The organism is Novosphingobium sp. (assembly GCF_039595395.1).
Taxonomy (GTDB): Bacteria; Pseudomonadota; Alphaproteobacteria; order Sphingomonadales; family Sphingomonadaceae; genus Novosphingobium.
On sequence record NZ_JBCNLP010000005.1, the window covers coordinates 56,085 to 113,755 of the forward strand.

The following is a 57,671-nucleotide window of genomic DNA, read 5'->3' on the forward strand; positions in this document are numbered from 1 at the left end:
GGAACCGACAGGCGTCGTCCGATCATAGGCGTTACCGTAATTGGCATCCTCATGCGTGATGCGGGTGCCCACATAGAAGGGAGTGGTGGTGCCTGCTCGCGCGGCATATTCCCATTCCGCCTCGCTGGGCAGGCGATAGGGCGCCCCGGTCTTGCGGCGCAGCCATGCGACATAGGCCTGCGCATCATCGTAATTCATATGGATCACCGGGCGGCGCCCACGCCCCCAGCCATCGTCTCCGGGGCGATAGCCTCCGCAGCCCCCATCGGCCAGGCAGGCATCCCATTGCGCGAAGGTGACCGCATAGCGGCCCAGGGCGAATGGCCGGGCCAAAGTGACCGGGTGAACCGGCCCCTCCATCGCATCGAACATCGGCCAGACACCGACCGAGCGGTTGTCCTTCGGCGTCGAGCCCATCATGAATTTTCCGGCAGGCACCACCACCATCTCGGGCAGATCGGCGCCTTCGCTGAAGGCCGCGCCCGGACGGGTCGAAAGTTCTGGCGGGCGCGGCGCGGGGTGCAGGACGGGCGTTCCATCGGGATTGAGCGCCATCTTCTCTGGCGCCGCCGCCTGAAGGCCGACCGACCAGACCATGCCCGCGATCAGTAAGACCAGCCTGCGCATTTTGCCCTCACCCGGCGCGGTTGAAGGCATCGGTCATCACCTTGCTTTCGATGTCCAGTGCCAGTTCGGGCGGCACTGGCGGGTCGATGGCATCGGCCGCATTGGCCCGCGCATCGGCCAGCACCCAGTCCATCAGGTCGATGGTGCGTGCCGCATCATCACCTGTCACGCAGCGGTTGGGCTGCCCGCGCACGGCGGCGGTGAACTCGGCCAGTTGATTGCGGAAATAATGCGACAGGTCGCGCCCGCCCATCACCCGCCCATCGCGCACCACGCCGGGGGGCGGCGCAACCAATAGTTCGCGGTTGAAGCGCAGGAACTCCCCGTCCTCGATCTCCACCACCCCACCGCTGAAATGCAGCACCTTGCGGTCGATGATGCTGGGCTGGTTGTAGCTGATATGCACGCTGGCCATGCGCCGCCCCGGATAGGCCAGCAGGATCATCGCCTGATCCTCGCCCTGCCAGCCGGTCTGCCAGCGGGCAGCTTCGGCATGAACGCGCAGCGGATCATCGGCCCCCATGCACAGCTGCACGAAATCAAGCGAATGGGGCGCGAAGAGTGACAGGATCAACCCTTCGGCGGGCGTGCGCTCGGCCCACCAGGGGGCCTGAGGCCCGTTCCAGCGGACACAGGAAGTGACCTCCACGGCCATCAGCTTGCCGAAATCGGCCCAGTGATCGACCAGATAATGGAAGGCCGGCCCGTGACGATAGGTGTGCCCGGCAGCCAGCACCACGCCGGCCTGTCGCGCCGCATGGGCCAGGTCGCGTGCCTCTGCTCCCGTGGGCGCGAGCGGCTTTTCCACCAGCACATGCTTGCCCGCACGGATCGCGGCCAGCGTGTGGTCGTAATGCAGGGCGTTCGGGCTGGCGACCAGCACGGCATCCACCTCCCGCAGAGCCAGTGCTTCTTGCAGATCGGTAGTGGCATGGCCGCCGTGCATCTGCGCCACGGCGCACGCGGCGTCGAGCGAAACATCCACTGCCGCCACCAGCCGCATATCGCCCACCATAGAGCGCAAAGCGGCCAGATGGGCATTGGAAATGCGCCCGCAGCCCACCAGGCACAATCCGACCGGCGCGCTCTGCCCGTTTGCCTCACCACATTCTTGCTGCGGCACTTGCATCCAACTGATCCTTTGTTCGACGAAGAGGGAGGATGACGCGCAGCGCGCTTCCCTGCCCCGCCGTGATGGCAACTCTCCGACCAGCGGACACAGAAGTGTCACACCATGTTGCTGGCCATCAGCAGGCGCATGCTGTAGCCAGATTTCACGGATCCCGCTCCTGTTCATGACTGTAACACGCGCCTACACCCACAGCCGATATGGCCAGTTGCATCTTCGCCAAAGCGGCGAGGACGGGGCTTATCCGCCTCTCATCATGCTGCATCAAAACCCGTCCTCATCCTGGGAGTATGAGCCGCTGATCGCGGAGATGGCGCAGGATCGCCGCGTCCTCGCCTTCGACACGCCGGGCCACGGGATGAGCGATGCCGCGCCTGCTCCGCTGAGCATGACCGACTATGCCGCAGCCTTCGTCGATGGATTGCAGGCCCTGGGGGTGACCGGGCCCTTCGACCTTTATGGTTATCACACCGGCAGCCTGTTGGCGGTCGAGTTGGCGCTGGCCCTGCCCGATCAGGTGCGGCGCATGGCGCTCACCGGCGTGCCGATGTATCCGTCCGAGGTGATTGCCGCCAAACTGGCCGAGGCCGAGAATTTCCCCACCCCCGACGAGGACGGGACGGTGATCCTCGACCTGCTCACCCGCCTGTGGGCCTATGTGGTCAAGGGGCGCGACAGGCGGCAAAGCCTGCCGCGCGCGATCCGCCAATTTGCCGACAAGGCCTATATCCTCGACCGGTTCACCTGGGGCTACCGCGGCGTCTGGTCCTATGATTTTCAGCGCCTGCGCCAGATTGGCTGCCCGGTGCTGCTGCTGCAACCCCATGAGACGCTGCGGGAGCCCTCGCTGGCTGCGGCAAAATTGATTCCCGACATCACCATCCGCGATCTTGACCACCTCAATCGCGACATCTTTGATATTGCCCCACAGGAGCTTGCCCGTGAATTACGTCTCTTCCTTGGTTGAAAGCGGCCTGCCGATTGCCGACATCTCGCATTCGGTGCTGCATCCCGACTTCATCGCCCGCGAAGTTGCCGCCCGCTATCCGGTGGAAGGCAAGGTCGATGTCTGGCTGCTCTATCGCGGCATGAACGACGTCTATCTCGTCCAGGATGCCAAGACGCGCTATGCCGTGCGCGTGTGGCGCAAGACCTATCGCGACGTGGACGATGTGGCCTATGAACTGAACTTCCTCGCCTTTCTGAAGGACAAGCAGTTCCCCGCAAGCGTTGCCGTGCCCCAGCATGACGGCACGCTCTACTGGAAGGCGGCGACGCCGGAGGGCGCGCGCGCCATCGCCATGTATGACTGGGCCCCCGGCCGCAAGTTTGGCGACATGCTGAGCGAGGAGACCGCCCACAAGATCGGCGCGGCCTTTGCCCGCATGCATCTGCTGGGCGATGAATGGGCGGGCAAGGACCACCGGTTCTCGACCAAGACCGCCAAGGACTACAATATTTCCATGCCGGCGCTGATTGATTTCGTCTACGATCGCCCGGATGACCTGCGCGACTATCCGATCATCGCCGCCAATCTTGACAAGCGGATCGACGAGATGGCCGCCGCCGGCGTGCCGCTGGGCGTGTGCCACCGTGACTTCCACCCTTCCAACGTCCATGTCGACGAGGCCGGGACGATCACGCTGCTCGACTTTGACGCGGCGGGCGAGGACTTCCTGATGCAGGACGTGCAGAACTTCGTCTGGGGCAACCTGTTCTACGGATTTTCAGACAGCTACGGCACCGCTTTCGAGGATGGCTATGAGTCGGTGCGTCCCTTCACCGCCGATGAGGTCGCAAACAAGGAAGTGTTCCTGATGGCCAAGGCGATGCGTCTGGTGGCCGGCATGGCCCATTCCTCCACGGCGGTGGGGCGCGGCACGCTGCGCTTCCGCAGCCTCGACTGGCTGGGCGATTACATCAAGACCCGCGCCCGCGCCAGCGGTCTGCTGTGATGGAGGCGCCCGCCACCCCCTGGCCGCGTGCATCAGCCGCCTGGTGGATGGTGGCGCTGCTGTTTCTGGCCGGCATCTGTTCGGTCATCGACCGTTCGGTGCTCAACATGGTGGTCGATCCCGTCCGCCATGATCTAGGCATCAGCGATAGCCAGATTGGCATGTTGCAGGGGCTGGCCTTCGGCATGTTCTACGCCTTCATGGGCCTGCCCATGGGGCTGGCGGCCGACAGGGTGTCGCGGCGCAATCTGCTGATGGGAGGGATCGCGCTGTGGTCGATCTCCACCATCGGCAGCGGACTTGCCGGCAGTTTCGGCCATCTGTTTGCCGCACGCCTGCTGGTCGGGCTGGGCGAGGCGGCGCTTGGCCCTTGCGCGATCTCGCTCATCGCCGACCTGTTCCCTCCGCACAAGCGCGGCCGCCCGATCAGCATCTACATGACCGGACAGTCGCTGGCGCAGGGCCTGGGCATCATCCTCACCGGACTGGTGCTGGCCCACGCGGCGCGCGGAGGATTTGCCGGCTGGCCGCTGCTGGGCGGCCTGGTCCCCTGGCGCGTCATTTTCGTCATCTCCGGCGGGCTGGGTCTGATCATCGTGCTCGCCATGCTCACCGCGCGGGAACCGTCACGCCGGGGTTCGCTCAAGGCCGATGCGGCGCCCTCCATCAAGGAGAGCGCCGTATGGTTCTGGGCCCACAAGGCGGTGCTGGCGCCGCTATATCTGGGCTTTGCCGTGTGCTTCACTGCGGCTTATGGCGGCGCGGCCTGGCAGCCGACCATGCTCATGCGCGGTTTTGGCATGACACCGCAATTTGTCGGCGCCTGGCTGGGACCGCTCTCCATGGCCTTTTCCGTGGCCGGACCTCTGGTGGGCGGATGGCTGGTCGATCGCTCGATGAAGGCCGGGCGGCCGTTGCTGCGTTTTACGCTTCTTGCCGCGCTGCCGCTGCTGGCGCTGCCTTCGACCCTGGCGGTGTTCGCACCGGGTCCGCATCTGGCGGTGGTTCTCGTGGCCACGGGGAATGCCATTTATGCTGCCTGCGGCACCCTGCTCTTCGCCACGCTGCAATCACTCGTGCCCGCGCGCATGCGTGGCATGTCGATCGCGCTGACCCTGGTGATGAACACCTTGCTGGGCGCGGCCTGCGGTCCCCTGCTGGTTGCCAGTGTCACCCATGGTTTGCTCGGCGATCCTGCCCGGGTCGGCTGGGGCATTGCTTTTGTCGCTGGTCCCTCCGTTCTGGCGGCGGCGGGGCTCTTCGCCCTTGCGCGCCGGACCATTATGCGGTCGAGCGAAGACTTCCTGCAAAGCTCCTGACGCCAGCCTTTTCTTCGGCGCAAGAACCCGCCGGGCCCAAACGCCCGGCGGGTTTTTGTGGTTCGGCCAGCGGCCATGCCCACCATCCATGCTGATGGATTGAGGCCTTCCAGTGCCTTCAGTCGGCGACGGGCTGGTAGATCTGCCCCCGCCTAAGCCGCGAAGGATCAGCGCAAGCTTGGAGCCGGGATCAGCATGATGGTTTTCCGCTAACCGCAGGCCCGTGAGCCGACTTCAAGTCTCCAGTCGCTCCGCCTTTGCGATAGCTGTGACGATGTGGCGGAGCCTGATGCAAGAAAGCCGGACCTGCTTGCAGCAGACCCGGCTTTCGTCCGTTGTCCGGCGATGGGGGAGCGGAGCGCTCCCCCATCTCGTTGACTACATCTTGATCTTGAGTTGTAGACCGAAGGTGCGCAGCTCGGGCAGGCCGACCACCAGAGCCGAGTTATAGGCCAGATGAGCCAGGCTCGGATCGATCGTGTAGTTATCCGCGATCGAGGTGTAGGTGTGGTTGTTGAAGAGGTTCGTGATGAAGGCCTCGACCGTCACATTGTTCCTCGTCACACCGCCACGCAGGTTGAAGATGTGGCGATCGGGCGTGCGCACGATGTTGGCCTCGTTCGACCACTGGCCTGACTTGAAGTTCCAGTCAAAGCGCGAATACCACCGGGCATTCGATGCAGCCGACAGATCTCCGCCCAGATTGATGCCGAAATTGGATGAATACTTCGAGGTGTTCTTCATCTCCTTGCCGGAGAAATCGTAGATGCCGGTCAACTGGCTGACGATGGTGCTCTTGAACTGCTTGATGTCGCTGGCGTTGATCGCCGCGGCGCCATCGAGCGAGATCAGCGGCGACACTTTCCAGCTTCCCTCGACCTCGAACCCATAAAGGTCGACATTGCCGCTGTTCGCCGAGGTGTTGATGAAGGACAGCCCTGTCGCGCTGGTCGGGTCGGGCGCCACGATCGAGATCGCGTTGATCTGGTTCGTCCACTTGGCATAATACAGCGCGGTGCTGTAGCGTAGCGCGCCATCGAAGAGCTTGCCCTTCATGCCCAATTCGTAGTTGGTGATCTTTTCGGGAGAGACCGCCAGCGTCGCCCCGGCGTTGAGCGCGGCCTGCTGGATGTTCGCCGTCTGGCTGAGCACGGACACGTTGATCATGCCCGGGTTCACACCCTTGGCCCAGGAGGCATAGACCATCAGATCGGGCGTGAACTGATAGTTGGCGATCACGCGCGGCGAAAAGTTGCGATAGGTGGCCGAGGCGAGCTTCGACCCGCCGGCATAGTAACCTGCCGGAATATAGGCGCTCGACGCGACAGTCTGTCCGCCCGCAACGGCATAGGCGCCCAGATTGTCGATCTGATAGCGGCCTTCGGCACTGATCGACAGCTGGTCGGTGACATCATAGGTCAGCCCGCCGAAGATGCCGGTGGTCTTGCTGTCGGCCAGGCCACCGGGAATGGGATTGGCATAGGAGAACAGCACACCGCCGCCGCCCTGAACGGCCTGAGCCTTCAGGTAGGAGACGCCAACCACGCCGTGCAGGCGGCCATACTTATAGGCCAGACGGCCTTCCATCGACCAGTCGTTGGTCTTGCGCTCCACCAGATAGGGGAAGTCGAAATAGCCGCGCGGATAAGCGGTGGAGACCAGCGCGCTCGAATCATAACCGTCGAGATCCAGCAGGTCGGTCCACACCTCGCGGTTGTAACCGGCCAGATAGGATGCCGTCAGATGTTCGTCGATGGTCCAGTCCGCAGTGAGATGCGCGTGCTTGCTGATACGGCGCAGGCCATAGCCGTTAACGCCCTCGCTCGGCTTCACCACGCGGCCGGTGGGGTTGGCCAGCCATTGTGCCAGGCCGGGGGTGACATTGGTGTTGGCCGAAATCGGATTGGCCAGTGCCGGCGTGATGCCGCAGATATAGGCATTGGTGATTGCCGTGCCCTGGCCCTGCACGCCGCGGGTGTTGCCCTGGAACGAGCAGTTCGACTGGCTCTTCTGCACGATGGTGCCCGACGGGGTGGTGACATTATAGGCGAAGATATGCCCCTGCGCGCCTTCGCCGTCATTATCTTCCGAGCGCAGACCGAACAGCTTCATCTTGAAATTGTAGGCAGGCTTGAAGACCAGCAGCGCCGTGGCCACCGTGCTCATCTGGTTGCCCAGCTTGGTGCCATCGGCGGCGTTCGTCCACGAACCATTCTTGGCAAAGCGCTCGCCCGTCACGCGGAAGGTCAGCACATCGCCGAAAATCGGGCCTTCGATCGCCCCTTGCAAACGATAGTTCTGGCGGGTCCCCACCATGCCAAGCAGTGAGCCGTGCCACTGATCGGTCGGCTCCTTGGTGGTGACGTTGATGGCGCCGGCAAAGGTGTTGCGGCCATAATAGGCGCTTTGCGGGCCCTTCACCACGTCGATCTGCGCGGGATCCGTGATGGACAGGATTTCCGAAGGCGACGCGACGGCCACGCCGTCGATGAACATCGAGGTCGTGGTGGCCAGGGTCGTGGAGGGTGTGAAACCGCGCAGCACGATCTGCTGGAAGGAGCGGTCCGCGCGGCCCGAGTTGTTGTCGTTGATGTTGATGCCCGGCGTGTTCTGGGCCAAGGTTGACAGCGAGGTGATGCCACGCTGGTTCAGCGCGTCGGACGTCAGCGCGGTGATGGTCACCGGCACTTTGAGAATGTCTTCCGAACGCTTGCGCGCGGTCACCAGAATTTCGCCGCCGCTGTCCTTGTCATCGCTTTTGGGCGCGGCACTGGCGGCATCGCTGGCGTTGGGCGCATCGGCGGCAAAGGCAGGCGCTGCCGCACCCAGAACGGCAAGCAAGGCAAGCATCGAAACCGACACTCCCACTTTGGCTTTCGCATTGCGTGTCTGCATAGTTCCCTCACTAGATAGTTTTATGGTCATGCCGGCGACAAGACCCCCAATTTCCCGCTGCAATAAATGTCATGTTCTCTTTATCGACCTAGGCACAACCGACGCCAAAGCGTCCCCCCGCGAAGCGACACAGGGAAATACATGTTGCAGATGGCGCATGTTGCACACTGCGACAGAAAGTCAGGACGATGCTTTGCGGGCCTCGGCCTGCGTATTCCCCGCGTGTCGTCGCCAGCTTGCTGACCCGACCGAGGAGAAGTGTGCATTGCATCATCACGAACAGGGAGAGGATTTGGTCTGTATTCGCCTGTCGGATGGAACAGGCAGTGCCCCAGTTCAGACCCAAGGCGCGAGCGTTCGCACGCGTCGCAGCGTTCACTAGCCCAGGCGCCGTGGCGGGTAAAGACAAGGATCTGATAAACAACCAGGCGGGCCGGGGCGATGCATTTGCCGCAATGCAGCACACCTCAATCTTTACCTCCGAGGCCCTTTTTCAGAAAGGCGCGGATACGTACAGCAAGGTTTGCGCGCACATCGGCCCAGAACAGCCCAAGGTCATGATAATGCATCACCCCGCCCGGCATGGATTGCAGATCGAGCGCCTGGTCGGGCTGGACAAGCAGCAATCCGGAGACACAGCGCGCCGCGACTCCATGGGCAAGCAGCGGTCGCATCGGCCCCCGGCCCGGATCGCCCGGCACGGCGCCTTGGGCAAGCTCTCTGCCGCCCTCGGGCCTTGCCGCGTCGAACGTGAGCGGATTGATGCAGACCAGTTGCTTGTCCGCACCGTCGCCATAGGTCTTCACATAGGCAGCCTGCGCGACCGTATTGATTTTGGGAATATTCACCTCATCGGCCAGATAGCTGTTCCATTGCAGCACGCAGCCTGTCTGTGCCGGGGTGGCACAGGGGGTCACGGTCTTGAACCGTTTGCCAAATTCGCCCTGAGACAGGTTGATGCCGATGATGTAGGCGGCCACCATCCGCTTTTGCAACGGCTGTCCGTCGATGCGCTTTTCGAGCAGGGTGGCAGCATGGAATGCGCCCTGACTGTGCCCGGCGAGGATAAAGGGCGCATCGCCAATCCGCGCGAGAAAGGCATCGAAGGCCCGCTCGACATCGGAATAGGCCAGGGCAAAGGCTGCCTTCTGCTGCGCGGGCGTGGTAAAGCTGTTGTAGCTGGCCGCGCGATAGCGCGGCGCATAGACCCGGCAACAGCCGTTGAAAATGCTGGCCTGCCGCGCGATGCTGCTCTCGTCCGTCCAGCTATTGGCATCGCTGTCCTGCGTGTCCTCGTTCTGCGCGCCGGTGGGGCTGCGAAAAGTCGTGGGGTGAAGGAAGAAAACAGCCACCTGCGGATGTCTGGCCATCGGGGTCGCTCCGGCCGGCAACGTCCTCCACGCCTGTGACCAGGACGAGGGCAGCGCATAATCGGGCGGCGGTGGCACATCCTGCGCTGCTGCCGGCCACGGCAGGGCCAGCATCAGCGCTGCCAGCAGAACACGCGGCGTAAACACCCGCTCCAAACATTTCATCGCGATTCCCCCTGTCCGTCGCATTGCGCGGCATCATTCCGCCGCAACAGCTTACGCAAAGGCCGCCATGCGCATGAACGTCATGGCGGCCACTAGCGATTGCCTAGACCCAAGCGCCCGCTGGCAAGGCGGGCGTGGGCGGCTCAGTCCTTCACGGCGAGACAAGCATACCAACTGCCGATCAGCGCCCGGCCTTCAGGATGTCCTTCGGTAAAGAAATCGTCCCTGTTCGGATTGAGGACCGCGGTGCCCTTGCGATAGCCCACGCCGATCTTGTCGCGCGCGAAACCGGCCCCCATCGCCACCTTCACCCAGTCGGTGCGGGCGAGCGAGGTCATGAACGGCTCATTGTTGTAATGCGACTCGAAATCGCAGCGCATCTGGTCCCACAGGCTCATATGCTCGTGCCGGGGCGGCACATCGACATGGCACATCACGCCGCCGGGCTTCAGGAGGCGGTGACTCTCCTTGAAGATCTGCCGCATGCCCTTGGCAGAAGTTTCGTGCAGCATCGCCGAGGAGCAGACGAGGTCGAAGCTCTCATCGGCGAAATCGGTGTGTTCGGCATCCTGCTGGCTGAAATGAATGGCCACACCCATGCTTTCGGCGCGCGCATGGCCATAGCGCAGCATCGGTGCGCCAACGTCGAGCGCATGGACCTCGGCATCCGGGAAAGCCTGCGCAATGGCAACCGTGGAATGGCCCACCGCGCAGCCCAGGTCGAGGATGCGCCTGGGCCTGAAATCGGGGAAAAAGCCAAGGACATGGCTGGCCAGCGTATGGCCGCGCCCGTCATTCTTCCAACCGCCATTCAGGTTGCGCAAATAGGTCGAGGCGAAACGGTCATAGAGCGCGCCCGCGCGAAAATCGACGTCCGACGTATCGGTGATATAGCCGCCCGCCATCCGGTGATGGTCAATCGCGCTGATGTAGCGCGGCATGGCCAGATCGGGGTTCAACCGCAGCGACCCCTTGGGCGCGGCGCTCTGCTCGGCCACCTTGCCGGCCAGTTCGTCATATTGCCGGTCGATCGCGCCATCCAGCGCCTGCCAGATGCGATCCTGATAGAACAGCGACAGCGTCAGCCAGTATTGATGCAAGGGCTGGCTTTCCAGCGCCCCGCGCACCTCGGCACTGCGGGTCGGCGCTTTGCCGGTTTTCGCGGTCACCTCCGGCACGATCACCTCGTCCAGCAGGCGCCGGTCGAGCGGGTCCATCTTCTGATTGGTCCACAGCCGCATGGCCAGGAAATGATCCTCCAGCGCCTGCTCGTCATGCGTGGCCTGAGGCATGACGGCGTGACCGAAATGCGCGTAAGCGGAAAGGTCTGTTTGGGCAAGAGTGGCCATCGGGATAACCTCTTCAGTTTGCATCGGCGGCAACGCGCGCCAGTTCGTTTTCATAGGCGGCCTGGTCGGCCAGCGCTTCGGGCATCAACCTGTCGCGCGCCACCCCCAGCACCCGATCATAGACCTTTTGCCGATAGGCGCCACGATAGGCGCGCGCTTCATCATCGGGGTGATAGGCATCAACATGAGCCGGACCATGCAGCCCGGCCGCATGCAGCAGCCGCTCATTGGCATCGAGCCGGTCCTTCAAGACCATCACCTCGCCCAGCAGCGCCAGCACCATGCCGGCCAGCGCATCCTGCGTGGCACTCTCCAGAACCACGGGCTGGCTGCCTTTGGAACGGCTGGTCCGATCCACGTTTTTGCGTTCAACCACGGTCTTGCTCCAAACTGAAACGAAACAGCCGCCCGGTCCGGGCGCGAATGTCCTTCTTGTCGAGATCCGGCCCATGGGCCTCCTCGGTCACCGCATCCTTGGCCTTCAGGTCATAGCCTGTCTGGCTGGAGAGCAGGACGACGAGTTGCGTGTTGGCCTCGATGGCAAAGGGAAACTCGTGCCATGTGCCGCGATGCATGGCAAAGCCGGCGCTGCCATCGAAATAGAAGGCTTGCACGGCGGAAAGATCAGGCAGATCGCCCTCGCACGGCGGAGCCATCACCGCGACAAAGGGCTTGCCGCCCAGCGGGATGAAGGCCTGCGTATGCTGGGCATGCCGCTCCATATAGCGCACCTCACCCGGGCGGGGGTCCATGTCGGCCAGGGTGATCTCGACGGGATGGTCGCATTCGAAGGGGGCTGGGTAACTCATCCGCACCGCGCCCTTGTAGAAATCCACAGCCACGCTCTTGGCGCCGCTGGCCGCGCCGATGATCGCGCCAAAGGGGGCCAGCGCCTCGGCCGTGGCAGGCTGGGGGACAAGGGTGATGATGTCTGTCATCAGATGCCTTTCCACATACGGGTGAGAACGTCGTTGCGGTTGATGAGATGGTGTTTGAGGGCCCCTGCGACATGCAGTGCCAGCAGGGCGCCGCCCAGCCACAGGCACCAGACATGGATGTGGGCGAAGAGGCGATATTTGAGCAGGACCGGAGCATTCCACGGGACCGGCGGCACGATATGCGGGATAAACCCGTGTGGGCCAAAGCCGTTCAAACCGAAAAACCACAATTCGGGCGCCGGATAGCCCGCACCTGCCGCCATTGAGGACAACGCCGCCCAACCCGAAAGCGGCAATGCCAGCAGCAACAGATAGAGAAGCCCCTGAACGCAGGCGGCCAGCGCCACTTCAGAGCGTGAGGAATGTGCGGGCAGCGGCGGATGCCCAAGCGTCAGTCGCCACGCGATGCGAAATGCCACCGCGATGAGCAGCAGCAGGCCAAGCGTGTGATGGACCTGGCTGGAAAGTAGATGGCTCGCCTTGCCCGCAGGATCGCGCGCCACATAGGTCCAGCTCATGATGAGCCCCGCCGGCGCTTCGACCGCGATGGCGAACGCCGTGCCCCAATGCAGCACACGTGCCATGCGATTCCAGCCCGATACGGCTGCTTCTCCCATCGACGACTCCTTTGTCGGCCCCCTTGGCTTGGCCAGTCTGGAGCCGAACAATGCATTGGTGGCGCGCGGAGCCCGGCATGCTTCTCCCAATTTGCCCGCACAACGGATACTCGCCACCATGCTTTGTCCCGCGCCTGACGGAAAAGAACCGGCTGCTGGGGCGCGCCTTCAGGTCGATCCCGATCCTGCCCCAGGCATCAGATCGCAGGCTTTGCCGCTCTGATGGCGCAAAAGCGCGACAAGTGCCCGTTCGCGCGCACTCAGCCGCGTTCCGCTGCGGCGGAACAGGCCGGCAGGGCGGCTGTAGACGGGATTGCCCATGTCCAGCGCCACCAGTTGGCCCTGCGCAATGAGATCGGCAAAGGTCGAATGATCGCCAAGGCAGATGAAGTCCCCGGCCAGAAGCGCGCCGCGAATGACCGTCAGCGACGAGGTGCGCATGGCAATGGGCGGCACGGGCAGATCGCGCTGGATGAACATGCGCGCCCAGCCCTCCACCAGATTGTCCTGATCAGGCACGATCCAGTGCGCCTGCGCCAGCGAGGCAAGGTCGGGAATGCCACCGGCAAACACCCGATGTCTGGAGCGCACCATCACGCTGGCGCGCTCCTCGACCAAAGGCTCGAAGGTCAGTCCGTCAAGATCGAGCCATGGCGCGCGCGCGCCCAGCGCCAGGCTGATCCGACCCTCGCGCAGCGCGGCCAGCAGCGTGGCCGCAGTGCCCTCCACCACATGAAAGCAGGCATCGCCATCCTCGGCCACCATGGACGCCAGCGCCTCGGGCAGGCGGCGTGCGGCAAAGGTTCCGTCGCTGCCGATCATGATCCTTTCCGCACCGCCACCGCCGCGCAGGGCGCCAATGGCCGCAATCGCCCGCGCCCGCTCCGCCAGGATCATGCGGGCACGCGGCAACAGTTCCTCGCCCATGGCGGTGAGCAAGGCGCCATGGGCTCCGCGCTCGAAGAGGCGCGCATCCAGATCCTGTTCGAGCAACTGGATCGACCGGGTGAGCGAGGGTTGCGACACCGACAGGGCCTGCGCCGCGCGGTTATAGCTGCCAAGGTCGGCCACGGTGACGAAACGGATGAGCTGGCGAACGTCCATAACGGTGATCCTGCTCCTCTCCGCGGCTTTTGCCCATAGGCATTGCGCATAACAATGAGAAAAATTTGAATGGATTGCGCATAGCAAATGGCGGATCGTCCGTGCCGACCTTTACTCAGGAGACCCCCGATGACGATGCCTTCCCTTGCCCATACGCTGGGCGATCTCGAAATCATCGGCATCGTCAACCACCGGTCGGGCGGAGTCGGCGATCCGCCACCTGCCCATGATTTCGAACCGGACTTCATCCGCGATGTGGCCCGCCTGCAGGAAGCTGCCGGATACGACCGGGTGCTAATCGCCAACGCCGCCACCATGCCCGAAAGCTTTGCGCTGGGCACCTTTCTTGCGCCCCAGACCAGCCGCCTCGCCTTCATGATGGCGCACCGGCCCGGCTTCATCGCGCCCACCGTGGCCGCGCGCCATCTGGCCACCATCGACCGGCTGAGCGGCGGGCGGGCCGGCGTCCACATCATCGTTGGCGCCGACGACCGCGAGGTGCAGGCCGATGGCGCCTTCAACACCAAGGAGCACCGCTATCGCATGGCGGGGGAATATGTGGAGGTGATGCGCAAGATGTGGTCCACGCCCACCCCCTTCGACCATGAGGGCGAATTCTACACCTTCAAGGGCGCCCATGCGATGGTGCGCCCGGAAAAGGGAGCGATCCCCGTCTATTTCGGCGGCACGTCCGATCTGGCGCTCGACATGTGCGGGCAATATGCCGATGTCTATGCGCTGGCCGGGGAAACCCAGGCAGGCGCGGGTGCACTGGCGGCGCGCGCCCATGCGGCAGCGGCGCGCCATAATCGCCAGATCAAGGTGCTGATGACCATGGTCATCATTTTGGGCGAGACGGAAGCTGCGGCCAAGGCGCGTGCCGCGGCGCTTTATGACAAGGTGGTCGCGCAGGTGAATGCCGGCGCGCGCGGCATCATGGCCAATCACGAAAAGGACGGCGACAAGGCATCGGCCGGTGCGTTCCAGCGCCTGGCCGAGCAGGCGGCGCAGGGCGAATGGCAGGACCAATGCCTGTGGACCGGCCTCAACAAGGCGTATAACGGGCGCGGCAACAACAGCGTGCTGGTCGGCACGCACGAACAGGTGGCCAGCAGCCTGATGCGCTATCGCCAACTGGGCATCACCCGCTTCCTGCTGCGCGGGCCCGACCAGATCAATGACGCGGTCGATATTGGCGGCAAGCTGGTGCCCAACCTGCGCCGCATGATCGCCGAGCAGGAAACCCAACCGGCCTGAGGCCCCATGCCATCGACGGTTCTCCCCACGCCGATGGCCGAGATGGACCTATTACCATGACGATCACTCCCTACACCGCCGCGCTGTGCCGCCCGGCGACCCGCTCTGTTTTTGGCGACAAGGGCTTTGACAGCGCGGCCATGCGCGACAATCTGGCGCTTTATGCCCGGCTGATCCGCGAAGCGGCCGACCGGCATGGCGCGCGGCTGGTCATCTTCCCGCAATTTTCGCTGACCCATTACACCATGCTGGGCCAGAATGTGTGGCATGATGCGGCCATTACCCTGCCGGGCGTGGAAAGCGAGATTCTGGGCGCCGCCTGCCGCGCGGCCAATGCCTATGCCGTGGTGCAGACGGCGGAAAAGCACCCGGCCTTTCCCGGTCGCTATTTTCTGTCCGTTGCCATCATCACGCCGCAGGGCGAGGTCGGCATGGTCTATCGCAAGACCTATGCAATGTCCCTGCGCACCAGCCCGGGCGATCTTCTGGAGCGTTTTCTGGAAGTCTTTGGCCCCGAGGCGCTGTTCCCTGTGCTGTCAACGCCGCTGGGCAGGCTGGGCACGCTGGTGGGTGCCGAAGTCCACTGGCCCGAGCCGGTGCGCGAGCTGGCGCTGAAAGGTGCGGAAGTAATCTGCAACCCGGTCGCCGCTGTCGAGACGATCGACTATCTCAACCGCCCGGGTGCGCTGATCGTGCGGCCGGTGCGCGCCTTTGAGAATGTCGCCTATCTCGCCATGCCCAATTATGCGGAAGGCAAGGTGTCCAGCGAGGCCTATGACTTCAACGGCGGAGCCATTGGCCGCCGGGTGGATGACACATGGACGCTGGCAACCATCGACATAGCCGCGCTACGTGCGGCCCGCGCCGCGCCGACCGCCAATTCACTGGCCCAGATCCAGAATGATCTGCACCGGGGGCTCTACCAAAGCCCGATCTGGCCCGCCAACCGCTTTGCCGATGCGCCGCCTGCCGATTTTCAGGCATTGATTGAGGAGGAGCAGGCCGCCAAGCGGCGCCTGGAATCACACTGGCCGCAATGGCCCAATTAGCGAGTTCCGGTTGGGAGGGAGAGTGACTCGCGCCACTCTCCTCCCCTTCAGCCAGCCACCACCGCCTCGCGCGCCAATGCCTGCGTGCGGGCACGCAAAGCCGGGATGATATCGCGACCTATCCTCGCCGTATCGGCCAGCCAGTCGAAGCCGGTGATGAGGAAATTGTCGATCCCCACATGCCAATAGCGCGTCAAGGCCTCGACCAGCGTATCGGGCGAGCCGACCAGGCACATCACCTGCAGCCGGCCCTGCGTGGCCTTGGTCAGTCCGGTCCAGAGTTGCGGATCATCGGCCAGACCATCGGCCTGCGCAGCATGATCCACCGCCGCCGCCGCCGCTGCGCCAAGGTCGCGGCCCAACAGACCAAGCCGGGCCTGCTTTTCTTCCACCGCGCGCAGCAATTGCGTGGCGCGGTTCCAGGCGGCCTCGTCGCTGTCGGCCACCACCAGCCGCATGGACATGGAAAAGCGCGGATTGCGCCCAGGGGGGGCCGCCTGCGCGCGCAGCTTGCCCACCAGTTGGGCGACCTGCGCCACGCTGCCCGGCGCCATGGCATAGACATCGGCCATCTCGGCACCGTAGCGCAGGCCCAGTTCCGAAGTGCCCGCCCAGAACACCGGAATGGTGCCGTGGACCGGGTGCACCTCGCTGAAGGCGGCATTGCAGCGATAGAAGTCACCTTCGTGATCGAAAGGCTCGCTGCTGGACCACATCTTGCGCAAAACTTCGACATATTCGCGGCTGCGGTGATAGCGCTGGTCCTTGGTGAGGTAATCGCCATCGCATTGCGTTTCGACATCGTTGAAAGCGGTGATGATATGCACGCCGGCACGCCCGCCGCTCAACTGGTCGAGCGTGGCCAGCGCCCGCGCCGCCATCGTGGGAGCGATGAAACCGGGACGGTGGGCGATCATCAGCTTGAGCCGGGTGGTGGCCGCCGCGACCCAACTGGCCGTGACCAGACTGTCGGCCGAGCGGGCGTTCTGCCCGATCAGCACCCGATCATAGCCGGCCTGTTCATAGGCGCGGGCAATCTCGGGCACAAAGGCCGGATCATAGACGGGCGCCTGCGGGCTGACCTCAGACCCCCGATAGGGCGAAATAAGGCCGACGATCTCGATCGGGTCGGCTGGCGACATCATGCTTCTCCCGGCAACGCGTTTTCAATCAGATCGTCAGGCTGTAACTGGTAGCGCGACACGGTCATGATGCCCGCCAGCATGGATACCGCCGGCACCACCGCGACGCAGATCGCCACGGCATGGATGGCCTGCACGCTCTGCGCAATGGGACCGCCCATGCTGGACGATACATAGCCCATCGCCGACAGAAAGGCGCCCATTGCGGCCAGCGCCGCAGCCGAGGACAGCTTGTCGAGCAAGGTGGTGAAGCCTGCAAAGACGCCCTCGCGCCGCTCACCGCTGCACACGAAATCATAGCGCACAGCGTCCGACAGCATGGCATAGGCGCACAGGATCGTGCCTCCACCCGCCACCCCGCTCAGGAAACCGCGCAAGTTGCTGAACGCCGCCAATTCGCCCGGCCCGGCCAGCAGCCAGGTCAGGTTCACCAGCCCGAACAGCGCCATGGCAATGATATAGCCCGACTTCTTGCCGATCACCCGCGAGAACACCACCCAGCCCGGAATGGAGCCCACCATGCCAATGGTGGAGAAGAGGAAATAGCCCGAGAGCCAATTGTCCGGCGCGCGCAGCACATAACGGCTGAAATAGGCGAGCGCCGCCGATCCGATCGCCGTGCCGAACAGCAGGAACACGTGGGTAATCGCCAGAATACGGAAAGGGCGGTTCAACCAGGCCAGCCGCGACTGCGCCACCAGATTGAAAGGCCGGGGATGTTCGGGCGGGGCGGTGCGCGGCGCGCGGGCCAGCAAGCGTACCGCCAGCACAGTGGCGAGCAGCACCACAGCGCCGATTGCCGATGCCATCACCAAATGCGCGTGACGGCCAGGGCCCATGCGGGCGAGGATCAGGCCCGGCACCGTGGTGCCGATCAGCAGCCCTGCCGCATTGCCATAGACCCGCCAGCCCATCAGCCTTGTGCGCTCATGCGGGTCGGGCGAGCTTTCCACCACCATGGCAAAGCCGGGAATGGTCAGCAGCGTGTAGCCGCTGGCATGGATGATGAGCGCTAAAGTCACGAACAATTGCGCCAGCAACACAGAGCCCATATCAGGCGCGCCGAACAGCATCAGGATACCCAGCGGCATCGCCACCCCGCCCGCCAACAGGAAGGGCAGGCGCCGCCCCCAAGGGGTGCGGACCCGGTCGCTCAGCGCGCCCACAGCCGGGTCGAGCACGCCATCGTAAATCTTGACCAGCGCGAAGATGAGCCCGGCGGTTCCAGCGGAAATCGCGAGGCTGTCGGTCATGAAGCGCAGGCCCAGCACGGTCACGATGTTCTGCCCGGTGGCATGGGCCACCGGGATCAGGGCGGAGCCCAGACGGATCGCCCAGCGATTGGCCCGAGGCGGCGCGGATGCGATGGCGTCCATTCTTGCAGTATCGGCCATGGTGGGGCTCCCGGTCTGTGCTGGCAGGGTCAAGCGTCAGTTGCCCACAAGCGTGACGCTGATATCGGCAATCCCTTCGCGCATCTTCTTCACCTCGGCATATTCGGGCGAGTTCCAGAAGCGCAGTGCCGCTTCCCGGTCGGGCCATTCGGTAACCACCACCGAGCCCCCATCCTCGCCCGGTCCTTCAAGCTGGACAGCTCCGGGTGCACGAATGACATAGCGCCCTCCGAACTGCTCGGTGAGCTTGGCGGCGGCCGGGCCATAGCCCTGCATCAACGCCTCACGATCGTGGACGCGCGCGTTGACGATGAACCATGCGGGCATGTGGTGAACCTTTCCGTTATTGGGTTTTGGTCGCAGGTTTCTCAACCCGCGAGAGAAATGCATCGAGGTCGGCGCCCGTCTTGTCTGGCAGTTCAAGCATGGGGTAATGGCCGACATCGGGGTAATGGATCAGCGTGACGGGCGCGTTGGCGAACTGCTTCACCGCCTTGTCGGCCAGATAGGTGGGCAAGACGATGTCCCTGTCCCCCCATTGCAGCAGGATCGGCACCCTGATCTGGGCCGCCTCGGCCCCGGCACCTTTCTTCCAAAGCGACTTCTTGTTGGCCTGATAATAGGCACGAACGCGGGCAAAGCCGCCTTGCAGATTGTTGGTATCGTAATACCAGTCGACCGTTTCGTCCTTCAGCCTTGATGGCGTGCCGTAGAGCGAGGAGAGCGTCCAGCGGTAGAAGAACTTGGGATAATAGTTGGGCACGACATTTTCATGCATCCAGATCGTAGCGGTCTCGGCCCAGTTCACATGGGTGGGCGGCGGCGCTTCGAGCGGCAGGGTTGAAAGCGCGAGCGCCGTCACCTTGTCGGGATGGGCCGCGGCATAAAGGACCGAGAGCGTTGCCCCGCTCGACGAGCCGACGATGGCGAAATGGTCGAGTTTTTCCTGCTCGACGAAGGCTTCCACCAGCTTCATCACGCCCTGCAGGCCGGTCGAAGGCCTTGGGTCGATGCTGAGTCCATAAGGCGGCCAGTCGATCCGGATAACGCGATGGCGGGTCTTGAGCCGGTCGGCCCAGGCGTCCCAGATGCGCAGGTTCGACATGGAGGAGTGAAGCATCAGCACCACCGGCCCCTGCCCCTCGTCGCGCACATGGAGCGTGACGGCACCCACCTTGACGAATTTCGAGGGCGGACCAGCCCAGCGCTCCTTCACCTGCTCCCAGGATGGGTTGAAGGCGCCGGCACGCATCAGGCCCAGCGCCGCGCCGCCTGCCACCACTATGGCCAGCAGCGCCATGCCGACCCATTTCATCAAGCTTTTCATAGGGCCAGTTTCCCCGTCATGCCGCTGATTGAGGTCCAGCTTATGCTGGCCTGGAGGTGCCGCGATGCGCTTCCTCGCAATGGCCGCCAGCCGGATAGGGGTCATGAAAAGGCCGCAGACTATGTCGCCTGCGGCCTTTCACGCTGTCTCGCGCCGCGATCAGGATTTGGGCGCGAAGGGATTGCCCGGCGCCGGAGGCGGCTGGGGCGGGGTCCAACCGGCAGGCACAGGCGCGGGCTTCTGCTCGCGCGCATAGTTTTCCAGGCTGGAGAGCGAGGGCCCGTAATCGGTCTCGGGCGCGTGCAGCCATTTTTCATCCATCGCCCGCGCGGCAGCCACCAGATCGGCGGGCAGACCCGCGACGCCGTTGGGGATGGTGGAAAAATGGGTGAAATAGGTCATGTGGCCGGGCGCCTGACCCATGAGCATCCAGGGCAGCCAGGGCGTGATCCGGCTCCACGACCCGATGTGGGGAATGTGGGTGAGGTTCGGGTTCTCGACATCTTCTTTCTTGGCCACATAGATGAACTGTTCCGACACACGGTTCATCGTGCCCGAGCTTTCGCGCGGCCATTTATCGGGCTGCAGCGCGTTGGGGTAGATCATGTCGACGCCCGTGTTGAGGATCATCGTCCCGTTCGGACCCCACTGCCAGTCCTGCAGGAAAGGCTTGGGGTCGTGCTTGGCTTTTTGCAGCCCGCCATAGCTGGGCGGTTCGGGCACAAATTCGCTGATGGTGAAGTTGAAGGGATCGTTGGCGATGGGCACCACGCGCACCTGCTCGCCCGTATAGGGGTTGTGCCAGGTCTTCAGGATCTCATTCGTGTGAAGATCGCGGTAGAACACGATTTCCCGCAGCATGCGGCGCCATGAGCCATCGGCCTGCCGATTGATACGCACGAAGGAAAAGCCCTCGACATTCATCAAGGGGCGCACCGGCTCATTGTCGCGCACGCCAAAGATCTTGCCGCGCAGCCAACCGCATTTTTCCTTGCCGGGCTCGATGTCTCCATCGAGGCGGGCGTAGGTGTCGCGCGTCCACTTGGGGTCGTTGAAGTCGATCTTGGTGATAAAATCGATCTTGGGCTTGCCGGTTGCTGCCGTGCCCTCTTTGGCCGCCATCGCATTGGCTGATGCGGGGAGGAGCGTTGCCCCGGCCGCCCCCATCGCCATGCCGGCCATGCCCAAAGCGCTACGCCGGCTCACTTTCATATCATCCATCTGACCGCCTCCACGTCCTCATTCTATCCTGAAAGCAACCTTTCGCATTGCCGCCCCCCCTTCACGTAGGCTCATGCGCCTTCTCCACCTGACGGATAGCACCGGCGGCCGTTTTGGGACCCGACCCAGGCGGCCGTGGAGCGCGAGCGCCCGCGCCTATCCAAAGGCAGCGTGGCGCATGCGGGACAAGGAAGAAGGGCGGCCCACCAAGGCCGCCCTTTCCTATTTCATCATCAAACGTACCGGCAGATTGGGGCTCACCGCAGCATCGAGCCTGACCCGGGCCCGGTGATCCCCCCTGCCATAGGCCGCGAGGAAGAGACCGGCGATGCGGTTCGCGTCCTTGATGCCCTGAACCGCGGGCGGCCCCTTCTGGCTGAAATCGCAGATCAGCCCGCCGAAATAATGGCTTACCCCTTCCAGCACCAGCCCATAGCGATGCCCACCGGGAGCCGCCGCCTCATAGGCGTCGAGATGGGCCTTCCACGGCTCAGGCTCTTTCGGATCGGCGCCCGGCATCACGTCGATCGTGCCGGTCTGGATGATGGCGGGCACGGCGAGCTTGCCATACCCCTCCTTCGTGATCAGCACCGGGATGGCCGGCGGCGGCGAAAAGGCGATCACCGCCCTGGCCTTGCCGTCGCACTGCGGTCCGGTCCAGCCGGGCGGGGGCACGCTTTGCGCGCCTCCCAGCACCAATGCCGTCAAACCGCCATAGGAATGACCCATCGCCACATAGGGAACGTGGCCGATATGGTCGGTCAGTGCCGCGAAATCCTCAAGCCGTGCCTTCCATGAAGCCAGACCAGGATAGTGGGCCGTGTCGGGATGCTCGCGCGAATCGACATGCAGCGGGGCCAGAACACGCCACCCCGCCGCCACGACCGGCCCGAGGATAAGGTCATAATAGTGGGGTGCCGAGGCCGCACCGTGGCTGAAGAGCACTGTGCCCACCGGTGTTCCGACCGGGTTCCACTGGGTGACGGTGATGCGCCGCCCCCCCGGGCCGGTCAGGTCAAAGCGGCTCGGCGCGGGCATGGCCTGCGCCATGGCGGGCGCGCCCATCCAGGCAACACCAGCCGCACCAAACGCCATGGCGGCGCGACGGGACAGCCGCATGGTTCAGTTGCCCTTTCTGAGATAGGCGATGATGGCCTTGCGATCCTCGGGCTTTTGCAGACCGGGGAACATCATCGTGGTGCCCGGTACCAGTCGCTGCGGTCCGGTCAGCCATTTGTCGAGCGTCGCCTCATTCCACACCAGGCCCGATTTCGCGAGCGCCGGGGAGTAGTGGAAACCGGGCACCGAAGCCGCCTTGCGGCCCACCACGCCCGACAGGTTGGGGCCCACCTTGGCACCGGCACCCGGCTGGAACGCATGGCAGGCAGCGCACTGCAGAAACAGCACCTTGCCGCGTGCTGCCGGATCGCTGACCTGTGCCTGCGCGCCACTGGTCAGCGCGAGACCGGCGACAATCGCACCGGCGACCGAGGCCCAGTGCTGGAAAACTTTTACCTTCATCTCATTGCTCCTTCATGTCGCCGGCCACGACCGCGACAATTGTCCTGACGGACAAGGCCACACCGCACCGCAAGCTGCGGCCTTGTTCGAAACTGCGTCGCGCTGTCCGCTTGCCATGGTCCAGCAAGGCATGATGCCGCGATAGGGACAATCAAAAAGCGCGCGGCAACCTATCTCCGCAGAGCGAACAGGCACGGCCTGCCTCAGAGCGAGGCCGGGGGCGTTGCCGGCAAGCGGTAGCGACTGAACACGGCAAGCGCGAGCAATTGCATCGTGGCCGGGATCACGCTGTAAAGCAGCACGATGCCGGTGACCGCGTGGGGCGTTTGCTGCCCTGCCCCCCCGGTGGAAGAGACAAAGCCGAAAGCGCTCATCACCAGCCCGGCAATTACGGGCCCCATGGCAAAGGCCAGCTTTTCCAGCGCGGAAAACAGCCCCGCGAAAACGCCTTCATTGGCAACGCCGGCCAGACGCCGCTGGTAATCCACCGTATCGGTCATCATCGAGAGTGCCAGCAGAATGAAACCGCCGTTGACGATGCCGATGACAACAGCCCGCACCAGCACCAGCACATGCTGGGTGCCCAGCGCCTGTCTGCCGATATGGCCGATGACATCGTCGGCGGGGCGCACCCATAGCCAGGTGACCGTCACCGCCACCCAGACCAGCGCCGCCGCGACATAGGCCCGCGGCTTGCCGATCCGCCGGGGCAGCCACAGCCACAGGGGCTGCGCTGCCAGACTGGCGATCGACATGCACAGGATGAACAGCGGGATCAGCCAGATCGCCTGAATGGCATAGAGGAAAACGAAGCCGATCACCGTATAGCTGGCCGCCTGGCCGATGTTCGACACGAAACTGGCCAGCAGCAGGACAAGAAATGGCCGGTTCCGGCGCACCACCGCCAGTTGCTGCATCAGACTGCCCGGAACGCTGCCCGCCAGGATGAGCGGCACACGGCGCATGCCCGTGGCCGTCACCAGCATTGAAACGAGGCAGACCGCGCCCAGCACATAGCTCATCATGTGCCACCCCCGCGCGCCACCGCCGAAATGCTCGATGAGCGGCTGGGCCACACCCACCCCCACCAGCACGCCGATGATGGCAAAGACCATGCGCAGCACCATGATGCGGTTGCGCTGATGCGGGTCGCCCGACAGTTCGGCCGCAATGGCCAGATAAGGCACGGAGTAGATGCTGAAGGCGGTGGACCCGATAAAAAACAGGCCGCAGATGGCCAGCGCCGCCAGCCAGGGGCTGGGATAGGAGGTGCCGGCAAACAGCGCCACAAAGGCGAGTGCCGTGCCCAGGGCCCCGGCCATGAGAAAGGGCGTGCGGCCATGGCGCGCCTTGACCCGGTCCGACCAGGCCCCCACAAGTGGATCACACAGGATCAGCCACAGCTTGGGGCCCAGCACCACAAGGCCAGCCAGCCACGCCGGAACGCCTAGCATGGTCGTCATGAACAGGGGCAGCAGCACAGCCGGCGTGTCACGAAACACCTGCGCCCCCAATTGACCGATGCCGTAACGCAGGACGACACCGCCCGGCACCGTGTCGGGCACCGCTCGCGCAGGACGCACAGGCTCGCCACCCCCTGCCTGATCGTAGCCGGACATCGGCGAGGACATGGTCATGAGGCTTGTTCCTGATCGAGGGCGGGCGACAATTCGCCGATGACACGGGGCAAGACAGCAGTCATCCTATCCAACGATGGGCAAGGGGAGAAGGCACCGCAACTTATCCGCCCTGCGGAGAGCCCGGCACGGGGCGGCATGGATCTTGCCGTTGCTGAAGAGAATCTGGGTTGGCCGGGCGCCTATCCGCTCTACGGATGGCGGGAGGACGGGCGTTGCCCTCGGGCGGCCTTACCATGCGAACTCCTGCCGCAACCCTGACAAAGGCTGGCCATGACCGATCACAATCACACCGCCTTGGGGGAATTTCGCCGGGGATGGGGCATCATCCTCTCCGCGCTTCTGGGCATCGGGCTCGGGATGGCCTCGCTGCCCACCTATTCCATGGGGCTCATCACCCCTCTGCTCGTCAGGGATTTCGGATGGTCGGTGGGGCAGATCATGGTCTGCCTGTCGATCATCACGCTGATCTCGATCGGCGGCGCGCCGGGCTTTGGCTGGCTTACGGAAAAATATGGCGCGCGGCGCATTGTGCTCATCGGCCTGCCACTATGGGGCCTGAGCATGGCGGCGCTGGCCCTGTCGAACGGCTCGCTCACCCGCTTCTACCTGACATGGGTGGCGATCGGCCTGACCGGATCGGCGACGCTGCCCATCACCTTTACCCGCACGGTCAACCGCCGGTTCGACAAGGCCAAGGGGCTGGCGCTGGGACTCTCGATGATGGGCACCGGACTGTTCGGCTTTTTCGGCAAGCCGGTGCTGGCACTGGTGTTGAACGATCATGGTTGGCGGGCCGGATTCCTGCTGCTGGGCGCCCTGCCGGTGCTGGTGGCCTTTCCCGCCGCCTTTCTGCTGCTGCGCGAGGATGAAAGGACCCTGCCCGATGGCCATCATGTGCCTGTCGAACGACCGGGCCTGTCCTTGGCGCAGACCCTGCGTGACTGGCGCTTCTGGCTGATGGCCGCGGCTTTGCTGCCGGTCTCCTTCGCGCTGGGCGGACCGGTTCCCAACCTCGAACTCATCCTGAGGGACGGCGGCCTGACCCCGGCGGCCATCATCACGGTCACCCCGCTCTTCGGGCTGGCATCGATCACCGGGCGGCTGGCGGGGGGCTGGCTGCTCGACAGGATCTGGGCGCCCCTAGTGGCTTTCGTGCTGCTGTCCCTGCCGGCGATCAGCCTGCATTATCTTGGATCGGGCGGGCTGGACGTTGGCCACGCCCGCGAGGCGGTGTTCCTTCTGGGCTTTGCGCTGGGCATCGAATATGATGTGGTGGCGTTCATGACGGCGCGCTATTTCGGCCTGCGCGCCTACGCTCCCATCTACGGTCTGCTGTATGTCTGCTTTGCCGCTGGCGCGGGCCTGTCTCCGGTGATCTTTGGCCATGACCATGATGTGCATGGCAATTTCAACCGCATGCTCACCGCCTGCGCGGTGCTGCTGGTAGTGTCGGCGGCCAGTTTTCTGTTCCTGGGCCGCTATCGCAGCTTCCCGGCGCCAAAGCCCCGCGATCACTCGCCAGTGCGATAGGGGCCCAGACGGACGATCAGCACCACCACCAAAACCAGCGCGACGGCCGAGCCGATCAGCGCCGCGCGGTACCCGCCTGTCGTATCCACACTGACGCCGAACAGCGAGGGGCCCAGAGCCGCGCCAAGGCAGAACACGCCCAGAATAACGCCATAGGTCGCGCCGTAATTGCGCATGGCGGCATAGCGGCTGGTGAAAAAGGCCAGCATGTCAACCTCGGCCCCGGCGGCTAGACCCAGCATCAGGGCCGCTGGCAGAACCGGTCCGCCTGTCAACAGCAACACGCAGGCTAGCGAGGGCAAGGCCATGAAAGCGGCTGAAACGTAAGGCGCGTGAAACCGGTCGAACAACCAGCCCACCACCACCCGCGCCATGATAACGGCAACGCCAATGCTGGCCGCCATGCTGGCGGCAGACACAGGCGCCATGCCCCGGTCAACCAGCATGGGCACCAGATGAACGATCAGCCCGGCAACAACGACCCCGACCAGGAAGGCGATCAACAGCGTGATGCCGATCGGCCGGTTCCACTCAAAGCGCCCGGCGATGATCTGGCGCGTCGCCATCGGCGTGGCCTGCTTCATCGTGAGGCTGAGCGCCAAACCCACCTCAGCCGAAGCGCCGGCCATGACCCTTGTCGCCTGCCGCCAGCCATCTGCCGCGAACATCGGGCCCAAAAGAGCAGGGACAAGCGCCGCCGCCAGCCCCGTGCCCACCAGCATCAGCCCCAGTGCCAGTCCACGCGCCTTGTCGAACCGGGCGGCCACCATTCGCGCCCAGACGGCAGGTGTGGTCGCGCCGCCCGCCAGCGAGATGATCAGCCACAGTCCATACCATTGCCAGACCGACGGATGGGCAAGCGACATGGCCAGCAGCGCCAAGGGCATCGCCAGATAGGAAGCCAGCACCAGCCAGCGCACTCCCACCCGGTCCACCATGCGGCCAACCAGCGGAGCCGAAAGGAAAATACCCAGTTGCTGAAACATGGCCGCGCCCGACACCTGCGCGCGCGTCCAGCCAAATTCCGCCTGAACCGGTTTGATGTAGAGGCCCAGCGAATAGAAGCCGATGCCCATGGTTCCAAAGCCCACGCCCAGCGCGGCGGCCAGCACGATCGGCCAGTGACGGATGAGTTCTTCGCGCTGCGAAGGCGACATGGTATCCTGCATGGCGCCCATGGTGAGCCAGGATGGGCCGGGCAGCAAGCTGGCTGGCGCGAATGTTCCGACAGACGGATGGCCCGCATCAAGCTATCCGTCTGCTCATCAAGCCCTTTCCACCCCCTCTGCCATGGGCGCCGGTTCTTCTGAGCCGCTGCCGTCAGGCATTAACGGCCATGCACACCATCTTGAGGTTCAGATAATCATCCATGCCATAATGCGACCCCTCGCGGCCCATGCCTGACTCCTTGACACCGCCAAAGGGCGCAACTTCTGTCGAGATCAGCCCGGTATTGACGCCGACCATGCCATAACGCAGCGCCTCGGGCACGCGCCACACCCGGTCGTAATCGCGGGTGAAGAGATAGGAAGCCAGGCCCGCATCGGTGTCATTGGCCAGCGCAATGGCCTCCTCCTCGGTCTCGAAGCGGACCAGCCCGGCGACCGGCCCGAAAGTCTCCTCGCGGCAAAGCAAGGCGTCAGAGGGAACATCGGTGATGACGGTGGGCGCAAAGAAGGTGCCCGCGCCATCCAGCGCCTTGCCGCCGGTCAGCACCTTGCCCCCGCGCTGCACGGCATCGCTGACATGGGCCCTGGCCTTTTCAACCGCGCGGGCGTCGATCAGCGGGCCCTGATCGGCAGGCCCGACAAGGCCAGCCCCCACGGTCAGGCCTGAAACCCGCTGAGCCAGACGCTCGGCGAAAGCATCATAGATGCCTGACTGCACGATCAACCGGTTGGCGCACACACAGGTCTGGCCCGCGTTGCGAAACTTGCTGGCGATGGCTCCTTCGACCGCAGCATCGACATCGGCATCGTCGAACACGATGAAAGGCGCGTTGCCCCCCAACTCAAGGCTAACCCGCTTGACCGTTTCCATGCAGCGGGCGGCCAGTTTCTTGCCAACGCCCGTCGAGCCGGTGAAAGTGAATTTGGCAATACGCTTGTCCCCGGTCAGCACCTCGCCGATGGGCGCGGCATCGCCGGTGACCACGCTGACCACGCCGGCCGGCACGCCGGCCTGTCCCCCGAGCCAGGCCAGCGCCAGTGCGGAGAGCGGCGTCAGTTCGGAAGGCTTGATGATGATCGCGCAGCCCGCCGCCAGCGCCGGGCCAGCCTTGCGCGTAATCATCGCCAGCGGGAAGTTCCACGGCGTGACGGCCGCCACGATGCCCACAGGCTCCTTCCGCACCAGAATGCGGCGGTCCTGCTGGTGAGGAGTCAGGACGTCGCCGGTGATGCGGCGGGCCTCGTCGGCAAACCATTCGAGGAAGCTGGCGGCATAGGCCACCTCACCCCGCGCCTCGGCCAGCGGCTTGCCCTGCTCGGCGGTCATCAGACGCGCAAGGTCCTCCTGATGGGTCATCATCAGATCGCCCCAGCGGCGCAGCACGGCGCCGCGCGCCTTGCCCGTCTGGCGGGCCCAGGCGGCCTGGGCGGGCACGGCGGCATCGACAGCGGCGCGCGTTTCGCCCGAGCCCAGATTGGGCACATGGGCGACAAGGCTGCCATCGGCCGGATTGGTCACGGCCAGTTGCTGTCCGCCGCCCACCCACTGGCCGCCGACAAAGGCCTGTTCGCGCAGCAGTTGCGGCTGTTGCAGGGCCAGCGCGGCGTGCGAGGCGGCACGAGATGTAGGCGTCATGGATGTTTCCTTCGGAAGATATGGCAGGGCGCAAAGATATGCGCATCTCCGCATGCTCTTGCCCGTCGGCAATCGTCTGCCGAGGCTTTTCCGCAGGCCGGATAGGTGCGTAGGTCAATATGGCGCAGCGGGGTGGTTTGGGATGGATAGACGCGTGTAGTGCGCCTGCGAGATTTGACGTATTGATAGTTCAAAAATGCAGCATTTCCGCCCTGCCTTTTTTGGATGCGGCGCAACATAGCCTAACAATCGCACTTTATTTTTGACATATTGGTATACCAATATACCTTTTCTCCGGCATCCAAAAATGGAATCGCACGGGGGAAAACCATGAGCCGGACCCATCTGTTTGCCTGCACCGGCCTGCTTGCTTTTGGACTTTTCGCATCGCCAAACGCACAGGCTCAAGACCAGTCCAAACCCGACGACACGCAACAGGCGCAGCCTCAGCAGGGCCTGGGCGATATCGTCGTGACTGCGCAGCGCCGCGCCGAAAAGCTGCAGGACGTTCCCGTTGCGGTCACCGCTTTCAGCCCGGCGCTCATCCGCCAGCTCAACCTTACCGACGCGATCAGCACCTCCAAATTCGTGCCCGGCATGATTTCGGGCCACAATGCGGGCCTCGGTTCGGCCAACGCCTATTATCTGCGTGGCCTTGGCAACAGCCAGTCCACCGCCACCTTCGACGCGCCGATCACCACCTATGTGAACGACATCTACATCGCGCGTCAGAACGCCAACAATTACGCTTTCTTCGATACCGAGCGGGTCGAAATCCTGCGCGGACCGCAAGGCACGCTGTTTGGCCGCAACACGACAGGCGGCGCGATCAATGTCATCCTGCGCAAGCCCGCCGACCATTTCGGCGCCAGCGGCGAGATCACCGGCGGCTCTTTCGGCCGTGTCACCGCCAAGGCGACGGTGGACACGCCCATCTCGGACAAGGTGCTCACTAAGCTGTCAGGCTATGTCATTTCGGACGATGGTTATCTCAAGAACATCACCACGGGCGAAAAGCTGAATGGCGAGAAGAACTGGGGTGTGCGCGGCGACCTGCGCCTGCTGCCCACCTCGAACCTGACCGTAGACCTTTCGGCGGAATATACACGCAATGCCGGGACCTATGCGGGCCTGCGCTCGGTTTCAGGAACCAGCCCCTATCTGGTGAACAGCACCACGGTTCCCATCTTCTACGAAACCGCATCGGGTCTGGCCCGCACGGATTGCACGCAGAACAACATCAACACCCTGCTCACCACCGGCAAGGGCAGTTGCAACCTGACCAAGGTGAACGCGATGGGCGCCAATGTGCGCTATGACACGGGCGCTGGCACCATCGATTACATCGCGGGCTATCGCCACACCAACCAGGGTTACAGCGTCCAGTATGACGGCAACACCGTCAATCCTTACGCCGGCTACATCATCGTCGACAATGGCCAGAACGATCAATGGTCGCAGGAGCTGAAATACAATGGCTCGCTCTTCGATGACCGGCTGAACCTAACGAGCGGCGTGTTCTACCTGCAGGAAATCACCAACGACCGGCAGACCACCTTCAACGGCGGAACCACCGCGTTCAAGGCGGTGCAGGATTCGATCTACCGCTTCAAGGCCGAAACCGCTGCCTTCTACGCCCAGGGCGATATCAAGCTGACCGACCCGCTGACGCTGACGCTGGGCGGCCGCTACACCTGGGAAAAGAAGACGCTGCACTTCGCCCCCTCGCCCACTTTCGCGGGCCTGGGCTATGGCGACGGCGCCGTGCAGGCCTATGGCATTCCGCTGGCGCAGAGCATCAACAAGTTCACCCCGCGCGTCGCCCTCAACTATAAGGCGGCGCGTGATGTGATGGTCTATGTCTCGGCCACCAATGGTTTCAAATCGGGCGGATGGAATGGCACGGCCGCCGTGCCCAGCGCTGCTGTGACCTTCCGACCGGAAAAGACCTGGTCCTATGAAGCGGGCCTCAAGTCGGAATTCTTCAACCACAAGCTGCGGGTGAACGTCACCGGCTATATCGCGCGCACCACCGACCTGCAGGCGACGGCGGCCGTCATCAGCCCGGTCACCGGCATCACTGCCCAATTGCCGTTCAATGCCGGCACGCAGTTGGTCAAAGGCGTGGAAATCGAGACATCGGCCAAGCTGGGCGACTTCACCCTTTTCGCCAACCCCTCCTTCATGGACGCCAAATACACCTATATCACGCCAACGACGACCGTCCTGTCCACCACGCTGACGCCGGTGCGCGCGCCCAAGTTCCAGATGAGCAGCGGCGGCCTGTATGAAAAGTATATTCCGCAGCTCAAAGGCACGATTGCCCTGTCTGCGGCCTGGCGGCACAATTCGTCCTATTGGGTCTCCGTACTCAATACGGCGCATACGCAGACCGAGAATTTCGTCGATCTCGGCGCGACCTATCGCTTTGCCGGCGACAGGGTGAGCATCGGCTTCGACGTGTCAAACCTCACCGACCAGAAGACGGTGACGGCCTATTTCCTCTCGCTCTTCCCGGGCGATCCGCGTCGCTATACGGCGCGTCTCAAGTTCAAGATTTGAGCCAGCCAAGGCGCTGCCGGTTTGAAGCCGGCGGCGCCTTAGGCGCGCCTGTCCTCCGGCAGGCGGATAAATCAGGCGCTGGAGTGGTCACGCTGCGGCGGCGCGGGCAGCCTGCGCTCCACGGCAGCAGAAAGGGCAGCCCCCTGCCCCTTCTTTCCGCACTATCGGCAAGCATGAGGGCAGCATGGACATAATCGGCACGCGCATGGTCAGCGACGGCAAGACCGCACGCCAGATCTTCGAGGAGGTGATGGCCAATCCCGCGCGATCGAAATTCGGTTTCGGCGAGAAGCTGGCGATCGTCAACATCGATTTCCAGAACGCCTATACCCGCATCGACCGCTACAAGACGGCCTATGAGACCGACCCGCGCCAGATCGAGTATGTGAACAGGATCAGCGCCCTGGCCCGCGCCAAGGGCATGCCGGTGGTGTGGACGCATGTTGCCTATGCCGAGGATGCCAGCGACGCCGGCGTCTGGGGCACGCGCACCAACACGCCCGACAGCCTGCAAAACATCAAATATGACAGCGACCGCCATGCCTTCGACGAGCGCTGCGACATCCAGCCGGGCGACATGGTCAACACCAAGCGCATGCCCTCGCCCTTCTTCGAAACGCCGCTGCAGAGCCTGCTGGTGTGGCACAAGGTGGATACGGTGGTCATCACCGGCGGCTCCACCTCAGGCTGCGTGCGCGCGGGTGCGGTGGACAGTCTGAGCCGTGGCTATCGCACCATCGTGCCCATCGAATGTTGCGCCGACAAGCACGAGAGCTATCACTTCGCCAATCTCACCGACCTTCAGCTCAAATATGCCGATGTCGAGCCGGTGCAGACGGTGATCGACTGGCTGGAGAGCCGCCCCGATGCCCCCACAGGAGGCGCAGAATGAGGGAAGGCAGCCCGGACCCGGAACTCTACGAGTTCCAGCCCTATCGCGGTCGCAAGCCCATCGCCTGGCCCGGCGGCAAGAAGGTGGCGGTGTGGGTCTCGCCCAATCTTGAATATTACGAGATCGACCCGCCCGCCAATCCGCACCGCAAGAGTTGGGCCAAGCCTCACCCTGACGTGGTGGGCTACAGCCACCGCGACCATGCCAACCGGGTGGGTCACTGGCGCATGGCCGAGGTGATGAGCAAGCATGGCTTTCCCGGCTCGGTCAGCCTGTCGGTGGCGCTGTGCCAGCATCATCCCGAGGTGGTGGCCGACGCCAATGCGCGCGGCTGGGAATTCTTCAGCCACGGCATTTACAACACGCGCTACTCCTATGGCATGGATGAACGCCAAGAACGCGCCATCATCGAGGATTCGATCCGCACCGTGCGCGAGGCCACCGGGCAGACCATTCGCGGCTGGCTGGCCCCGGCGCTGACGCATACGCCGCGCACGCTCGACCTCATCGCCGAATATGGCATGGATTACACCTGCGACCTCTACCACGACGATCAGCCCTTCCCGGTAAAGGTCGCCAAAGGCTCGCTGATTTCGATGCCCTACAGCCTGGAGGTCAACGACCACTACGGCTTCTTCATCTACAATATGAGCCCGCGTGAGTATGCCCAGACGCTGATCCGCCAGTATGAACGTCTGGCGAGCGAAGAGAGCGGCACGGTGATGTGCATCCCGCTGCACAGCTACCTCATCGGCCAACCCCACCGCATCGGCGCCTTCGAGGAGGTGCTGCGCCATATTGCTGCCGATGGGCGCGCGTGGATTACGCGCGCGGGTGACATCGCCGACGCCTGGAAAGCCGCGCAGGAGGACGGACAATGAGTCTCGACCCGACTTATCTGGACTATCCCAAGCGCGCGCTGGGCTATGACCACGCGCTCTATCCCTACAGCCCGCTGCCAAGCCGCACGCCGCTGCACTGGCCGGGCGGCAAGCGTCTGGCGGTGTGGTTCACCGTCAGCCTCGAATGGTTCCCCATCACCCCGTCGGACAAGCCATTCCGCGCGCCGGGCCACATGCAGACCGCCTATCCCGACTATCGCCACTATACGAGCCGGGAGTATGGTACGCGCGTCGGGTTCTATCGCCTGCTGGACGCTTTCGCCAAGGTGGGCGCCAGGGTCAGCGTGGCAGCGAACAGTGCGATTGCCGAGCGTTATCCGCAGGTGATCGAGGATATCGCCAGCGCGGGCCACGAAATCGTCGCCCATTCCACCGACATGAACGGGACCATCGCTTCCACGCTGCCAGTGGAGGAGGAACGCGCGCTGATCGAGCACAGCCTTGCGGCCCTGACAGCGGCCAGCGGCCAGCGGCCGCGCGGCTGGCATTCCATCGCCCGCTCGCAAAGCTTTGCCACGCCCGACCTGCTCAAGGAAGCGGGGCTGGACTATATGGTCGACTGGGCCAATGACGAGATGCCCTATGCCTTTGCCAACGGGCTGGTGAACATCCCGCTCAACCACGAACTGTCCGACCGCCAGATCATCAACGTCCAGCAGCAATCGGTGGACAGCTATGCCCAGCAGGTGCTCGATGCCTGTGACTGGCTGGAGCGTGAGGCGCAGGAACAGGGCGGCGGGCGGATGCTGCCGCTGCACATCACACCCTACATCATCGGCCTGCCCTATCGCATGGACAGTTTCGAACGCCTGCTGGCCGATCTGGCGGCGCGGCCCCAGACATGGTTCGCGCGCGGCGGCGACATTTTCGATGCCTTTGCGGCAACACAAGGATCATCCCATGAAAGCCTATGAACTCGGCCCGCAGACCGGGCTGGACTCGCTGCGCGCGGTGGAGCGCGAGAAGCCCCGGCCCGGCTTTGGCGAGGTGTTGCTCAAGACCCGCATGGTCGCGCTCAACAACCGCGATGTGCAGGTGCTGGAAGGGCGCTATGGCGCGAAAAAGCCCGACGACCGCATTCCGCTGTCCGAAGGCGTGGGCGAAGTGGTCGAACTGGGCGAAGGCGTGGCGGGCCTGGCCGTGGGCGACCGCGGGGTCTTTGCCCATTTCGCCAACTGGATCGACGGCGCCTTCGCGCTCAGCCATTTCGGCACCGATTACGGCATGACGCATGACGGCTGGCTGGCGCAATACATCCGCGTGCCCGCCGCCGCGCTGGTGAAGGTGCCCGAGACGCTGAGCGACGAGCAGGTCGCCCCATTGGCCTCCTCGGCACTGACGGCATGGCATGCGGTGGTCGAGGTCGGTCAGGTCAAGGCCAGCGACACGGTGCTGGCGCTGGGCACGGGCGGCGTGGCCATCTGGGCCTTGCAGATTGCCAAGGCCCATGGCGCGCGCGTCATCATCACCTCGTCAAGCGATGAGAAGCTGGAACTGGCCCGCAAGCTGGGCGCCAACATCACCATCAACTATCGCACTCATCCCGATTGGGAAGCCGAGGTGATGAAGGCCACCCAAGGCGCGGGCGCCGACATCATCGTGGAAACCGGCGGCTATGATACGCAGGCCAAATCGATCCAGGCCGCCGCCGCCAATGCACGCATCAGCTTCATCAGCGTTGCCCCGCGCGAGGGTACACCGGCCATGAACATCGGCCTCGTCATCTTCAAGAACCTGGTTCTCAAGGGCATTGCCGAGGGCAGCCGCGCGATGCTGGCCCGGCTGGTGCGCACCATAGAACAGCACAACATCGCGCCCGTGATCGACAGCACCTTTGCCTTCGATGAGGCGCCTGCCGCCTACGCCCGTCTGAAATCGGGCGGCCATGTCGGCAAGATCCTGATCCGCGTTTCGGGCTGACCTCTTACCCCTTGGCCAGCTTGGGCAGGTTCAGATCCATGCGGATATGGAACCTGTCCGAGCGGTAATGGGCATGGGTGAGCAGAAAAGGCACCTCCTGCGCGTCAAAGACCAGACGGGTGATGCGCAGCAACGCAGCGCGCGGCTCGATGCTCAGCGCCTCGGCCAGCACGGTGTCGGCCTGATGCGCGCCGATCGTCTGCTCGGCATGGGCGGCGTGGTAACCCGCATCGTCAAGAATGCGCAGCAAGGGCGCGCGCACCAGCGCCGTCTGGGTAATCACCTTCTCCAGCCGCGCGGGCGCATAGGAAACGACATAGCCCAGCGGCTCGCCATCCAGGCAGCGCACGCGCACCGCGCGCACCACCTTCTCGCCCTCCTCCAGCTTCAGCGCCTTGGCCACGGTGAGCGGCGGCGTTTCAACCGCCACCTCGATCACATTGACCACCGTGCCCTGCCCCAGCGCCATCAGCGAGTCGACCGCCTGATCGATGTTCGCCTCGATCGGCTTGGCGGGCGTGCGGAAGGTGACACAGGTGCCGATGCGGCGTTTGCGCTGAACGAAGTGATGCTCGGCCAGATCGTTCAGCACGCGACGCGCCGTGATGCGCGACACGCCATACGTCTCGGACAGGTCCTGTTCGGTCGGCAAAAGGCTGCCGAAGGGGCGCTCACCCGACAGAATCTCGTCGCGCAGTTGCAAGTAGATCTGGTGATACAGCGGCACCGCCGCTCCACGATCAACCACGAATGCATCCCCTGTTAGCCACGCCCTACCGGCGCTCTACGCATAAGTGGCCGAATTGACAATTGTATCAAGGGGAGGATGAATGAGAAACGCGCTCAATCGCGCCCCTCGGGATAGGGGCCCATGGCCAGCAATAACAGGGAACCGGCCAGAATGCAGCCGACCCCGCCCCACAGCGCTGGGTTATAGCTGCCCGTCACATCGAAGACATGGCCATAGATCGCTGGACCAAGACCGCCTCCGATCGCGATGACGATGTAGAATACACCATAAATCGAGCCATATTCGCGCCGCCCGAAATAGCGCGCGATAAGATAGGCCAGCAGGTCGAATTCAAACCCTGTGCCCAGCCCCATGCCGATGATCGAGAACAGGGCCGAGCCGCGTGTAAGCCCGCTGCCCGCCAGCAGGGCATTGCCCAGAATGGGCATGGCAAACACCACAAGCGCGCTGCCCGGCGCCCACAGCCGGTCAAGCAGCCAACCGCCCCCCACCCGCCCGGCGATAACGGCCAGACCGAAGGCCGACGTGATCGCCCCGATCTCCGGCAAGGTGAAATGGTACGATTTGAGGATGTTTTCCATGTTCGGCGTGGTGGCCGTCAGGGCAAAGGCCAGCAGCAGAAAGGCGGCCGCCATGATCCAGAACTGCCGCTGACGCAGCGCCTCGCGCAGGGTGAGGCCATTTTCCTGCGCCATCGGCTCGCCATCGATCACTGGCGTGCCGGTCAGGGCTGGCTCACGAAACAGCCAGAACAGCAGCGGCGTTGCCACCAGCACCGGCAGCGCGCCCACCACCGCCACAGCCACCCGCCAGCCATGGGTGAGGATCAGCCATGCCATCACCGGCTTGACGAGAAAGGCCGTCAGCCCCGTGCCCGCGCTCACCACGCCCAGCGCCAGCCCCCGCTGCTGCGAAAACCAGCTGTTGATGATGCGTGTCCAGGTCGCGGTCAGCGTGCCCGCGCCCACGATGCTCATCACCACCCACTGGGCGTAAAACAACATCAGAGAACCATTGGCCAACGCCAGACTCATGAAGGCAAGGCCAAACAGCGGCATGGAGACGAGTGCCACCCTGCGGGCACCATAACGGTCGAGCGCGAAACCCGCCGCCGGGCCCGACAGCACCACGACCAGTGATTGCACCGTCACGCTCGTCATCAATTGGGTGAAAGTCCAGCCAAATGATTTTGCCAGTTCGGGCGCCATCATTCCCACGGTATAGAAGGGCAAGGGGCTCAACCCCAGTGACAGGCCGATCATGCCGGCGGCCACGACTGCCCATCCTCGCGCCGAATCCTGCCTGTCGGAACCTGGCGCAACAGCCATCATCGCCACAATCCTTCAACTGATCGCCACGCGGAGACTGTCTCGCGCGCGGCGCTGGACAGGTTCCCATCCATGACACAGATTTGAGTTCATACTATATCAAATTCCTGTGTCGCTACGTGATCCATCCCATACCCTGTCCATGCGGGAGACTGTGACATGACCTTATGACCGATACTCGGACACACGCAACGCACACCCCCTGGCCCGTGCACAAGGCCTATGCCATGGTCGCCGGGCGCGCGCTGCACTATCAGCGCTGCGGTCAGGGTCCAGCGGTCGTGCTGCTGCATGATTCGCCACGCTCCTCGCGCCTGCATCTGGACACGATGCAGGCGCTTGCCCCGCATTTCACCGTCTATGCGCTCGACACACCCGGCTATGGCAATTCCGATCCACTTGGCATCGAAACGCCCACGATGGAGGATTTTGGCAGCGCCCTGCGCGCCGCGCTCGATCATCTCGGCCTGACGCGGGCACCGCTTTATGCCACCCACACCAGCGCCAAGATCGCCCTTGCCTATGCCGCCGATGGCTGCGCCGCGCCCCTGCTGGTGCTTGACGGGCTCTCCATGCCTGAAACGCTGGCCAGTGCCGATTTCATCGCCCGCTACATGCGCCCCTTCGCGCCGGAGCCCAGCGGGGCCTATCTGGCCAGCGAATGGACCCGCATCCGCGACATGCTGCGATGGTTTCCCTGGTTCTCTACCGACCCGACCCGCCGCGTTCCCGTCGATGGACCGGACGGGGCCTGGCTGCTCGATTACAACATCGACCTGTTCAGCGCCGGGCGCCATTATGCCGACGCCTATGCCGCCGCCATGCGTTACGATCCGGCCCCCGCGCTGGCCCGGGTGAGCGTGCCTACCCATGTCGCCGCGCGGCAGGACGATGTGCTCCACGGCTTTCTGCCGCGCGCTGCGGCCTGCGGCAACCCGCTGGTCCGCACAACAAGCCTGCCTGCAGACCGCGCGGCATGGCTGGGCTGGCTGATCGACACGCTGGGCGCCGCGGCAACCCAAACCCCGATGCCGGCCCGGAAGGAGGATGCGGCGCGCCGCTATACATCCCATGCTCATGGCCAGATCCACTGGACCCTTCACGGCGAGGGCGCGCCATGGCTGGTGCTGAGCGCGCCCACCACACTGCATGCCCATCCCTGGGCGCAAAGCCTGCCCGGCCTCACCCTTGTCCCCGACCTCCCCGGCTCTGGCGAGAGCGATCCCCTGCCCGGCGAAGACATGGTGCAGGCGTTGGTGGACGGGCTGGAGCAACTGGGCGTCAAGCGCGGGCGGGTGCTGGCCTGCGGCCTCGCCGCGCCTCTTGGGGCGCGGCTCGCCACGTTGATGCCGGTGGAGCGGCTGGTGATCGACGGCCTCCCCCCAATCGACGCGGACCATGTGGCTGCCTTTGCCGATGGCCTGTGCCCGCCCCCGCCGTTCGACGATCACTCGGGCAGCCACCTGCATCGCATCTGGCACATGCTGCGCGATGGCGAGGTGCAATGGCCATGGCATGACACATCGGCCCGCGCCATCCGTCGGCTGCCGCCCCAGTTGGACCCCGACGCTCTGCACATGGCGCTGACCGCTGTGCTGAAGCAACCCGCTTCCTGGGGCGATGCCACCCTTTCTGCACTGGCCTTGGCCCCCTCGGTCTGGTCGCGGGTCCGAACGCCCGTCATCGCCTTCACTCATCCCGATCCGGCCTACGCCCCTGCGCCCGCGCTGGCTGGCCTTTGCGGTGCCACAATGCTCCCCCGCCCCGACACAATCGCCGAGGCCGCCTCTCTCCTGATGGAGCACGCATGAACCAGACCGCCCAGCGTCCGCCCCTGCCCGCCGCGCGCGTGGCATGGTATGCCGTCATCCTGCTGACGCTGGCCTACGCGCTGGCCATTCTCGACCGTGTGTCGATCTCGCTGCTGATTGTGCCGCTGCAGAAGGCACTGGCGATCCATGATACGCAATTTGGCCTGCTGCAGGGCATGGCCTTTTCCATCGTCTATTCGCTGCTGGGCCTGCCGCTGGGCATGGCGGTCGACCGGCGACGGCGCGTCCCCATCCTGGTGCTGGGGCTAGCCCTGTGGAGCCTCGCCACCGTGGGCTGTTCGCTGGCGCAAAGCTTCCCCCAACTGTTTCTCGCCCGCATGCTGGTGGGCGTGGGCGAGGCCAGCCTGGTGCCCGTTGCCACCTCGCTCATCGCCGACCTGTTCAGCCCGGCCATGCGGCCCAAGGCCTATGGCATCTTCGTGACCGGCTCCACCTTCGGCACGGCCTCGGCCATGGCGCTCTCAGGCCTGTTTCTGGGCTGGGCCGATGGGTTGATCCACGGCCTGCCCACAATCTTCGGCGCAATGCAGCCATGGCAGATTGTCTTTATCCTGTGTGGCGCGCCGGGGCTGGTGCTGGCGCTGCTGATCGCCGCCACCGTGCGCGAACCGGCGCGGCAGGGTCAGGCCGGCATCGGCGCGGTCAGTCTGCGTCCACTCCTTGCGCTGATGGCGCAGCGGCGCACAGCCTATGGCTGCTTCCTGCTGGGCTCGGTGCTCAACCTCACCTCCATCTACGCCATCGTCGGCTGGTTTCCCGCATTGTTCATCCGCGTGCATGGGTGGAGCGCGGCCTTCACCGGCAAGGTGCTGGGCATGTCCAGCCTGCCCATTTCGCTCTTCGCCGCCATCAACAGCGGATGGGTCATCGTGGCATTGGCAAGGCGTGGAGCCAGCGATGCGCCGGCGCTGGTGGCGGCGGCCTGCGCGCTTTCGGGGATCGTGTTCGGCGTTCCGGCCTGCCTTGCCTCTTCGGCATGGGTGGCGCTGGGCTGCTATCTGCTCAACGCTCTCTTCGTGAACTGGAACACCTCGGCCGTTTATGCCGGGCTGGCGCAGATCACCCCCAACGCCAACCGCGCACAGGTGATGGCGGTGCACACCATACTCTCAGGTCTTGTCGCGCTGACGTCGGGCAATTTCATCGTCGGCTTCTTGTCCGACCATGTGTTTCCCGGCCACAAGGGCATAGCCCCGGCGCTGGGCACGCTGTTTTTCGTCTGCGGACTGGGCTCGTTCCTCTCGCTGATGGCCGGGCGACGCGCTTTTCGCGAGGCCGCCGCCGCACAGGAGGCAAAGGAAGGCATCGTCTGACGGCTAAAAGGGGCAGCCGCGCGGCTGCCCCGATCCGTTCAGCGGGTCAGCTCGACCAGCTCGTACCATGTCTGCATGTAGCCGCCGACGCCCCCCTGCACGAAGATGGCATCCTCATCAGCCGTGACCCACACGTCATAGGGCGGATGGGCATGACCGCCCACGCTCACCATACCGCCATCGGGATCGGTGAACTGGTAGTGATAGCATGCGAAGGTGCCTGCCTTCACCGTCACCGTCTCGGTGCCGACATAGCCCAGCTTGATGATCGATTCCGCGATGAAGGGCGGCGTTGCGCCGCGATGGTCGGGCGAGGGCAGGAAGCAGCGGAAGTTGCGCGGCTCTGTGGTCGAGCGGTCGATCTTGCGGGTGATATAGGCGTCGGCGACGATGGGATGCGTGCCAAAGCCGTCATAGCTGCCCACAATGGGCATGCGCTGCGACACGCGACCAATGCTGGGACCATAGCTTTCGCATTCTACCGCGTCAGCCGTGAAACAAAACCAGCCAGAACCCATGAAAGCATCGCCCACCGTCAGACGCACGAAGCAGTCCATCGGCATGTCGAGCTCGTCCATGCTGTAGACGATGTCGCGGTGCACGGTGGGAGCGGGCTCGTCAATCTCGCAGCGCGCGCGCAAGGTCTTCTTGCCGTCGCTGTGGTGGGTCCAGGTGAAGGTTTCGCGGCCGCGCTCCTCGCCTTCGCGCCCCGGTTTGCGGGACGTGTAGGCGATGGCGCCCGAAATGGTGCGGTGCTTTTGCAAAGAACTTCTCCTTTGAACGGGGTCAGACAGGGGTGCCAATCCCCAGGAAACAGGCGACCAGCACCAACACCCAGATGACCTGAACGGTGGGGGTGGTGCGGCCCAACACGCGGCGGATCGTCTCATCGGTTTCGGGGGTGGCGCCCGTTGCCTTCATGGCGATGATGGCAGGGAACAGCGGCACGAGTTGCACCCGCACGATCAGCCCGATGGCAATGCAGGCTGCGAGCACCAGGAATTTGAGCGCGATGAACAGCGGCAGGGCGAGCGCCCCGGCCAGCCCGGCAGCGCCGGTGCCTGCCAGCGCGGCCAGCACGAGGTAGCGCGTGGCAATGTCCACCTTCTTGTAGGCAGCGCCTGCCGGACCATGTTTGAGATGCACCGTCCAGGCCAGCGCGAGCCAGGCCAGAAACGCCAGCCAGACCAATGCCAGCCAGCCATGAGGCAGCGGCAGCCAACCCTTCATCACAGCCAGGGTGAAGCCAGTGGGAAAGGCCAGTATCAGCGTGGTGCGCGGCGCCATGTCGATGTTGTTGAGGATGGTAAGCGCCATCATCCGCTCATTGACCGGGCGGCGCGGGTCGATCAGAAAGCGCGCGCTGTAAAAGGCGCCAAGGTCCCCGCCGAGCCAATAGATGGGCACCAGCAGATGCAGCAGGGTGAGTAAAGTCAAAGTCCAGTCCATGTCTCAGCCCCCGGTGTAAAAAGTCATCAGCGCGGATTTTCGCCGGGCGCGGAAATCAGCATCGTCGAAGCGGGGCAGTTGGGCATAGGCCGGTTTGGGCAGCGCATGGGCCGCCTGATGCGTGCCCGCCACGAGCGGATCGTTATCCGCTGCGACAACCAGCGCGGGCACGCTGACCAAAGGCATGCGGCCCAGCGCATCCCATTGGAACGCGGCGCGGTAATTGCGGTGATAGGTCCTGGCGCCCTTCAGCACCTCCAGCACCCAGGCGTAGAGGTCATCGGGATGGGGCAGCCCGCCGATGCGCTGGTGCGCCCTGTCCCGCTTGTACCAGGGGAAGAACAGATACTGGTCGCGGCAGAATTGGAAGATGCGCTGGAGGTAGGTGCCCTCAAGATCGGGCGTGAAAGGATGGGCGTAATGCTCCATGATATCGGCCAGTTCGTCCGGTGCCATCACGCTGATCCCGTCCAGCACCACGCCCGCCACGCGCGCCGGCGCCATAATGGCGAGCTCTGCGGCGATGGCCGCCCCGGTGTGCGAGCCATAGACATGCACCCGCTCCAGCCCCATCGCGTCCAGAAAGGCCAGATAAGCCGCCGCCATATCCGGCACGGTCAGTTCTTCGGGCCCCAGCGGCTCGCTGTCGCCATTGCCGGGCGTATCGGGCGCGATGACGCGCGTATGGGGCGCGAAATCCGCAACCAGTCCCAGTTGCTGGCGCGAGGAACCGGGCGAGGCATGAATGACCAGCAGCGGGGCGCCATCAAGCGCTCCCTCGCCCGCCTCACGGTAATGCATCTGCCCATGGGGCAGATCGACAAAGCCGCGCCTGACAGTCTGACTCATGGCTCGATCACCTCCAGCAGGGCTCCCTCTGGCGTGGCGAGCATCCCGACCCGGCGCCCGCGGTAGAGCGGCCCCTCCAGCACCATCGGCGCCACCGCCCAATGGGTGCTCAGCCGCGCGAAATCGGGGTGGGTCATGGTGGTGATGGCAACGCCGGGGGGCAGTTCGCCCGCCACGCTCTGGCGCGCGGTGGCGCCTGCCGGATATTGGTCAAGCTCAAGGAACACTTCGCCCTGCCACTTGGCGGTGACGAGTTCCACCTTCTCGCCCTCGGGCAGGTTGAAGCTTCTGGAAATCATCGAATAATGGATGGCGACCGGGTCGATCACCTCCAGCCCCAGCACATCCTTCACCCATTGCGCACCCGCGCGCAGATCCGGGCAGGCCAGCACCATGATGAAAGGGCGGTCCACCAGCGAGGTCGGGCTGGGCAGGCCATGTTCCGGACCGATCACCAGCATCTGGGTCAGATAGACGACCTCCTTGTCATCCCCGCGCACCTGCATGGGCTTCACCGTCGCAAAGCCGTCCAGATTTTTGGGCGGACCGATCACCTCGAAGGGCGAGGCGATCATGCGCTCGTGCACCGCCTCAACATCGGTGACGCACAGTTCGATGGCCGCCCAGCCAAAGCTGCGGATCGGCTCGTAACCCGCCACCGGTGTGCCCTGCACCAGCCGCAGGAAAGTGTCGGCCCCCGAGGCGGGCTGCAACAGGGCATAGGGTTGGCCCACGCTGGCCGGCGCCATCCACAAAGCGCCCAGCGCCTCACTAACGACGCCTTGCTCCACGAGGCGGTAGTCCATCCATTCCACGTAACGGTCCGCAGCGCGGGCCACATCGGCCACCACATGGGTCGCGCATCTCAGCAAGGTCATCCCATCACTCCCGTCTGGCGGATGGCGGCGAGGGCATCTGGCGCCCGCGCAAAGCCGGGCATGGCCAGCGCCAGGCCATCCGCAATCTGTTCCAGCCCCGCAAAGGCGAGGCAGCTTTTCGCCTTTGCGGCATGCTCGTCGGGCGCAAGGGGCCAGGCAGGCGAGCCGAACTGCGCCTCCACCGTCTCGATCATGGTCGCCCCGTCCACCAGATGCGCAACGGCGCGGGCCGGTACGAAAGCCGCCGCATCGCTGTTGCCATCATCCAGCACGCGGACCTTGGCGGCGACGGCCAGCACCGCCGGGTCATCCAGCGCGGCGCGCGAAAAATCGGCAAGGCCGATGCCGCCGCGCACCAGCACGCCGGCCACCAGATAGGCCAGGCACAGCCTCGCATAGCCCGGCTCCATGCCAGCGCGCGCCGAGCGACCCACCAAGCGCTGGATCAGCGGCGGGGCATGGTAGTCGAAACGCTCCAATGCCGCGGCGGTCAGGCCCCGCGCCATCAAACGTTGCATGGCGACGATGCCGCCATGGCCCGCCCGGCCTGTGGGGAAGGGCTTCCAGCTCACCTCGGTGATGCGATGCCCGTGGCCTAGCAAGGCGATGGCGGCATCCAGTTCCTCGCGCACCTCGGCCAGCGGGAAATAGCCGAAGGGGCCGACCAGCGGGTCCCGCACACCCGGCATGCCCGCCACGGCCAGGTCCACCGCCACCAGCGCGTTGCGCGCGGCGGCCGCCACCTGCACCGGCAGGGCTGGCTTGCCTTCCAGATGCGCCTGCATCGTGCCGGACATCAAAGCCAGCGCATGGCCAAAGGCATCGAGCGCCACCTCACGCGGCAGGCCACGTAGCGAGGAAATGCCCACCACGCAGCCAAAGATCCCCGCCGTGGCCGGGCGGAAGAATTTGAGCGGCCCAGGCGCGGCCAGGCCCAGCGTCACCGCCACATCCACCCCCGCGACGATCGCGGTCAGGAACCGCTCACCGGTCACCGGCGCCCCGCGCCCGGCCTCGGCCAGAAGCGCGGCCAGCAGCGTTGCCATGGGATGCAACACTGCCGATTCGTGAACGCAGTCAAACTCCTGTCCATGGATCTGAAAAGCGTTGACGAAGGCCGCCGATGCCGCTGGCAGTCGCTGTCCGGGGCGACCGAGGATGCCAGCCGTATCCCCCGCGCCCCAGCCCTGCACCATGGCAAGGATGGCGTCGGCATGGGCCGCGCCCACACCCGCCGCGCCCACCGCCAGCGTATCGTGCAGAAAGGTGATCGCCTGTTCGCGCGCCTCCGGGTGGATATGCTCCCACCTCAGGGCCAGCGCGTGGTCGATCAACCTTTCCGCCGGATTGGCTGTCATCAGTGCGGCTCCTCGCCGCCCGAGACATTCATGCTCTCGCCCGTGATATAGACCGCATCCTCGCTGCACAGGAAGGCGACCGCCGCGGCCGTATCACCCGGCAGGCCCGGTCGGCCCAGCGGGATGCGCCCGGCCATGCGCTTCAGATATTCCTCGACCGAAAGCCCCTGAAGCTGGGCAAAATGTTCGTTCTGCCAGGCGCCAAGGCCGGTGGTGACATGGTTGGGGCAGACATTGTTGACGGTGATGCCATGCTCGCCCAACTCGATCGCGGCCGAGCGGGTGAGCCCCACCAGCCCGTGTTTGGAAGCGGTGTAGGCCTGGGCATGAGGAAAGCCCGATTTGGCGGCCTGGCTGGCGATGTTGACGATGCGTCCGCCGCGCCCCTGCCTCACCATCACCTGCGCCGCCGCCTGCAGGCCAAACCATGCGCCTGTCAGGTTAACGTCGATGACGGCACGCCAATCGGCGGGGGAGACGTCCGCCAATGGCTTCATGATATAACCAATGCCTGCGTTGTTCACCCAGATGTCGATGCCGCCATGGGTGGCCACCGCATGGTGGGCCAGCGCCTGCACCTGATCGGGATCGCGCACATCGCATACGCAGGTGCTGGCCGGGGACGGCAGGCTGGCGGCAATCGCCTTCATCTCATCCGTGCCGCCAATCATCGTCTCGGGCGTGGCGGCATCGCGGCTGGCGCCGATGTCGGAGATGACCAGGGTGGCTCCCTCCTCGCTCAGCCGCCGGGCGATCGCCTCGCCCAGGCCACCCTTGCGGCCCGAACCGGTAACGACCGCCACCTTGCCAGCGAAACGCCCGCTCACGCCGTGATTTCCCGCGTGGTGAGGAAGGTAACATCGACCATTTCATTGAAGGCTGCTGCAACCGCCTGCATCGCCTCGGTCGCCACATCACGGCCAAACTGGTCCATATCGGCGACGTCGATCACTTCGATATAGCCGTAGGGCGGTTTCGCATCGCTGCCGAGCAAACCGGTGGCCTCGAACACGCGGAACCCCGCGATCGACCCCAGGGCGTTGACGGTGGGAATATCCACTGTGCGCGCCCATTGAGCATAGGCTTGCGGGTCCACGCCGGGCTTGAGGTTGAACAGGGCGAAAATGCGCATGGCCAGCTCCTGATGATGCTGAAACGATGCCCAGGCGGGCACGGTAGGGACGAGAAAGCGTGGTGGCCAGCGTGAAGGGATTGCCCGCAAGCCGCACGCGGACAGCGCGGGTTGACCGCCAGACGGGCAGGCCAACCCCGCCCGATAACGATCTGTCCGCGTGATCGGCATGCTAGCTTGCTCTGAGGAGCGAGGCAATATAGCATATCAATATACCAAATGGAGGACTCAGCCGTGGCCGACCCGAAGCGTCCCAACAGCCCCACCGCCGACTATGACGGGCCGCCCGACTATCGCGTGATCGGTCGCCACGGCGTCTTCCCCCAAACCAGCCACGACGAGATCGAGCGGATCAACTTCCTCGCCCAGATGAACCGCCATCTGGCCGCCCGCGTCGTGCCCGGCGTCAAGGCAGCCTATAAGGCGCGCGTCGCCCCCGCTTTTGCCGCCGCTCATGGCCGCCCCATCGGCAACCGCCATGAGGCGCGCAAGGCGATGCTGGGCGACCAGGCCTTCTGCACCTGGTCCGCGCTGCGCCGCATGACGATGGAGCAGCGCCAGCAGGCCGGCCGCTGGACCGCGATCCGCCAGCGCGAGGGCCTTAATGCGCGCGCCAGCGCCCTGACCCACGGCGATGACCGGCTGACCCTCAACCCCGACCTTGCCATTCCCCGCTACGTCTCGGCGGTCGATCATCACTGCATGCCGGGCAGCTATCACACCGAATATGCGCCCGGGGATGTGACGAATGGCGCCAATTACGATCATGCCGGTTTCGTCACCACCGGCGGCCTGCTGGGCAAATATTCCGATGGCGGCGGCCATGCGGTGGTGCAGTGGGTGAAGAAAAATGTGCCCGATTTTGCCCCGCGCCGCATCCTGGAATTTGGCGGCACGGTCGGCCATTCCAGCCTGCCTCTGGCCCAGGCCTTTCCCGAGGCGGAACTGACCATCGTTGACCTTGGCGCGCCCATGCTGCGCTATGGTCTGGCACGAGCCAAGTCGCTGGGCGTCAACAATGTCCGCTTCGTGCAGGCCAGCGCCGAAGACCTGACCGGCCTGTTCGAGGATGGCAGCTTCGACTGGGTGCAGACGACGATGTTCCTCCACGAGCTCTCGACCCGCGCACTGCGCAACATCTTTGGCGAATCGCGCCGGCTGCTGCGTCCGGGCGGCATCGTGCTGCATGTCGAGCAGCCGCAATATGCTCCTGACATGCCGCTCTTCGAGCAGGCGATGCGCGACTGGGATGCCTTTTACAACAACGAGCCCTTCTGGAGCCGGATGCATGAGATGGACCTGGACGCCGAAATGGTGCGGGCCGGCTTCGAGCGCGACAGGATCATCCACGGCGGCGTCTATGGCGTGGTGGACCGCGAACTCTTCCCCGATGCCGCGCAGGACGACACCGAGGATTATGGCCGCAAGGCCGCATGGCATGTGATCGGAGCAGTGGCATGAGCTTCAACGACGCGCTGAAGGAGGCAGGTGCCAAGCCTGCGGGTAAGCGCCCCTATTTCCTGGAGCCGCAGGTGGAACGGGTGCTGGCCATCACCATGACGCTGGCCCAGGAACTGGCTGTGGCGCGCCAGCGCTCCGACACGCTTGAACGGTTGCTCAAGGCTAAGGGTATTCTGGCCGAAGAGGAAATCGACAGCTTCACCCCCGACGCCCATGCCAGTGCCGAGCGGCAGATGTGGAATCAGGAGTTCATCGCACGCATTCTGCGCATTGTGCAGCAGGAGAATGAGGCGGCCCTCGTTGCTGATGAGGTCGCCAGCGGTGAAATGCCCGATGAGGCGGTCCCCGGCGCATGATCGACTTCGAATATTCACTGCCGGTGGTGGTCGTGGGTGGGGGTGCCTGCGGCTGCATCGCGGCGCTGGCCGCACGCGATGCCGGGGCCGAGGTGCTGCTGGTGGAGGCGGACGAGCGGCCGATGGGCACCACCGGCATGTCGATGGGGCTGATCTGCGCTGCGGGCACGCAGGCTCAGCGGGCCAAGGGCATCGCCGACACCGCCCAGTCGCTCTACGACGACATCATGGCCAAGACAAAGGGCCTGGCCGATCCGGGGATCGCCCGGCTGCTGGCCGATGAATCGGGCCCGACGCTGGACTGGATGACGCAGCGCCTGGGTCTGCCATGGGAGCTCGATCTGGGGTTCAAGCCTGCTTACGGGCTGTCGACCTATCGCATGCATGGCTGGCACGGCCATGCCGGGCAGGACATGGTCGATCTGTTGCACCAGCGGCTCGACGATGAAGGCGTGATGGTGATGCTGGGCGCGCGACTTCAGGAGATTCACGCCGACAGCGACGGCACCGTGCGCGGCATCACACTGGCGCGGCGCGATGGTTCGCTCGAACATGTCGGCTGCGAGGCGCTGATTCTGGCCAGTGGTGGCTTTGCCGGCAATCACGCGATGGTGGCGCAGCACATTCCGGTTATGGCGCAGGCACGCAACAATGGCCACGAAGGCAATGACGGCACTGCGGTGCGGTTGGGCCAGCGCCTGGGCGCTGGAGTCGGCGACATGGGTGCCTATCAGGGCTATGCCATGCTGACCGATCCTCAGGGCATTTCCGTGGTGCCCGGCGTGATTGTCGATGGCGGCATCCTCGTCAACGCGCAAGGGGAACGGTTTTGCGACGAGAGCGAGGACATCGCCGGCATGGTGCATCCCGTCATGGCGCAGGGCGGCCCGTGCTGGGTCATCTATGACGAAAGGATCGCGGCCGCGCAGGCCTATACGCCGGACATGCAGGCACTCGCCAGCTTGAACGCGGCCCGGCGGGGCGAGGATGCCTCCGCGCTGGCCACCGCCATCGACGTGCCCGGCGAAGCGCTGGCCGAGGCCTTGGCCGATGCTGCCCATGCCAAGGCGAGCGGCCAGCCCGACAGAATGGGGCGCCGCTGGGACGATGCGAGCCCGCCACAGGGCCCGCTTCTTGCCCTCAAGGTGGTGGGCGCGATCTACCATACCCAGGGCGGATTGCTGATCGACGGGGCGGCCCGCGTGTTGCGAGAGGACGGAACGCCCTTCCCCAATCTGTTCGCGGGCGGAGGCGCGGCGCGCAGCGTCTCTGGCCCGGCCCATTGGGGTTATCTGCCAGCGATGGGTCTTTGCACAGCGGTGACGCTGGGGCGGCGTGCTGGCCTGTCGGCAGCCCAACGCGCGATGCAGGGCTGAACGCCTCCCTCCCGCCATCCTTCATCCGACAGGAGGATAAAACGGCGCGGGGCTTCCTTATATTTGATCTAACTCTATATCCATTTATTCGATCTCTTGGAGTTGCCCATGTCGACGCAAGCCTCGCTGGCCCCGACCTTACTGCCCTCCGACCTTCGCGCGGCCCTGGCGGCCATCGTGGGCGAAGCGAACCTGCGCGACGATGCCCAGAGCCTGGCGCTGGTCAGCGAGGATATCTGGAGCGTGTCCCCCCACCGCGCCCTGTTGATCGTGGCGCCCGCCAACACGCAGGAATTGGCCGCCGTGGTGCGTCTGGCAGCGCAGGCCGGGGTGGACCTGGCCCCGCGCGGCGCCGGCATGAGCTACACCAGCGGCTATATTCCCGCGACCGACACGACCATTACGCTCGGCATGCAGCGGATGAACCGCATCCTGGCGATCAGCAAGGATGACATGACCATCACCGTCGAGGCGGGCTGCTCGTGGAAGGCGATCGACGATGCGCTCGCTCCTCTCGGCCTGCGCCTGCCGTTCTGGGGGCCGATGAGCGGCATCTGGTCGACCATCGGCGGCGGCCTCTCCAACCTCAACGCCATGTTCGGCTGCGGCCACTATGGCACCTCTTCGGAAAGCGTGATCGCCATCAGCGTGGTGCTGGCCGATGGCTCGGTGCTCAAGACGGGTGCCCGCGGCACGGATGGCGAAACGCCCTTCTACCGTCATTACGGCCCCGATCTTGCCGGGCTGTTCATGGGTGATGCCGGCACGCTGGGGATCAAGGCGGAGGTCACCTTCCGCCTGATGCGCCGCCCCCAGCATGAGGACAGCGCCAGTTTCAGCTTCAAGACCGGGCCCCAGATGCTCGAAGCGCTGGCCGAAATGGCGCGCGCGGGCATCGCGGCGGAAACCTGCGGCTTTGACCCGGGCCTCACCAAGGTTCGCATGCGCCGCATGGGTATGACCGCCGACGTGAAAGCGCTGGGCGCGGTGATGCTCAAGGAAAAAAACCTTTTCAAGTCGATCAAATCGGCGGTGAAGATGGCCACAGCCGGGCGCAATTTCATCGAGGAGGAGGAATATCCCCTCCACATCACGGCGGAAGGACGCAGCGCGGAAGGCGTCGCTCACGACATGGCCACGGCGCGCGAGATTGCCGCCCGTTTTGACGGCGTGGAGATTGCCAACACCATCGCCAAGGTGATCCGCGCCATGCCCTTTCCCCCGCCCAACTCCATTCTGGGGCCCGAAGGCGAAAGCTGGGTTCCGGTGCATGGTCAGGTCAGCCTGACGAATGCGCCCAAGATGTTCACCGACATCAAGGCCTATTTCGACAGCATGCAGGGCGCGTTCGACCGGCTCGGCATCCACACCGGCTTCCTCTTCTCCACGCTGCACAACAACGCCATCGTGATGGAGCCGGTCTTCTTCTGGCCGCAGGGCTATCGCCCCATCCATGCCAGCATGGTGGAACCATCCCACCTCGCCAAGCTCAGGCAGTTGGGTGACGCGCCCGAAGCGAGCGCGCTGGTCAACGAGGCGCGCGAACAGGTGAAGCGCATCTGCGAAAGCTATGGCTGTGCCCATTTCCAGATCGGCCGCAGCTACAGATACCGCGAGAGCCGCAATGAACCGTTCCTGCGTGTGCTCGATGCGGTGAAGGCGGTGGTTGACCCCAAGGGCACGTTCAACCCGAGTGGTCTGGGATTCCCCCAGTGAACGGCACGTATCGCGCCATCCGTCTGGAAAAGACCGCGCCATCGTTCCGCGAGGGCTGCGTGATCCGCGACGTGCCGCTCACGCAGCCGGGAGATGGCCAGCTGCGCGTGCGCAACCTCTATTGCGGCATCAACGGCATCTTCGACACGCAGATCGCGCGCAACAGCGTCGATTATGTCACCATCACCCTGCCCACCTACACTGGGGTGGAAGCGCTGGGGCAGGTCGAGGCGGTGGGGCCGGGCGTGACAGGGCTGGCGGTGGGCGACGCGGTGGTCACCACGCGTTTCACCGGCGGCTACCGCGAGGCGAACATCGGTCCGGCGGGCGATTTCCTCAAGGTGCCTTCCACCGATCCCGACTGGCTGGCGCTGTGCAGCACCGGCGTATCGGCGATGGTCGCGCTCGATGTCATCGGGGAATTGAAGGCCGGAGAAACGGTGGGGATTTCCGCGGCGGCAGGCGGGCTCGGTCATTTCCTGGTCCAGATCGCCGCCCAGCGCGGATGCCATGTCGTGGCAGTCTGCGGCGGCGCGCAAAAGGCTGCCTTCGTGCGCTCGTTGGGCGCGGCGCGGGTGATCGATTACACGGCCGAGGATGTGCGCGCGGTGCTGGACGCCGACTATCACAATGCGCTCGACGTGGCGGTCGATACCGTATCCGGCGCTATCCATGATGCCTTTCTCGCCAATTTGGCCAATCATGGCCGTCTGGTGGTGGGCGGCGCGGCGGCGGACCTCAACGGCAAGCCCGAGATCGTCAGCGGCCCGCGCATCGCCAATGCCATCTATTACAAGGGCGCCTCGGTGCGCGGCTTCATGAATGGGCTGATGACCGCCCACTGGCCCGCCGCGCGCGAGAAGCTGTTTGCGCTATACAACGAGGGACGCATCAAGGTGCATTTTGATGATCCGCGCTACCATGGCCTTGAAAGCGTGTTTGACGGGGTGGAACGCCTGCTCTCCGGCGCGTCGAGCGGCAAGGTCATTGTCGATCTGGAGACGGCGCGGTGAGCTTGACGCTGATCGACAAGATCTGGGACCGCCATGTGGTGGCCACGACTGCGGCAGGGGCCGATCTGGTGGCGATCGACCGGGTCTTCCTGCACGAGCGCACGGGGGCTGCCGCGCTGAAAAGCATGGCGGTGTCGGGCCGTACGCTGGCCGATCCGGCGCGCGTGTTCGCGGTGATGGACCATATCGTGGACACGCGCATCGGGCGCGGCGACCAGACGCTGATGGAGGGCGGACAAGCCTTCATCACCGAAACCCGCGCTGCCGCCAAGGCGGCGGGCATTACGCTGTTCGATGTGACGGACCCCGATCAGGGCATCACCCATGTGATCTCGCCCGAACTGGGCATCGTGCTGCCCGGCTGCACGCTGGTTGCGCCTGACAGCCACACCTGCACCCAGGGCGCACTGGGCGCCATGGCCTGGGGCATCGGCGCTTCCGAGGCCGAGCACGCCATGGCGACAGGCGTACTACGCCTGCCCCGGCCCAAAACGATGCGCGTGCGCTTCGAGGGCGCGCTGGCACCGGGCGTCACCGCCAAGGACATGGCGCTGGCGCTGATCGCCACCCATGGCGCCGGCGGCGGCGCGGGCCATGCGGTGGAGTTTGCTGGAAGCGCGGTGACCGCGCTCGACATCGAGGGGCGAATGACACTGTGCAACATGGCGACCGAATTTTCCGCCATGTCCGCCATTATCGCGCCCGATGAGACAACCTTTGCCTATCTGGCCGGGCGCCGCTATGCGCCCGCCGACTTCAACGATCCCTATTGGCAGACGCTGCGCAGCGACGATGGCGCCGTCTTCGACCGCGAGATCCTGATCGATGCCGCAGCGATCGCGCCCATGGTAAGCTGGGGCACCAGCCCAGAGCATGCCATGCCGATCGACGGTGTCATCCCGCATGGACCGCAGCGCGCCCATGACTACATCGCATTGGCCGCGGGTGAGCGGATTGAGGGCACGCCCATCGACGTTGCCTTCATCGGTAGTTGCACCAACGCCCGCCTTTCTGACCTGCGCCGGGCGGCGGCGCTGCTCAAAGGGCGCCATGTCGCTCCCACCCTTCGCAAGGCCATGGTGGTGCCGGGCAGCAGCGCGGTGAAGCGCGCCGCCGAGGCGGAAGGTCTCGACAAGATCTTCGAGGCGGCCGGGTTTGAATGGCGGATGAGCGGATGCTCGCTGTGCTTCTTTGCCGGGGGCGAGAGCTTCCCGCCCGGCAGCCGCAGCATCAGCAGCACCAACCGCAATTTCGAGGGGCGGCAGGGTCCGGGCATCCGTACCCATATTGCCAGCCCAGAAGTCGTGGCGGCCAGCGCCATCGCCGGCGCCATTGCCGACCCGCGCAAGCTGGCCCCCACCCCCATCGCGGCACAGGCACAAGCATGACCCCCTTTACAACGCTTTCGGGCATTGCCGCCCCCTTGCTAGCCGACAACATCGACACCGACGCCATCATCCCGAGCCGCGAGATCAAAAACACCGGGCGCACCGGGCTGGCCGAGGGCATGTTCGCCCCTTGGCGTTACACACAGGGGCGTGAGCCCAATCCCGATTTCGTGCTGAACCAGCCCGCCTATGCCGGGGCCAAAATCCTCGCTGGGGGTTCCAACTTCGGTTGCGGCTCCAGCCGCGAGCATGCCGTCTGGGCGCTAGCCGAATATGGCATTCGCTGCGTGATCGCACCCAGCTTCGCACCGATTTTCGCCGCCAACTGCATCCGCAACGGCCTGTTGCCGCTGGTGCTGCCCCGCGATGGGGTGGAGGCCGTTGCCGGCCACATGGTCGCCATTGATCTGGCGGCGCAGACACTAACCTGCGAGGGCGTGACCCACAGTTTCCCGATCGAGGAGGAGGCGCGGGACATGCTGCTCGAAGGGCTCGATGTCATCGATCTCACCCTCAAATCGCGCAGCGCGATCGCGGCCTGGACCCGCGCCGACCGTGCCGAGCGCCCATGGATCTACCTATGACCTTCATCACCCTCTCCGAAGTCGGCCCGCGCGATGGGCTGCAGTCGATCAAGCCGGTCATGCCGCTCGATGCCAAAAAGGCATGGATTGCCGCTGAAGCGGCCTGCGGCGTGCGCGAGATCGAGGTGGGCAGTTTCGTTCCGCCCAGCCTGCTGCCCCAGATGGCCGATACCGCCGAACTGGTCCGCTTTGCGCGCGGGATCGAGGGGCTCAACGTCGTGGCGCTGGCGCCAAATGCCAAGGGCGCGGCGCGTGCGGTCGAAGCGGGCGTTCACGGCTTTTCCGCGCCTTTTTCGATGAGCGAAACCCATTCCATCCGCAATGTTCGCAAGGATCACAAGCAGATGGTCGAAGAGATTGCGGCCATGGCTGCCATTGCGGCGCAGGGGGGCGTGCATTTCGCTGTCGGTCTCTCGACCGCCTTTGGCTGCACCATCGAGGGGGCCGTGCCCGAGGCCACCGTCGTGCGGCTGGCCGTGGCCAGCGTCGAGGCGGGGGCGAAGGAACTGAGCCTCTCGGACACCACCGGCTATGCCGATCCGGCGCAGGTGCGCTGTCTGGTGCGCGCCGTGCGCGCCGAGGTGGGCGAGGTGCTGACGACGCTGCACTTGCACAACACGCGCGGGCTGGGGCTGGCCAATGCGCTGGCCGGGCTCGATGAGGGCATCACCACGCTCGACGCCTCGCTGGGTGGGCTGGGCGGCTGTCCCTATGCGCCGGGCGCCTCGGGCAATCTGGTGACCGAGGATCTCGTGCTGATGCTGAACGCGATGGGCTATGAGACCGGGATCGATCTGGAAAAACTGCTGACGGTGCGTGCCATCCTGACCGAGGCGCTGCCCGGCGAACCGCTGTATGGTTTCACGCCCGATGCCGGCGTGATGATGGATTATCATGAAAGGATGGCCCGTTGAGCCAGAATCCCACTCCGCTCGCGGGACTGCGCGTTATTGAGTTCACCCATATGGTGATGGGCCCGGCGGTAGGTCACATTCTGGCCAGTCTTGGCGCCGAGGTGATCCGCATCGAGCCGTTGGGCGGGGACGCCACCCGCCGCCTGCTCGGCTCGGGCTCGGGCTATTTCTCGATGTACAACCGGGGCAAGCAGTCGATCTGCCTCGACCTCAAATCGCCCGAAGGCGTGGATGTGGCGCGCGACCTGATCGGGGGCGCCGACATTCTGGTTGAGAATTTCCGCCCCGGCGCGCTCGACCGCATGGGCCTGTCCTATGAAGCGATGAGCACGGTCAATCCGCGCCTCATCTATTGCAGTGAAAAGGGCTTTCTGCCCGGCCCTTACGAAAACCGCACGGCGCTCGACGAGGTGGCCCAGATGATGGGTGGCCTGGCCTATATGACCGGACCGCCGGGGCGTCCGCTGCGCGCGGGCAGCAGCGTCATCGACGTGACGGGCGCGATGTTCGGCGTCATCGGCATTCTGGCCGCGTTGGAGGAACGCCACCGCACTGGGAAGGGCCAAAAGGTTGTCGCCAGCCTGTTTGAGACAACAACCTATTTGGTTGGCCAGCACATGGCCCAGTTCGCGGTGACCGGGAAGGCTGCCGCCCCGATGCCGGCACGCATTTCGGCCTGGGCCATCTATGACGTGTTCGAGACGAAAGACCTGCCCATTTTTCTTGGCGTGGTGTCCGACACATTGTGGGAAAAGTTTTGCGCGCTCATGGGTTTTGACGATTTATGGGCCGATGAAAGCCTGCGCGCCAACAACAGCCGCGTGCTGGCGCGCGATCGCATCCTGCCTGTCGTGCGTGAAAAGGTCGCGGGTTACACCCGCGCGGAGGTCATCGCGCTGATGGAGGGGACTGGCATTCCCTTTGCCCCGGTCAGGAAGCCCGAGGAACTGTTCGACGACCCGCAATTGGCCGAGGGTGGCCTGGAACCGGTGGTGCTCGACGATGGACGCGAGACTCGGCTGCCCACCGTGCCGCTGGAGATGGCAGGCCTCCGCCCCGGTGCCGAGCAGCACCTGCCCCAGCCCGGCCGCGATGCCCGCTCGGTGCTGGCGGCGCTGGGCTATGATGAAAGCAGGGTAGAAGCGCTCATCGCGCAAGGAACGGTGGGCGCTTTGTAAGGCAGCTTTTCAGGGACAATGGTGCAGTGCCCCTTTGACAAGCCCGCACTTGGCCCCGGCACCCTACGGTGTCGGGGTCTTTTTCATGGCGCCTTTTGCCGCGGAGCATGAAAAAGGGCGCGGATGGCAAACATCCGCGCCCGAAATGCGTGCGTTCCGCCCGGTCAGAACGGCTTGACCGTCCCCAAAAAGCAGATGCCGGCAATGGTCACCCAATAGACATAGGCCATGCAGCGACCCAGCAGAAAGTCACGCTCCAGCACCGCCTCAATCTGCGGATTGGGCCCTTGCGCCAGAATGCGGAAGGCCGTGGTCCAGCGGCGCATGATCCAGCGTAGGCCCAGCCCGATGCACAGCGTAAAGCCATAAAGGGTGAACTTGGTGGCATACCAGCGGCTACCCTCGCCCGCCTCGAAGGGTCCAAGGCCGAGCAGCGACGAAATGCCGACGATAAAGATTGTGGGGATGAGCACATAGCGCACCGCCTCGTCGATCTTGGTCAGCTTGATGCCCAGATCGGTTTCTCGCTTGAAAAACGCGCTCCAGCACAGGCCCAGCCACAGTGCGACGAAGATCCACATAAAGGTCAGGAAATTGCCGCCATAGGGCTGCAAACCATAGATATTGCCCATATGCAGGCCCAGCGGCAGCAGGGTGATGATGCCCGTGCGCGCCAGAATGTCGATGCGATAGGCCGTTTCCATGTGGCGGCGGCGTTCCTCCATCGACAGGTTGCGGTTGAGAATGTTGAAGCTGGTGTGGAAAATGCCCCATTCGCCGCCCAGCCAATAGACCATGCAGAGGATATGCAGCCAGCGCAGCACGAGAACTTCCTGAATCACGCGCAACTCCCCGTTTCAAGGATGGCGGACCGCCCCGGTCCCGCCCCGCCCGCCTTTGGCCGGAGTGGGACGCCCCTGCGGCGATCCGCCATCCACCCCTAGAATTCGGCCAGCAAACGGCCCACACCCTCGATCCTGTCCTCGATCCCGCAGGCCCGCAGACCGTGCCAATAGGTAGCCGTGTTGATGGCGATCACCGGCTTGGACAGCTTGCGTTCATACTCCACCGCCAGATCGACCATCGACAGATTGGTGCCCACCTGGACGATGGCGTCGACATCATCGCCATCCAGCGCGTCGAGAACCGGGCGCAGATCATCGGGCGATACCTTGGCAATGTCGGTCCAGCACTTGCACTGCAGGGGCGTGTCACGTTTCACCTCGAAGCCCGATTCCTCCAGAAAGCGCCGCACTTCGGCATTGGCGACCGGGTAATAGGGCGAGACGAAGCTGACGGTCCTGACCCCGCCATAGGCCTTGAGCGCGGCAGCCACGCTCTCGGCACCCGTGCTGGCGCCGACGCCAGCAACCGCCTCGACATTGGCCTTCCACGCGCGGCTGCCCTCAACCCCGCCGTAGAAGGTGACCGCCGACATGCCCAGCACCAGATAATCGACCCTGGCCGTCATCACTGAGCGCACCGCATCAAGGGTCGCATCGGAAATGGCCTGGGTTCCGACGAGGAAATCCTCATTCGACAGGGCCACCGGGTCCTCTACGTGGATCCGGCTGATATGGTTGGTCACCCCAACCGGGCGCATGCGCTCCATATCGGGCTGGACCACGGTGTTGGTGGAAGGGGCAATCACGCCCAGCAGCTTGCGCCAGCCCAGAACGTCACCCATGCATGCATTCCTTTCAAAGTCAGGCTAGGCAGAGATAAGGGCGAGGCCGGATGGCGGGGCGCCAGCACCGGCAACGCCCCCGTTCAGGCATCAAGCCACGGCATCGGCCTGCGCCAGGCTTTCATACATCGCCTGCCGCATCAAATAGGCCCGGCGCTTCTCGTCATTGGCCTTGAGCTGCAGCATCGCCTCGCGGCGGCGCTTGTGAGCCTCGTCCGAACCGCCCTTGATATAGGCCATGTTGTCCATCGTCTGCTGCTGGGTGAAGCTGTGCGTCACGGTGCGGCGCTGACGGTCATAGAGCGCCAGATCCTCGGTCGGCTTGCCGGCTTTCAGCGCGGGCTGCAGCTTTTCGAACAGGTTGAAGGCGTCATGCACGCCCGAATTCATGCCGAAGCCGCCCAGCGGATTGTTGAGATGCGCCGCATCTCCGGCCAGATAGACGCGGCCATGGCCAAAGCTCTTGGCCACGCGCTGA

General features: G+C 64.6%; 53 protein-coding genes (2 of these 53 cut by a window edge). 22 read left to right on the forward strand and 31 right to left on the reverse strand.

Going from position 1 to position 57,671, the window contains the following annotated elements; genetic code table 11:
- Positions 1–627 carry the 5' portion of a formylglycine-generating enzyme family protein gene (locus tag ABDW49_RS19680; RefSeq protein WP_343614498.1) on the reverse strand. It extends 261 nt beyond the left edge of the window, so only the first 627 of its 888 coding nucleotides appear in the window; the start codon lies at positions 625–627; its stop codon lies off the left edge, out of view.
- A 7-nt stretch (positions 628–634) separates the two neighbouring features.
- Positions 635–1,756, reverse strand: coding sequence for a Gfo/Idh/MocA family oxidoreductase (locus ABDW49_RS19685; protein WP_343614500.1), 1,122 nt, complete (start codon positions 1,754–1,756; stop codon positions 635–637).
- Between the two features lie 166 nt (positions 1,757–1,922).
- On the opposite strand from ABDW49_RS19685, the gene ABDW49_RS19690 reads away from it, so the two are divergent.
- The 3 genes from ABDW49_RS19690 to ABDW49_RS19700 are packed head-to-tail and all read left to right on the forward strand — an operon-like array spanning position 1,923 to position 5,030.
- Positions 1,923–2,723, forward strand: coding sequence for an alpha/beta fold hydrolase (locus tag ABDW49_RS19690; RefSeq protein ID WP_343614502.1), 801 nt, complete (start codon positions 1,923–1,925; stop codon positions 2,721–2,723).
- Entirely contained in the window at positions 2,698–3,711 is a 1,014-nt protein-coding gene (locus ABDW49_RS19695; protein ID WP_343614504.1) for a phosphotransferase, read from the forward strand. Before ABDW49_RS19690 ends, ABDW49_RS19695 begins: the two co-directional genes overlap by 26 nt.
- A complete protein-coding gene (locus ABDW49_RS19700) occupies positions 3,711–5,030 on the forward strand; it encodes an MFS transporter (protein WP_343614711.1) in 1,320 nt (439 codons plus the stop codon). The genes ABDW49_RS19695 and ABDW49_RS19700 overlap by 1 nt, the downstream gene beginning before the upstream one ends.
- A 378-nt stretch (positions 5,031–5,408) precedes the next feature.
- On the opposite strand, the gene ABDW49_RS19705 is transcribed toward ABDW49_RS19700, so the two are convergent.
- The 7 genes from ABDW49_RS19705 to ABDW49_RS19735 form a co-directional block, all read right to left on the reverse strand.
- Complete coding sequence (locus ABDW49_RS19705; protein WP_343614506.1) at positions 5,409–7,880, reverse strand: TonB-dependent receptor; 2,472 nt, start codon at positions 7,878–7,880, stop codon at positions 5,409–5,411.
- Positions 7,881–8,392: 512 nt separating this feature from the next.
- Positions 8,393–9,460, reverse strand: coding sequence for a DUF3089 domain-containing protein (locus ABDW49_RS19710; protein ID WP_343614508.1), 1,068 nt, complete (start codon positions 9,458–9,460; stop codon positions 8,393–8,395).
- Positions 9,461–9,603: 143 nt separating this feature from the next.
- Positions 9,604–10,809 (reverse strand): class I SAM-dependent methyltransferase, encoded by a 1,206-nt coding sequence (locus ABDW49_RS19715; RefSeq protein WP_343614510.1) that lies wholly within the window; start codon positions 10,807–10,809, stop codon positions 9,604–9,606.
- A gap of 13 nt (positions 10,810–10,822) precedes the next feature.
- The gene (locus tag ABDW49_RS19720; protein WP_343614512.1) at positions 10,823–11,185 is read right to left on the reverse strand and encodes a hypothetical protein; all 363 of its coding nucleotides are present in this window, start codon (positions 11,183–11,185) and stop codon (positions 10,823–10,825) included.
- Positions 11,178–11,747: an ureidoglycolate lyase gene (locus ABDW49_RS19725; RefSeq protein ID WP_343614514.1), complete on the reverse strand. Its 570-nt coding sequence runs from the start codon at positions 11,745–11,747 to the stop codon at positions 11,178–11,180. Before ABDW49_RS19725 ends, ABDW49_RS19720 begins: the two co-directional genes overlap by 8 nt.
- On the reverse strand, positions 11,747–12,364 hold the full coding sequence (locus tag ABDW49_RS19730) for a cytochrome b/b6 domain-containing protein (RefSeq protein WP_343614516.1): 618 nt from the start codon (positions 12,362–12,364) through the stop codon (positions 11,747–11,749). The genes ABDW49_RS19725 and ABDW49_RS19730 overlap by 1 nt, the downstream gene beginning before the upstream one ends.
- Before the next feature lie 168 nt (positions 12,365–12,532).
- Positions 12,533–13,468: a LysR family transcriptional regulator gene (locus ABDW49_RS19735; protein WP_343614518.1), complete on the reverse strand. Its 936-nt coding sequence runs from the start codon at positions 13,466–13,468 to the stop codon at positions 12,533–12,535.
- A gap of 129 nt (positions 13,469–13,597) precedes the next feature.
- On the opposite strand from ABDW49_RS19735, the gene ABDW49_RS19740 reads away from it, so the two are divergent.
- The gene (locus ABDW49_RS19740) at positions 13,598–14,725 is read left to right on the forward strand and encodes an LLM class flavin-dependent oxidoreductase (protein WP_343614520.1); all 1,128 of its coding nucleotides are present in this window, start codon (positions 13,598–13,600) and stop codon (positions 14,723–14,725) included.
- Positions 14,726–14,781: 56 nt separating this feature from the next.
- Positions 14,782–15,774: a nitrilase-related carbon-nitrogen hydrolase gene (locus ABDW49_RS19745; protein ID WP_343614523.1), complete on the forward strand. Its 993-nt coding sequence runs from the start codon at positions 14,782–14,784 to the stop codon at positions 15,772–15,774.
- Positions 15,775–15,821: 47 nt separating this feature from the next.
- Here the strand turns inward: ABDW49_RS19745 and ABDW49_RS19750 are convergent, their stop codons facing one another.
- From ABDW49_RS19750 to ABDW49_RS19785, 8 genes are all read right to left on the reverse strand, one after another.
- Entirely contained in the window at positions 15,822–16,919 is a 1,098-nt protein-coding gene (locus ABDW49_RS19750; protein ID WP_343614525.1) for an LLM class flavin-dependent oxidoreductase, read from the reverse strand.
- On the reverse strand, positions 16,916–18,310 hold the full coding sequence (locus tag ABDW49_RS19755; protein ID WP_343614527.1) for an MFS transporter: 1,395 nt from the start codon (positions 18,308–18,310) through the stop codon (positions 16,916–16,918). The genes ABDW49_RS19750 and ABDW49_RS19755 overlap by 4 nt, the downstream gene beginning before the upstream one ends.
- A gap of 36 nt (positions 18,311–18,346) precedes the next feature.
- Positions 18,347–18,637, reverse strand: coding sequence for a DUF1330 domain-containing protein (locus tag ABDW49_RS19760; protein ID WP_343614529.1), 291 nt, complete (start codon positions 18,635–18,637; stop codon positions 18,347–18,349).
- Positions 18,638–18,653: 16 nt separating this feature from the next.
- Complete coding sequence (locus ABDW49_RS19765) at positions 18,654–19,637, reverse strand: alpha/beta hydrolase (RefSeq protein WP_343614531.1); 984 nt, start codon at positions 19,635–19,637, stop codon at positions 18,654–18,656.
- Positions 19,638–19,796: 159 nt separating this feature from the next.
- Positions 19,797–20,849, reverse strand: coding sequence for a DUF1838 family protein (locus ABDW49_RS19770; RefSeq protein ID WP_343614712.1), 1,053 nt, complete (start codon positions 20,847–20,849; stop codon positions 19,797–19,799).
- A 231-nt stretch (positions 20,850–21,080) separates the two neighbouring features.
- The gene (locus tag ABDW49_RS19775) at positions 21,081–21,977 is read right to left on the reverse strand and encodes an alpha/beta hydrolase (protein WP_343614534.1); all 897 of its coding nucleotides are present in this window, start codon (positions 21,975–21,977) and stop codon (positions 21,081–21,083) included.
- A gap of 3 nt (positions 21,978–21,980) precedes the next feature.
- Complete coding sequence (locus tag ABDW49_RS19780) at positions 21,981–22,379, reverse strand: cytochrome c family protein (RefSeq protein WP_343614536.1); 399 nt, start codon at positions 22,377–22,379, stop codon at positions 21,981–21,983.
- Between the two features lie 203 nt (positions 22,380–22,582).
- Positions 22,583–24,016 (reverse strand): MFS transporter, encoded by a 1,434-nt coding sequence (locus ABDW49_RS19785; RefSeq protein WP_343614538.1) that lies wholly within the window; start codon positions 24,014–24,016, stop codon positions 22,583–22,585.
- 273 nt (positions 24,017–24,289) lie between these two features.
- Here ABDW49_RS19785 and ABDW49_RS19790 point away from each other — a divergent pair, with 273 nt between their 5' ends.
- Positions 24,290–25,549: an MFS transporter gene (locus ABDW49_RS19790; RefSeq protein ID WP_343614540.1), complete on the forward strand. Its 1,260-nt coding sequence runs from the start codon at positions 24,290–24,292 to the stop codon at positions 25,547–25,549.
- Here ABDW49_RS19790 and ABDW49_RS19795 read toward each other — a convergent pair.
- Both ABDW49_RS19795 and ABDW49_RS19800 read right to left on the reverse strand, forming a co-directional pair.
- Entirely contained in the window at positions 25,531–26,706 is a 1,176-nt protein-coding gene (locus ABDW49_RS19795) for an MFS transporter (RefSeq protein WP_343614543.1), read from the reverse strand. The two genes, ABDW49_RS19790 and ABDW49_RS19795, sit on opposite strands and share 19 nt — an antisense overlap.
- Before the next feature lie 163 nt (positions 26,707–26,869).
- On the reverse strand, positions 26,870–28,354 hold the full coding sequence (locus tag ABDW49_RS19800; RefSeq protein WP_343614545.1) for an NAD-dependent succinate-semialdehyde dehydrogenase: 1,485 nt from the start codon (positions 28,352–28,354) through the stop codon (positions 26,870–26,872).
- 330 nt (positions 28,355–28,684) lie between these two features.
- Between ABDW49_RS19800 and ABDW49_RS19805 the strand changes: the two genes are divergently transcribed.
- The 5 genes from ABDW49_RS19805 to ABDW49_RS19825 all read left to right on the forward strand — a co-directional run bounded on the left by ABDW49_RS19805 (position 28,685) and on the right by ABDW49_RS19825 (position 34,630).
- On the forward strand, positions 28,685–30,916 hold the full coding sequence (locus tag ABDW49_RS19805; protein ID WP_343614547.1) for a TonB-dependent receptor: 2,232 nt from the start codon (positions 28,685–28,687) through the stop codon (positions 30,914–30,916).
- Between the two features lie 184 nt (positions 30,917–31,100).
- Complete coding sequence (locus tag ABDW49_RS19810; RefSeq protein ID WP_343614550.1) at positions 31,101–31,808, forward strand: isochorismatase family protein; 708 nt, start codon at positions 31,101–31,103, stop codon at positions 31,806–31,808.
- Entirely contained in the window at positions 31,805–32,689 is an 885-nt protein-coding gene (locus ABDW49_RS19815) for a polysaccharide deacetylase family protein (protein ID WP_343614552.1), read from the forward strand. Before ABDW49_RS19810 ends, ABDW49_RS19815 begins: the two co-directional genes overlap by 4 nt.
- The gene (locus tag ABDW49_RS19820) at positions 32,686–33,624 is read left to right on the forward strand and encodes a polysaccharide deacetylase family protein (RefSeq protein WP_343614554.1); all 939 of its coding nucleotides are present in this window, start codon (positions 32,686–32,688) and stop codon (positions 33,622–33,624) included. The genes ABDW49_RS19815 and ABDW49_RS19820 overlap by 4 nt, the downstream gene beginning before the upstream one ends.
- Positions 33,611–34,630 carry an NAD(P)-dependent alcohol dehydrogenase gene (locus tag ABDW49_RS19825; protein ID WP_343614556.1) on the forward strand — a complete coding sequence of 340 codons (1,020 nt, stop codon included), beginning with the start codon at positions 33,611–33,613 and terminating at the stop codon, positions 34,628–34,630. The genes ABDW49_RS19820 and ABDW49_RS19825 overlap by 14 nt, the downstream gene beginning before the upstream one ends.
- A 4-nt stretch (positions 34,631–34,634) precedes the next feature.
- Here the strand turns inward: ABDW49_RS19825 and ABDW49_RS19830 are convergent, their stop codons facing one another.
- Positions 34,635–35,378, reverse strand: coding sequence for a GntR family transcriptional regulator (locus tag ABDW49_RS19830; protein ID WP_343614557.1), 744 nt, complete (start codon positions 35,376–35,378; stop codon positions 34,635–34,637).
- A gap of 95 nt (positions 35,379–35,473) precedes the next feature.
- Positions 35,474–36,655, reverse strand: coding sequence for an MFS transporter (locus ABDW49_RS19835; protein WP_343614558.1), 1,182 nt, complete (start codon positions 36,653–36,655; stop codon positions 35,474–35,476).
- Between the two features lie 221 nt (positions 36,656–36,876).
- Here ABDW49_RS19835 and ABDW49_RS19840 point away from each other — a divergent pair, with 221 nt between their 5' ends.
- Positions 36,877–38,520, forward strand: coding sequence for an alpha/beta hydrolase (locus ABDW49_RS19840; RefSeq protein WP_343614559.1), 1,644 nt, complete (start codon positions 36,877–36,879; stop codon positions 38,518–38,520).
- Complete coding sequence (locus tag ABDW49_RS19845) at positions 38,517–39,854, forward strand: MFS transporter (protein ID WP_343614561.1); 1,338 nt, start codon at positions 38,517–38,519, stop codon at positions 39,852–39,854. The genes ABDW49_RS19840 and ABDW49_RS19845 overlap by 4 nt, the downstream gene beginning before the upstream one ends.
- Before the next feature lie 38 nt (positions 39,855–39,892).
- Here ABDW49_RS19845 and ABDW49_RS19850 read toward each other — a convergent pair whose 3' ends face one another.
- From ABDW49_RS19850 to ABDW49_RS19880, 7 genes are read right to left on the reverse strand one after another with little or no spacing between them, the layout of a single operon-like run.
- On the reverse strand, positions 39,893–40,618 hold the full coding sequence (locus tag ABDW49_RS19850) for a hypothetical protein (protein ID WP_343614563.1): 726 nt from the start codon (positions 40,616–40,618) through the stop codon (positions 39,893–39,895).
- A 22-nt stretch (positions 40,619–40,640) separates the two neighbouring features.
- Positions 40,641–41,291 carry a hypothetical protein gene (locus ABDW49_RS19855; RefSeq protein WP_343614565.1) on the reverse strand — a complete coding sequence of 217 codons (651 nt, stop codon included), beginning with the start codon at positions 41,289–41,291 and terminating at the stop codon, positions 40,641–40,643.
- A gap of 15 nt (positions 41,292–41,306) precedes the next feature.
- Positions 41,307–42,152 (reverse strand): alpha/beta hydrolase, encoded by an 846-nt coding sequence (locus ABDW49_RS19860; RefSeq protein ID WP_343614567.1) that lies wholly within the window; start codon positions 42,150–42,152, stop codon positions 41,307–41,309.
- Positions 42,149–43,030, reverse strand: a complete 882-nt coding sequence (locus ABDW49_RS19865) for a VOC family protein (protein WP_343614569.1) — start codon at positions 43,028–43,030, stop codon at positions 42,149–42,151. The genes ABDW49_RS19860 and ABDW49_RS19865 overlap by 4 nt, the downstream gene beginning before the upstream one ends.
- Complete coding sequence (locus tag ABDW49_RS19870) at positions 43,027–44,388, reverse strand: MmgE/PrpD family protein (protein ID WP_343614571.1); 1,362 nt, start codon at positions 44,386–44,388, stop codon at positions 43,027–43,029. The genes ABDW49_RS19865 and ABDW49_RS19870 overlap by 4 nt, the downstream gene beginning before the upstream one ends.
- Positions 44,388–45,215, reverse strand: a complete 828-nt coding sequence (locus tag ABDW49_RS19875; protein ID WP_343614573.1) for an SDR family oxidoreductase — start codon at positions 45,213–45,215, stop codon at positions 44,388–44,390. Before ABDW49_RS19875 ends, ABDW49_RS19870 begins: the two co-directional genes overlap by 1 nt.
- Positions 45,212–45,520, reverse strand: a complete 309-nt coding sequence (locus ABDW49_RS19880; protein ID WP_343614575.1) for an REDY-like protein HapK — start codon at positions 45,518–45,520, stop codon at positions 45,212–45,214. The genes ABDW49_RS19875 and ABDW49_RS19880 overlap by 4 nt, the downstream gene beginning before the upstream one ends.
- Positions 45,521–45,754: 234 nt before the next feature.
- Between ABDW49_RS19880 and ABDW49_RS19885 the strand changes: the two genes are divergently transcribed.
- From ABDW49_RS19885 to ABDW49_RS19925, 9 genes are all read left to right on the forward strand, one after another.
- Entirely contained in the window at positions 45,755–46,981 is a 1,227-nt protein-coding gene (locus tag ABDW49_RS19885; protein WP_343614577.1) for a class I SAM-dependent methyltransferase, read from the forward strand.
- Complete coding sequence (locus ABDW49_RS19890) at positions 46,978–47,337, forward strand: hypothetical protein (protein ID WP_343614579.1); 360 nt, start codon at positions 46,978–46,980, stop codon at positions 47,335–47,337. The genes ABDW49_RS19885 and ABDW49_RS19890 overlap by 4 nt, the downstream gene beginning before the upstream one ends.
- Positions 47,334–48,713 (forward strand): FAD-dependent oxidoreductase, encoded by a 1,380-nt coding sequence (locus tag ABDW49_RS19895; protein ID WP_343614580.1) that lies wholly within the window; start codon positions 47,334–47,336, stop codon positions 48,711–48,713. Before ABDW49_RS19890 ends, ABDW49_RS19895 begins: the two co-directional genes overlap by 4 nt.
- A 108-nt stretch (positions 48,714–48,821) precedes the next feature.
- On the forward strand, positions 48,822–50,429 hold the full coding sequence (locus ABDW49_RS19900) for an FAD-binding oxidoreductase (protein ID WP_343614581.1): 1,608 nt from the start codon (positions 48,822–48,824) through the stop codon (positions 50,427–50,429).
- The gene (locus ABDW49_RS19905) at positions 50,426–51,442 is read left to right on the forward strand and encodes a zinc-binding dehydrogenase (protein ID WP_343614583.1); all 1,017 of its coding nucleotides are present in this window, start codon (positions 50,426–50,428) and stop codon (positions 51,440–51,442) included. Before ABDW49_RS19900 ends, ABDW49_RS19905 begins: the two co-directional genes overlap by 4 nt.
- A complete protein-coding gene (locus ABDW49_RS19910) occupies positions 51,439–52,830 on the forward strand; it encodes a 3-isopropylmalate dehydratase large subunit (protein ID WP_343614584.1) in 1,392 nt (463 codons plus the stop codon). Before ABDW49_RS19905 ends, ABDW49_RS19910 begins: the two co-directional genes overlap by 4 nt.
- Positions 52,827–53,414 (forward strand): 3-isopropylmalate dehydratase small subunit, encoded by a 588-nt coding sequence (gene leuD / locus ABDW49_RS19915; protein ID WP_343614586.1) that lies wholly within the window; start codon positions 52,827–52,829, stop codon positions 53,412–53,414. Before ABDW49_RS19910 ends, leuD begins: the two co-directional genes overlap by 4 nt.
- Positions 53,411–54,328, forward strand: coding sequence for a hydroxymethylglutaryl-CoA lyase (locus tag ABDW49_RS19920; protein ID WP_343614588.1), 918 nt, complete (start codon positions 53,411–53,413; stop codon positions 54,326–54,328). The genes leuD and ABDW49_RS19920 overlap by 4 nt, the downstream gene beginning before the upstream one ends.
- Positions 54,325–55,506 (forward strand): CaiB/BaiF CoA-transferase family protein, encoded by a 1,182-nt coding sequence (locus ABDW49_RS19925; protein WP_343614590.1) that lies wholly within the window; start codon positions 54,325–54,327, stop codon positions 55,504–55,506. Before ABDW49_RS19920 ends, ABDW49_RS19925 begins: the two co-directional genes overlap by 4 nt.
- A gap of 164 nt (positions 55,507–55,670) precedes the next feature.
- On the opposite strand, the gene ABDW49_RS19930 is transcribed toward ABDW49_RS19925, so the two are convergent.
- From ABDW49_RS19930 to ABDW49_RS19940, 3 genes are all read right to left on the reverse strand, one after another.
- Positions 55,671–56,348: a hypothetical protein gene (locus tag ABDW49_RS19930; RefSeq protein WP_343614592.1), complete on the reverse strand. Its 678-nt coding sequence runs from the start codon at positions 56,346–56,348 to the stop codon at positions 55,671–55,673.
- 98 nt (positions 56,349–56,446) lie between these two features.
- Positions 56,447–57,193: an arylmalonate decarboxylase gene (locus ABDW49_RS19935; RefSeq protein WP_343614594.1), complete on the reverse strand. Its 747-nt coding sequence runs from the start codon at positions 57,191–57,193 to the stop codon at positions 56,447–56,449.
- 90 nt (positions 57,194–57,283) lie between these two features.
- Positions 57,284–57,671, reverse strand: the 3' portion of a protein-coding gene (locus ABDW49_RS19940; RefSeq protein ID WP_343614596.1) for an NAD(P)/FAD-dependent oxidoreductase. It continues 818 nt past the right edge of the window; 388 of the gene's 1,206 nt are visible here — the last part of the coding sequence; the start codon falls outside the window, past its right edge — the gene reads right to left on this strand; the stop codon is at positions 57,284–57,286.

Coding starts and splice junctions, on each gene's coding strand:
- ABDW49_RS19685 (WP_343614500.1), bottom strand. CDS start 1,756: ATGCAAGTGCCGCAGCAAGAATGTGGTGAGGCAAACGGGCAGAGCGCG.
- ABDW49_RS19690 (WP_343614502.1), top strand. CDS start 1,923: ATGACTGTAACACGCGCCTACACCCACAGCCGATATGGCCAGTTGCAT.
- ABDW49_RS19700 (WP_343614711.1), top strand. CDS start 3,711: ATGGAGGCGCCCGCCACCCCCTGGCCGCGTGCATCAGCCGCCTGGTGG.
- ABDW49_RS19705 (WP_343614506.1), bottom strand. CDS start 7,880: ATGCTTGCCTTGCTTGCCGTTCTGGGTGCGGCAGCGCCTGCCTTTGCC.
- ABDW49_RS19710 (WP_343614508.1), bottom strand. CDS start 9,460: ATGAAATGTTTGGAGCGGGTGTTTACGCCGCGTGTTCTGCTGGCAGCG.
- ABDW49_RS19715 (WP_343614510.1), bottom strand. CDS start 10,809: ATGGCCACTCTTGCCCAAACAGACCTTTCCGCTTACGCGCATTTCGGT.
- ABDW49_RS19725 (WP_343614514.1), bottom strand. CDS start 11,747: ATGACAGACATCATCACCCTTGTCCCCCAGCCTGCCACGGCCGAGGCG.
- ABDW49_RS19730 (WP_343614516.1), bottom strand. CDS start 12,364: ATGGGAGAAGCAGCCGTATCGGGCTGGAATCGCATGGCACGTGTGCTG.
- ABDW49_RS19735 (WP_343614518.1), bottom strand. CDS start 13,468: ATGGACGTTCGCCAGCTCATCCGTTTCGTCACCGTGGCCGACCTTGGC.
- ABDW49_RS19740 (WP_343614520.1), top strand. CDS start 13,598: ATGACGATGCCTTCCCTTGCCCATACGCTGGGCGATCTCGAAATCATC.
- ABDW49_RS19745 (WP_343614523.1), top strand. CDS start 14,782: ATGACGATCACTCCCTACACCGCCGCGCTGTGCCGCCCGGCGACCCGC.
- ABDW49_RS19750 (WP_343614525.1), bottom strand. CDS start 16,919: ATGATGTCGCCAGCCGACCCGATCGAGATCGTCGGCCTTATTTCGCCC.
- ABDW49_RS19755 (WP_343614527.1), bottom strand. CDS start 18,310: ATGGCCGATACTGCAAGAATGGACGCCATCGCATCCGCGCCGCCTCGG.
- ABDW49_RS19760 (WP_343614529.1), bottom strand. CDS start 18,637: ATGCCCGCATGGTTCATCGTCAACGCGCGCGTCCACGATCGTGAGGCG.
- ABDW49_RS19765 (WP_343614531.1), bottom strand. CDS start 19,637: ATGAAAAGCTTGATGAAATGGGTCGGCATGGCGCTGCTGGCCATAGTG.
- ABDW49_RS19770 (WP_343614712.1), bottom strand. CDS start 20,849: ATGAAAGTGAGCCGGCGTAGCGCTTTGGGCATGGCCGGCATGGCGATG.
- ABDW49_RS19775 (WP_343614534.1), bottom strand. CDS start 21,977: ATGCGGCTGTCCCGTCGCGCCGCCATGGCGTTTGGTGCGGCTGGTGTT.
- ABDW49_RS19780 (WP_343614536.1), bottom strand. CDS start 22,379: ATGAAGGTAAAAGTTTTCCAGCACTGGGCCTCGGTCGCCGGTGCGATT.
- ABDW49_RS19785 (WP_343614538.1), bottom strand. CDS start 24,016: ATGACCATGTCCTCGCCGATGTCCGGCTACGATCAGGCAGGGGGTGGC.
- ABDW49_RS19790 (WP_343614540.1), top strand. CDS start 24,290: ATGACCGATCACAATCACACCGCCTTGGGGGAATTTCGCCGGGGATGG.
- ABDW49_RS19795 (WP_343614543.1), bottom strand. CDS start 26,706: ATGTCGCCTTCGCAGCGCGAAGAACTCATCCGTCACTGGCCGATCGTG.
- ABDW49_RS19800 (WP_343614545.1), bottom strand. CDS start 28,354: ATGACGCCTACATCTCGTGCCGCCTCGCACGCCGCGCTGGCCCTGCAA.
- ABDW49_RS19805 (WP_343614547.1), top strand. CDS start 28,685: ATGAGCCGGACCCATCTGTTTGCCTGCACCGGCCTGCTTGCTTTTGGA.
- ABDW49_RS19810 (WP_343614550.1), top strand. CDS start 31,101: ATGGACATAATCGGCACGCGCATGGTCAGCGACGGCAAGACCGCACGC.
- ABDW49_RS19815 (WP_343614552.1), top strand. CDS start 31,805: ATGAGGGAAGGCAGCCCGGACCCGGAACTCTACGAGTTCCAGCCCTAT.
- ABDW49_RS19820 (WP_343614554.1), top strand. CDS start 32,686: ATGAGTCTCGACCCGACTTATCTGGACTATCCCAAGCGCGCGCTGGGC.
- ABDW49_RS19825 (WP_343614556.1), top strand. CDS start 33,611: ATGAAAGCCTATGAACTCGGCCCGCAGACCGGGCTGGACTCGCTGCGC.
- ABDW49_RS19840 (WP_343614559.1), top strand. CDS start 36,877: ATGACCGATACTCGGACACACGCAACGCACACCCCCTGGCCCGTGCAC.
- ABDW49_RS19845 (WP_343614561.1), top strand. CDS start 38,517: ATGAACCAGACCGCCCAGCGTCCGCCCCTGCCCGCCGCGCGCGTGGCA.
- ABDW49_RS19860 (WP_343614567.1), bottom strand. CDS start 42,152: ATGAGTCAGACTGTCAGGCGCGGCTTTGTCGATCTGCCCCATGGGCAG.
- ABDW49_RS19865 (WP_343614569.1), bottom strand. CDS start 43,030: ATGACCTTGCTGAGATGCGCGACCCATGTGGTGGCCGATGTGGCCCGC.
- ABDW49_RS19870 (WP_343614571.1), bottom strand. CDS start 44,388: ATGACAGCCAATCCGGCGGAAAGGTTGATCGACCACGCGCTGGCCCTG.
- ABDW49_RS19880 (WP_343614575.1), bottom strand. CDS start 45,520: ATGCGCATTTTCGCCCTGTTCAACCTCAAGCCCGGCGTGGACCCGCAA.
- ABDW49_RS19890 (WP_343614579.1), top strand. CDS start 46,978: ATGAGCTTCAACGACGCGCTGAAGGAGGCAGGTGCCAAGCCTGCGGGT.
- ABDW49_RS19895 (WP_343614580.1), top strand. CDS start 47,334: ATGATCGACTTCGAATATTCACTGCCGGTGGTGGTCGTGGGTGGGGGT.
- ABDW49_RS19900 (WP_343614581.1), top strand. CDS start 48,822: ATGTCGACGCAAGCCTCGCTGGCCCCGACCTTACTGCCCTCCGACCTT.
- leuD (WP_343614586.1), top strand. CDS start 52,827: ATGACCCCCTTTACAACGCTTTCGGGCATTGCCGCCCCCTTGCTAGCC.
- ABDW49_RS19920 (WP_343614588.1), top strand. CDS start 53,411: ATGACCTTCATCACCCTCTCCGAAGTCGGCCCGCGCGATGGGCTGCAG.
- ABDW49_RS19935 (WP_343614594.1), bottom strand. CDS start 57,193: ATGGGTGACGTTCTGGGCTGGCGCAAGCTGCTGGGCGTGATTGCCCCT.